Annotated in this window: 43 protein-coding genes and 1 tRNA gene (1 of these 44 cut by a window edge); 36 read left to right on the forward strand and 8 right to left on the reverse strand. The window is 59.2% G+C overall.

The features are described from left to right. Window positions 1-15 precede the first annotated feature (15 nt). A complete protein-coding gene (locus ADJ70_RS04910; RefSeq protein ID WP_050344024.1) occupies window positions 16-1,023 on the reverse strand; it encodes a 2-hydroxyacid dehydrogenase in 1,008 nt (335 codons plus the stop codon). 462 nt (window positions 1,024-1,485) lie between these two features. Here ADJ70_RS04910 and ADJ70_RS04915 point away from each other — a divergent pair, with 462 nt between their 5' ends. From ADJ70_RS04915 to ADJ70_RS04980, 14 genes are all read left to right on the forward strand, one after another. Further along, complete coding sequence (locus ADJ70_RS04915; RefSeq protein ID WP_050344026.1) at window positions 1,486-4,167, forward strand: cation-translocating P-type ATPase; 2,682 nt, start codon at window positions 1,486-1,488, stop codon at window positions 4,165-4,167. Between the two features lie 85 nt (window positions 4,168-4,252). Further along, complete coding sequence (locus tag ADJ70_RS04920; RefSeq protein ID WP_253273235.1) at window positions 4,253-5,374, forward strand: ribosome small subunit-dependent GTPase A; 1,122 nt, start codon at window positions 4,253-4,255, stop codon at window positions 5,372-5,374. Window positions 5,375-5,590: 216 nt separating this feature from the next. Continuing rightward, window positions 5,591-6,328 (forward strand): SAF domain-containing protein, encoded by a 738-nt coding sequence (locus ADJ70_RS04925; protein ID WP_083443823.1) that lies wholly within the window; start codon window positions 5,591-5,593, stop codon window positions 6,326-6,328. Window positions 6,329-6,341: 13 nt separating this feature from the next. Then, on the forward strand, window positions 6,342-7,844 hold the full coding sequence (locus tag ADJ70_RS04930; protein ID WP_062393092.1) for a hypothetical protein: 1,503 nt from the start codon (window positions 6,342-6,344) through the stop codon (window positions 7,842-7,844). Window positions 7,845-7,846: 2 nt separating this feature from the next. After that, window positions 7,847-9,178 carry a CpaF family protein gene (locus ADJ70_RS04935; RefSeq protein ID WP_050344032.1) on the forward strand — a complete coding sequence of 444 codons (1,332 nt, stop codon included), beginning with the start codon at window positions 7,847-7,849 and terminating at the stop codon, window positions 9,176-9,178. Then, window positions 9,157-10,086, forward strand: a complete 930-nt coding sequence (locus ADJ70_RS04940) for a type II secretion system F family protein (RefSeq protein ID WP_050344035.1) — start codon at window positions 9,157-9,159, stop codon at window positions 10,084-10,086. Before ADJ70_RS04935 ends, ADJ70_RS04940 begins: the two co-directional genes overlap by 22 nt. Next, complete coding sequence (locus tag ADJ70_RS04945; RefSeq protein WP_083443825.1) at window positions 10,083-10,742, forward strand: type II secretion system F family protein; 660 nt, start codon at window positions 10,083-10,085, stop codon at window positions 10,740-10,742. Before ADJ70_RS04940 ends, ADJ70_RS04945 begins: the two co-directional genes overlap by 4 nt. A gap of 70 nt (window positions 10,743-10,812) precedes the next feature. Beyond that, on the forward strand, window positions 10,813-10,989 hold the full coding sequence (locus ADJ70_RS04950) for a Flp family type IVb pilin (protein WP_371256195.1): 177 nt from the start codon (window positions 10,813-10,815) through the stop codon (window positions 10,987-10,989). After that, the gene (locus ADJ70_RS04955) at window positions 10,958-11,497 is read left to right on the forward strand and encodes a hypothetical protein (RefSeq protein WP_172674447.1); all 540 of its coding nucleotides are present in this window, start codon (window positions 10,958-10,960) and stop codon (window positions 11,495-11,497) included. The genes ADJ70_RS04950 and ADJ70_RS04955 overlap by 32 nt, the downstream gene beginning before the upstream one ends. Beyond that, entirely contained in the window at window positions 11,475-11,687 is a 213-nt protein-coding gene (locus tag ADJ70_RS04960) for a hypothetical protein (RefSeq protein ID WP_050344041.1), read from the forward strand. The genes ADJ70_RS04955 and ADJ70_RS04960 overlap by 23 nt, the downstream gene beginning before the upstream one ends. Then, window positions 11,656-12,186 carry a TadE family protein gene (locus tag ADJ70_RS04965; RefSeq protein WP_253273236.1) on the forward strand — a complete coding sequence of 177 codons (531 nt, stop codon included), beginning with the start codon at window positions 11,656-11,658 and terminating at the stop codon, window positions 12,184-12,186. Before ADJ70_RS04960 ends, ADJ70_RS04965 begins: the two co-directional genes overlap by 32 nt. Next, on the forward strand, window positions 12,158-14,215 hold the full coding sequence (locus tag ADJ70_RS04970; protein WP_050344044.1) for a hypothetical protein: 2,058 nt from the start codon (window positions 12,158-12,160) through the stop codon (window positions 14,213-14,215). Before ADJ70_RS04965 ends, ADJ70_RS04970 begins: the two co-directional genes overlap by 29 nt. Window positions 14,216-14,250: 35 nt before the next feature. Then, window positions 14,251-14,697 (forward strand): hypothetical protein, encoded by a 447-nt coding sequence (locus tag ADJ70_RS04975; RefSeq protein WP_050344046.1) that lies wholly within the window; start codon window positions 14,251-14,253, stop codon window positions 14,695-14,697. 151 nt (window positions 14,698-14,848) lie between these two features. Then, on the forward strand, window positions 14,849-15,619 hold the full coding sequence (locus ADJ70_RS04980) for an FHA domain-containing protein (RefSeq protein WP_050344048.1): 771 nt from the start codon (window positions 14,849-14,851) through the stop codon (window positions 15,617-15,619). A 120-nt stretch (window positions 15,620-15,739) separates the two neighbouring features. Here the strand turns inward: ADJ70_RS04980 and ADJ70_RS04985 are convergent. The 3 genes from ADJ70_RS04985 to ADJ70_RS04995 all read right to left on the reverse strand — a co-directional run bounded on the left by ADJ70_RS04985 (window position 15,740) and on the right by ADJ70_RS04995 (window position 18,397). Next, window positions 15,740-15,815: transfer RNA gene (locus tag ADJ70_RS04985), tRNA-Phe, on the reverse strand. Window positions 15,816-15,885: 70 nt separating this feature from the next. Further along, window positions 15,886-17,838 carry a DUF2207 domain-containing protein gene (locus tag ADJ70_RS04990; protein ID WP_050344050.1) on the reverse strand — a complete coding sequence of 651 codons (1,953 nt, stop codon included), beginning with the start codon at window positions 17,836-17,838 and terminating at the stop codon, window positions 15,886-15,888. Between the two features lie 226 nt (window positions 17,839-18,064). Continuing rightward, window positions 18,065-18,397 carry an acylphosphatase gene (locus ADJ70_RS04995; protein WP_050344052.1) on the reverse strand — a complete coding sequence of 111 codons (333 nt, stop codon included), beginning with the start codon at window positions 18,395-18,397 and terminating at the stop codon, window positions 18,065-18,067. Between the two features lie 153 nt (window positions 18,398-18,550). Here ADJ70_RS04995 and ADJ70_RS05000 point away from each other — a divergent pair, with 153 nt between their 5' ends. The 5 genes from ADJ70_RS05000 (at window position 18,551) to ADJ70_RS05020 (ending at window position 24,798) form a co-directional block, all read left to right on the forward strand. Further along, the gene (locus ADJ70_RS05000; protein ID WP_216597320.1) at window positions 18,551-20,491 is read left to right on the forward strand and encodes a subtype A tannase; all 1,941 of its coding nucleotides are present in this window, start codon (window positions 18,551-18,553) and stop codon (window positions 20,489-20,491) included. 308 nt (window positions 20,492-20,799) lie between these two features. Next, complete coding sequence (locus ADJ70_RS05005; RefSeq protein ID WP_050344054.1) at window positions 20,800-21,297, forward strand: CarD family transcriptional regulator; 498 nt, start codon at window positions 20,800-20,802, stop codon at window positions 21,295-21,297. Between the two features lie 780 nt (window positions 21,298-22,077). After that, window positions 22,078-22,374 carry an ACT domain-containing protein gene (locus ADJ70_RS05010; RefSeq protein ID WP_050344055.1) on the forward strand — a complete coding sequence of 99 codons (297 nt, stop codon included), beginning with the start codon at window positions 22,078-22,080 and terminating at the stop codon, window positions 22,372-22,374. A 65-nt stretch (window positions 22,375-22,439) separates the two neighbouring features. Further along, on the forward strand, window positions 22,440-23,891 hold the full coding sequence (locus ADJ70_RS05015; protein ID WP_050344056.1) for a citrate synthase: 1,452 nt from the start codon (window positions 22,440-22,442) through the stop codon (window positions 23,889-23,891). A gap of 19 nt (window positions 23,892-23,910) precedes the next feature. After that, entirely contained in the window at window positions 23,911-24,798 is an 888-nt protein-coding gene (locus ADJ70_RS05020) for an HAD-IIB family hydrolase (protein WP_172674448.1), read from the forward strand. A gap of 948 nt (window positions 24,799-25,746) precedes the next feature. Here the strand turns inward: ADJ70_RS05020 and ADJ70_RS05025 are convergent. Continuing rightward, a complete protein-coding gene (locus ADJ70_RS05025) occupies window positions 25,747-28,044 on the reverse strand; it encodes a KUP/HAK/KT family potassium transporter (protein WP_050344059.1) in 2,298 nt (765 codons plus the stop codon). Window positions 28,045-28,338: 294 nt separating this feature from the next. On the opposite strand from ADJ70_RS05025, the gene ADJ70_RS05030 reads away from it, so the two are divergent. Continuing rightward, on the forward strand, window positions 28,339-29,892 hold the full coding sequence (locus ADJ70_RS05030) for a S10 family peptidase (RefSeq protein ID WP_083443826.1): 1,554 nt from the start codon (window positions 28,339-28,341) through the stop codon (window positions 29,890-29,892). A gap of 72 nt (window positions 29,893-29,964) precedes the next feature. Here ADJ70_RS05030 and rlmKL read toward each other — a convergent pair whose 3' ends face one another. Continuing rightward, the gene (gene rlmKL, locus ADJ70_RS05035; RefSeq protein ID WP_050344061.1) at window positions 29,965-32,379 is read right to left on the reverse strand and encodes a bifunctional 23S rRNA (guanine(2069)-N(7))-methyltransferase RlmK/23S rRNA (guanine(2445)-N(2))-methyltransferase RlmL; all 2,415 of its coding nucleotides are present in this window, start codon (window positions 32,377-32,379) and stop codon (window positions 29,965-29,967) included. 187 nt (window positions 32,380-32,566) lie between these two features. Here rlmKL and ADJ70_RS14025 point away from each other — a divergent pair, with 187 nt between their 5' ends. After that, window positions 32,567-34,123 (forward strand): hypothetical protein, encoded by a 1,557-nt coding sequence (locus tag ADJ70_RS14025; protein ID WP_157051409.1) that lies wholly within the window; start codon window positions 32,567-32,569, stop codon window positions 34,121-34,123. Between the two features lie 270 nt (window positions 34,124-34,393). Further along, entirely contained in the window at window positions 34,394-36,112 is a 1,719-nt protein-coding gene (locus ADJ70_RS05045; RefSeq protein ID WP_050344063.1) for a phospho-sugar mutase, read from the forward strand. 131 nt (window positions 36,113-36,243) lie between these two features. On the opposite strand, the gene ADJ70_RS05050 is transcribed toward ADJ70_RS05045, so the two are convergent. Further along, window positions 36,244-37,401: a hypothetical protein gene (locus ADJ70_RS05050; protein ID WP_050344065.1), complete on the reverse strand. Its 1,158-nt coding sequence runs from the start codon at window positions 37,399-37,401 to the stop codon at window positions 36,244-36,246. Window positions 37,402-37,602: 201 nt separating this feature from the next. On the opposite strand from ADJ70_RS05050, the gene ADJ70_RS05055 reads away from it, so the two are divergent. Then, window positions 37,603-38,016: a GtrA family protein gene (locus ADJ70_RS05055; RefSeq protein ID WP_253273237.1), complete on the forward strand. Its 414-nt coding sequence runs from the start codon at window positions 37,603-37,605 to the stop codon at window positions 38,014-38,016. Window positions 38,017-38,223: 207 nt separating this feature from the next. Next, window positions 38,224-38,661 (forward strand): arginine repressor, encoded by a 438-nt coding sequence (locus ADJ70_RS05060; protein ID WP_050344067.1) that lies wholly within the window; start codon window positions 38,224-38,226, stop codon window positions 38,659-38,661. Window positions 38,662-38,886: 225 nt separating this feature from the next. Here ADJ70_RS05060 and ADJ70_RS05065 read toward each other — a convergent pair whose 3' ends face one another. Then, window positions 38,887-40,899, reverse strand: a complete 2,013-nt coding sequence (locus ADJ70_RS05065; RefSeq protein WP_083443828.1) for a transglycosylase domain-containing protein — start codon at window positions 40,897-40,899, stop codon at window positions 38,887-38,889. A 477-nt stretch (window positions 40,900-41,376) separates the two neighbouring features. On the opposite strand from ADJ70_RS05065, the gene ADJ70_RS05070 reads away from it, so the two are divergent. The 12 genes from ADJ70_RS05070 to rapZ form a co-directional block, all read left to right on the forward strand. Then, window positions 41,377-43,161, forward strand: a complete 1,785-nt coding sequence (locus ADJ70_RS05070; RefSeq protein ID WP_172674449.1) for a DUF4012 domain-containing protein — start codon at window positions 41,377-41,379, stop codon at window positions 43,159-43,161. A 37-nt stretch (window positions 43,162-43,198) separates the two neighbouring features. Further along, window positions 43,199-44,848, forward strand: coding sequence for a hypothetical protein (locus ADJ70_RS05075; protein ID WP_050344071.1), 1,650 nt, complete (start codon window positions 43,199-43,201; stop codon window positions 44,846-44,848). Between the two features lie 60 nt (window positions 44,849-44,908). Further along, complete coding sequence (locus ADJ70_RS05080) at window positions 44,909-46,807, forward strand: glycosyltransferase (RefSeq protein WP_172674450.1); 1,899 nt, start codon at window positions 44,909-44,911, stop codon at window positions 46,805-46,807. Continuing rightward, window positions 46,797-47,774, forward strand: a complete 978-nt coding sequence (locus ADJ70_RS05085) for a glycosyltransferase family 2 protein (protein ID WP_050344074.1) — start codon at window positions 46,797-46,799, stop codon at window positions 47,772-47,774. The genes ADJ70_RS05080 and ADJ70_RS05085 overlap by 11 nt, the downstream gene beginning before the upstream one ends. A 206-nt stretch (window positions 47,775-47,980) precedes the next feature. Further along, window positions 47,981-49,198, forward strand: coding sequence for a tyrosine--tRNA ligase (gene tyrS, locus ADJ70_RS05090; protein ID WP_050344076.1), 1,218 nt, complete (start codon window positions 47,981-47,983; stop codon window positions 49,196-49,198). A 97-nt stretch (window positions 49,199-49,295) separates the two neighbouring features. After that, entirely contained in the window at window positions 49,296-50,312 is a 1,017-nt protein-coding gene (locus tag ADJ70_RS05095; RefSeq protein ID WP_050344078.1) for a glycosyltransferase, read from the forward strand. A 58-nt stretch (window positions 50,313-50,370) separates the two neighbouring features. Beyond that, window positions 50,371-52,887 (forward strand): U32 family peptidase, encoded by a 2,517-nt coding sequence (locus ADJ70_RS05100; RefSeq protein ID WP_253273239.1) that lies wholly within the window; start codon window positions 50,371-50,373, stop codon window positions 52,885-52,887. A 207-nt stretch (window positions 52,888-53,094) separates the two neighbouring features. Next, window positions 53,095-53,367: a NifU family protein gene (locus ADJ70_RS05105; protein WP_253273240.1), complete on the forward strand. Its 273-nt coding sequence runs from the start codon at window positions 53,095-53,097 to the stop codon at window positions 53,365-53,367. A gap of 101 nt (window positions 53,368-53,468) precedes the next feature. Further along, window positions 53,469-54,296: a prolipoprotein diacylglyceryl transferase gene (gene lgt, locus ADJ70_RS05110; protein WP_050344081.1), complete on the forward strand. Its 828-nt coding sequence runs from the start codon at window positions 53,469-53,471 to the stop codon at window positions 54,294-54,296. A gap of 550 nt (window positions 54,297-54,846) precedes the next feature. Continuing rightward, the gene (locus tag ADJ70_RS14930; protein WP_172674451.1) at window positions 54,847-55,107 is read left to right on the forward strand and encodes a hypothetical protein; all 261 of its coding nucleotides are present in this window, start codon (window positions 54,847-54,849) and stop codon (window positions 55,105-55,107) included. Further along, entirely contained in the window at window positions 55,094-55,804 is a 711-nt protein-coding gene (locus tag ADJ70_RS05120) for a hypothetical protein (RefSeq protein WP_050344085.1), read from the forward strand. Before ADJ70_RS14930 ends, ADJ70_RS05120 begins: the two co-directional genes overlap by 14 nt. A 1,265-nt stretch (window positions 55,805-57,069) precedes the next feature. Further along, window positions 57,070-57,671, forward strand: the 5' portion of a protein-coding gene (rapZ, locus tag ADJ70_RS05125) for an RNase adapter RapZ (protein ID WP_050344086.1). Its footprint extends 316 nt past the window's final position; only the first 602 of its 918 coding nucleotides appear in the window; its start codon is at window positions 57,070-57,072; the stop codon falls past the right edge of the window.

Raw genomic sequence — 57,671 nt, forward strand, 5'->3', positions numbered from 1 at the left:
ACAAGTGTCATTTGTCTAGCAGACGACGCTGCGCTCGATGAAATCCTTGCCGTTTGCATATGCCTCGGCGTTGTCCAGCGTGATACGGGCAATCTGACCGAGCGCCTCATGGGTGAAGAACGCTTGGTGAGAGGTCATGACGACGTTGGGGAAGGAGCAGAGGCGCGCCGTGATGGAGGATCCCAGGATCTGGTTCTCGCGATCCTGATAGACGTTGGCGTTCTCCTCCTCGTAGACGTCGAGGCCCACGGCACCGATCTTGCCCGACCTGATACCCCGGATGAGGGCGTTGGAGTCTACGAGGGCGCCGCGCGCGCTGTTGACGAGAATCACGCCGTCCTTCATCTTTGCGATTGACTCGTCGTCGATCAGGTGGTAGCTCTCCTTGTTGAGGAAAGCGTGCAGACTGATGAGGTCGGAGTTGGCATACAGGGTGTCGTAGTCCACGTACTCGTCCACGACATGCTCCTCGTCGACGAGCTTTTGGTTGGGGTACAGGTCAGAGCCCAGGACCTTCATGCCAAAGCCCTTGCAGATGCGGCAGAGCGCGGCGCCTATGCGGCCTGTGCCAAGAATGCCTGCGGTCTTGCCGTGCAGGGTGACGCCCACGAGGCCCTCGAGCGAGAAGTCGTTCTCGCGGACGCGGATGTAACCCTTGTGGATGCGGCGATTGGCGCACAGGGCCAGACCCATCGCATGCTCGGCGATAGCCTCGGGCGAGTAGGCCGGGACGCGGGTGACCCTCATGCCGACGGACTTGGCAAAGTCGACGTTGACGGCGTCGAAGCCAGCGCAGCGCATGAGAACGAGCTCGACGCCTAGGCCGCGCAGGACCTCGAGGGTCATGGCGGAGATGTCAGAGTTCACAAAGCCGCAGACGGCCTTGTATCCCTGCGCGAGGGTCGCGGTGAGCGGGGTGAGGTTTGTCTCGGTAAAGTTAACCTGGAGGTCAGGGTAGTCCTTGAGCTCCTTCTCGAACGAGATCTTGTCATAGCTCTTTGTGCCGAAAACGAGGATCTTCATGAGACGTCCCTCCAAAAAGACGTTGACGTATGACACGCTTAACTGCATTCTAGCGCAGGCATGAGGGGTCGGAGTCGCTTTTTTGGGTAGGCGTCTCGTATTTCGTGCCGGACGGCCGCGCTCTCCCGTTCTCCTTCCTGAGGTGGCGCATGGTGTGGGTCTGCAGGAGGGCTTGGTCGAGCGCCTCACGAATCGCAACGCTCCCCGACGTGACGACGATGGCGTTGAGGCCCGCTGGAGGGCTCGACCGTGCTGACCGGGCGAAGCGGCTGTGATTTCGTACGGGGCGCGGTGCGAGCGCGGGCGTAAATCCGATACTATAGCAGGAGCGTTATGCAGCGCGCCCGGCACGGCAGCCTTGGTAGGCCCTCGCCCCTCCTGGGGACACGTACGTGGGCATCAATCTGTCGGGCGTGACGAGACTCTATGGCGGCAACCCAGCCGCACGGCCCAGGAGGGAAGATGAGAGAGTATCTGATACCAGCTGATGACGTACTCAAGGAGTGCGGAAGCGACGGTGCGCGAGGTCTCGACGTGGCCGTCTTCGAGGAACGTCTTGAGCAAAATGGTCCGAACAGGCTTAAGGAGGCCGAGAGGACCCCGCTCTGGATTCGCTTCTTCCAGCAGATGGCCGACCCCATGGTGATCATGCTGATCGTGGCTGCGGTCATCTCGGCCGTGACGAGTATCGCCCAGGGCGAGGCGGACTTCGCTGATGTGATCATCATCATGTTCGTTGTCGTGCTGAACTCGATCCTCGGCGTCGTTCAGGAGGAGAAGTCCGAGGAGGCGCTCGCGGCGCTGCAGGAGATGGCTGCGGCAACGAGCAAGGTCATCAGAGGCGGCGAGCAGCTCAGTGTGCCTTCCTCCGAGATTGTCGTGGGAGACATCGTGGTCCTTGAGGCCGGTGACTCCGTGCCTGCTGACTGTCGCATCCTTGAGAGTGCGAGCATGAAGGTCGAGGAGGCGGCCCTCACCGGCGAGTCAGTGCCTGTGACCAAGCGTGCCGACGTGATCGAGCTCACCGAGGGGGCAGACGACGTTCCCCTCGGCGATCGCAAGAACATGTGTTACATGGGCTCCACCGTCGTCTTTGGCCGTGGCCGCGCCGTCGTGGTCGCCTGCGGCATGGATACCGAGATGGGCAAGATCGCCGACGCCATCTCGCGGACCGAAGACGAGCAGACACCGCTTCAGGTCAAGCTCGACGAGCTCTCGAAGGCGATGACCATCCTGGTCATCGCCATCTCCGTGGTCATCTTCCTCACGGGCTTCATCAAGTACGGCCTCGGCTTCCTCTCCAACGTTAGCCACGTGCTTGACACCTTCATGATCGCCGTGTCGGTCGCCGTCGCAGCCATTCCGGAGGGCCTCGTTGCGGTCGTGACGATCGTGCTCTCCATGGGCGTCACCAAGATGAGCCAGCGCCACGCCATCATCCGCAAGCTCTCGGCCGTGGAGACGCTAGGATGTACGCAGATCATCTGCTCGGACAAGACGGGCACGCTCACGCAGAACAAGATGACCGTCGTCGAGCACGCGACCGAGAACCTCAGCGCCCACGTGCGCAGCATGGCTCTTGCCTCCGACGCGAAGTGGGACGCCGCAGATGGCGTTGCGAAGGGTGAGCCCACCGAGGCCGCCCTCGTCACCGATGCCGCCAAGATGGGCTTCACCACGGCCCACCTCGACGAGAGCCGCCCGCGCATAGGCGAGGCGCCCTTTGACTCCACACGCAAGATGATGTCTGTCGTCGTGCGCGGCAAGGGTTCGGTCATGCAGCATACCAAGGGTGGCCCCGACGTCGTGCTCGCGCGCTGCACCACCTACCTCTCGGAGACCGGCATCGTCCCCATGACCGATGAGCTGCGCTCGGAGATCATGGAGCAGAACAAGGCCATGGCCGACAAGGCGCTGCGCGTCATGGCCTCCGCACGCCGTGACTGGGGAGCAAGCGGCCCTGAGAGCTATGATCCCTCCTACCTCGAGCACGACCTCACCTTCGTGGGCCTCTCGGGCATGATCGATCCCGTCCGCCCCGAGGTGAGGGCGGCCGTCGAGGAGGCCCACTCAGCCGGTATCCGCGTCGTCATGATCACGGGTGATCATATCGACACCGCTGTCGCCATCGCCAGAGAGCTCGGCATCATCGAGCGTAGGAGTCAGGCCATCACCGGTGCGGAGCTTGACCGGGTCTCTGACGAGGAGCTGGCAGACACGATCGGCGACTACGGCGTCTATGCCCGCGTTCAGCCCGAGCATAAGGTCCGCATCGTTGACGCGTGGAAGGCTCAGGGTAAGGTCGTCGGCATGACGGGCGACGGTGTGAACGATGCGCCCTCGATCAAGCGGGCGGACATCGGCATTGGCATGGGCATCACAGGCACCGACGTCACCAAGAACGTCGCCGACATGGTGCTCGCCGACGACAACTTCGCCACCATCATTGGCGCGGTCGAAGAGGGCAGGCGCATCTACGACAACATTCGCAAGTGCATACAGTTTCTGCTCTCCTCCAACCTCGCCGAGGTCATCTCGGTCTTCGTCGCATCCCTCGTCGGCTTTACGATACTGGAGCCCACACACCTGCTCTGGATCAACCTCATCACCGACTCGCTGCCCGCGCTCGCGATGGCCACGGAGGCCGCCGAACCCAACATCATGGGGCGCAAGCCCCGCGACGCGAAGGATGGCATCTTCTCGGGCGGCCTTGGCGTTGACACACTGGTACAGGGGGTCGTGATCTCGGTGCTCACCTTGGTCAGCTACTTCATCGGGCATTGGTACGAGTACCATACCCTTGACATCGGCCAGGTCCTGCAGGATCCATCGGCTGGCGTGAAGGGCATGACGATGGCCTTCCTGACGCTCTCCATGGTCGAGATGTTCCACTCGCTCAACATGCGCAGTCGCCGCGCGTCACTCTTTACGCTCAAGGGACAGAACAAGTGGCTGTGGGGCGCCTTCGTCGTGGCGCTGCTTCTGACCTACCTAGCCATCGAGACACCCCTTTCCGTCGCGTTCCACTTCGCTGAGATAGACCTCACGCTATATGGCATCGCCATGGGCCTTGCCCTCCTCATCATTCCTATCGTCGAGATCGAGAAGGCCGTCATGCGCGCCATTGACAGGGGCAGGGAGTAGAAGGGCAGGGGGCCTCGTGTCCAAGCGCAAGCGCAGCGCTACGGGTGGGAGACGCCAGGGCCCCGGTGGGACCAGGGATGTTCTGTTGGCGCTTCCATCCCTGCGTGACCTGCCCGTCTGGGGCGACCTCTCTCCCAGCGAGAGGCAGCGCGCCGACTTCACGAGGATGCGCGAGACCCTCGCCTCGACAGGGGACGTGAAGCGAGAGGAGCTCTTCCTCGGCTGTGTCGTCTGTCTTGACAGGGGCTTTCCCGCTGTCCTCTTCGAGGGTGGGGTCGTGCGCGCCGAGTTTGCAGCGCAGCTCACCAAGAGTGGCTTCTCGCGCATCGCCGTTGGCGACTGGGTGTGTTTGCGCATCGTCCCAGAGCATGAGGTGGCACAGGCGGTGGGCATCGTATTGAGGGAGAACGACATCGCCAGATGGCGCGGTGGCTCGCGTGGCGAGAGGCAGACCCTTGCCGCTAACGTCGACTTGGTGCTCGTCGTGCAACCTTTGGGTGGCGGCGATGGCGGCGCGGGCCTTGCTCGCATCGCCCGCTCGGCGCTTGTCGCCGCAAACTGTCACGCACGCATTGCGGTCGTGCTCACCAAGGCCGATCGCCTCGACGTGGAAGGGGTCGTCCGTGCGGTCGCAGGGGTGCGGGAGCTCTTGGGAGACGGCGTGCCCGTGGTGGCGACGTCAGCTGCCGACGTCGCCCGTGAGTGCGAGTCACGTGGCGAGGCGGTGCGGGCGCTCGGAGCTTCCTGGGGCCTCGATGGCGTTCGTGAGCTGGTGCCCAAGGGGACGGTGTCCATCGTGTTGGGCGAGTCCGGTGCGGGGAAGTCGACGGTCCTGAACAGGATCCTTGGGTATGACGTCCTCAAGACGGGGGCGGTGCGTGACCGTGACGGGGCCGGTCGCCACACCACGGTGGCGAGGCGCATGGTACGCCTGCCGGGCGGTGGCGTCATCGTGGATGAGCCGGGGCTCAGGAGCCTGCCACTCGTCGGCCACGAGCGTGGGTTGGCAGCTCTCTTTCCCGAGGTGGCCCGCGTTGCCCAAGAGTGCCGCTTTCGTGACTGCACGCACACGCATGAGCCGGGATGCGCCGTGCGCCGTGCGCTTTTTGACAAAACGTGCGAAAAGGCGAGGGTTGATGCGTGGGTCGCGCTCGCCGCAGAGATGAGGACGGGCGCTAGCTCGCTCGATCCCGACGTGGTGTTGTGATTTTTTCCCTACCCCTTGAATGTTGATGGCGCTCCGAGCTGCGGCGGGGCGCCTTTTTGTTAGGCAAGCGCTATCTGCGGGCCAGTCGCCGGCAAGCAAGAAAAAGAATCTGGGCAGTTCAGAGGCCCATTCTCCCCGACAATCCTATCAAGCGCAGGAGTTCCTCACACAGAGGGGGCCGCGCGGGAGGGTGGAGCCCATGACGAGGGGAGAGGGATGACGCTCAGGTTCAGGCTCATATTCGCGACGGCATGCGCCGTTCTCGCGATCATGTTGGGAGCGGCGTACTCGGACAAGGTCAAGGCAGACGTGGAGCGGCAAAGGAGTGACGCCATCGCCCGCTATGGAGGCGAGGTCGTGGGCGTCGTCGTCACCAAAGACGGTCTCAGGCCGGGTGACGTGGTCGAGGCCTCCGACGTTGGTATGCGTGACTGGGTAGCCGAGCTCGTTCCCGAGGGAGCACTCACGGGACTCAACGACGCCGTGGGCAGGGAGGTCACCTGTCCAGTGGCACGAAACTCCATCATGACCCAGACCTGCTTCGAGAGTGAGTCGGAACTTGCCGAGGTCCCTGCGGGGTTCGTGGGTGTGAGCATTCCCTTCTCCGACAAGCTGGGCGTCTCCCGCAACGTCGCGAGGGGCGCGAAGCTCATTGCCTACGCGGTCGATAAGGACGGCTCGAAGCAGATCGGCACGGGGATAGAGGTGCTCTCCAGCTCGGCTGCGACTGCGAGTGCCACATCTGCCGCCCAGATCGTGGTGGCAGTCAGGGCGTCCGATGTCGAGAGGGTGCTCTCTGCCAGCAACATCGGCACCCTCAAGTTCGTCGTCCCCGCAGATGACGTGGATGCCAAGGACGTGGGCGCAGGACCCAACGCGGGTGCACCTCCCCAGGCTCCACAGGCCGTGGTGGGTGAGGGAGGGGCTGCTGCCCCCGAGGCAGGGACGCCGTAAGGATGCAAGCGTGATGGGACGCAGGACAGGGATGGGAAAGACAATGGGCGAGAACATAAACGGTACGTGTGACCTGTGGTTGGGCTATACGAGCAAGAGGACGCGTAGGGACTTGATTAGGGCGCTGAGGTTGGTCGCACCTCATGCTTCGCTGAGTTTCTTGGGCAGTGCGAAAGAACTGCGTGACGCCTTTCTGGACGAGGAACCAGGCACGGTTGGCGCGATGGTCGGTCTCAGTGAGCGAGGCGTCTCGGACGTGAACCTTGCGGCGGCCATCGCGAGGGACGGTCGAGCGGCACAGGTCGCCCTCGTGTCGAGAGGTGCATCAGGATCGCTCAGGTCTCGTGCCGCGCGTGCCGGTGTCACCCAGGTCATCGACATACAGGATGCATCCCTTCCATCTTACGGCCCCTCCCAGGGCTTGGGACAATCTGCTGAAGTGACCAGGGAGAAAAACGAACAGGTCGAGGGTCAAACACGTAGGCAGGGGAGGGGACGACAAACAAGGCGAAAGCCGAAGGCCCTTGCTGCGGCATCGAGCCCTGCAGGGAAGCATGCGCAGGGATCAGTCCGTGTGACAGCTGATGCCGGAGTGCCTGTGGCTGATACCTCTGCGGCGGGGGCCGCCTCTGTTGATGACGTCCAAAACGCCGAGGGGAGAGCCGCTTGCGAGGACGATCTCGCCACTCATGATGACACGTCACCTCTCATCACCTTTGTCTCGGGTCGCGGGGGCGTCGGCAAGACGACGCTCGTCGCCACCTGTGCCGTGCGAGCAGCCTCCTGGGGCATGAGCGTCGCTGTCGTGGACCTCGACCTCTCATGCGGCAACCTTTTCTCCTGCTTCGGGGCATCGCACGGCGTGGACCTCACTCGGCTCGCACAAGAGGGCATGACGGCGGAGCGTATGGGCAGGTCGAGCATACGGCTCGCAAAAAACGTACTCCTCTGGGGTCCCTGCGAGAGGCCCGAGGACGCCGAGGTCTTCATGCCACATGTGGGAGAGCTCCTCGACTATCTGCAGAGTCGCTTCGGGTTGGTGCTGGTGGACAGCTCAACGACATTCAACGAGGCCGTGGCGCGCGCCGCCCAGGCGGCGGACCGCCTTGTGCTCGTGAGCGGTCAGGAGGCGGGTGCCCTCGCGTCGCTCGCAAGGACAAGTGCTCTGGCTGTGCGCTTGGGCGTGGCGCGGACGCGCATCGTGCGTGTCGAGAGCTCAGCAAACCTCAGGGTCACGCCGCCCGCGCTACTCGGAAGGGCCGAGATCGGTCTCGAGGGGGCACGGCTCTTCAGGGTCGCGGACGGTGGAGATGACGTGCGGGACCTGATCGGATCAGGCGCGGTCGCGTCGCTCGCGCTGGAGGAGGGGGAGTTTAGCGACTCAACTGGGTTGTTTCTGGCTCAACTCCTCTCGGAGTTGGGGAGGCTTCCGGACTCGGATGCGGCACGACAAGATCTGCAGGCCAAGGTGGGCCGCAAGAGATTCTCTCTCTTCGGACTCAGGAAGGAGGCGTAGCGGTGTCGTTGCTGGAACTGGTCAGGGAGCAGGAGTCGCAGGTTGAGGGCGGCACCATGGTCGCTCTGCGCAGGCCTTCTGAGGAGGATGTGACCGAGCGCCTCAAGGGCGATCTCGTTGAGCGCCTCGGTCTTGGCGTGGTCGCTCAATTCGCTGCGGGTTCTGACATCTCGCGTGCCCGCAGAGAACTGTCTGTGACCTGCCGCGCGATCCTCAATACGGCTGCCTATGCCGACGTTGCCCTCGATGACAGGGAGAGGCTGGTCAGGAGGACTCTCGATGACATATGTGGTCTCGGTCCTTTGCAAGAGCTCCTCGAGGACGAGGAGGTAAGCGAGGTCGTGGTCAACGGCACACGTGGTCTCTTCTTCGAGAAGCACGGGCGCCTACAGGCGGCACAGGCGGTGTTCGAGTCGGACGAGCAGATCCTCATGATCATCGACCGCATACTCGCTCCTCTGGGTCGGCGCCTCGACAGGGCGAGTCCCATCGTGAACGCTCGCCTCGCGAACGGGGATCGCGTGAACGCGGTGGCGGCGCCGGTCTCGGTGGACGGGCCAGCGGTGACCATCCGTAAGTTCTCGAACCGCATCTCATCCTTGGAGAGACTCGTAAGCCTTGGGTCGCTTCCCGAGTGGTATGCCCGGCTCCTCTCGCTCGCCGTGCGGATGCGCGAGGACATCGCCGTCGCGGGGGGCACGGGTTCGGGCAAGACGACGCTCTTGAATGCGCTCTCATGCGAGATAGGCCTCGAGGAGCGCATCGTGACCATCGAGGACTCTGCTGAGCTGCGCTTCGACCGGCATCCCGACGTCGTGAGGCTCGAGGCAAGGGACTCCTCCATAGAGGGGACGGGTGAGGTGACCATACGCGATCTCGTCAAGAACGCCCTGCGCATGCGACCCGACCGCATCATCGTCGGGGAATGTCGCTCCGAGGAGACCATCGACATGCTCCAGGCGATGAACACGGGGCACGACGGTTCGCTGACGACGCTCCATGCGGGCACGCCCAAGGAGGCGATCCTGCGCCTTGTGCTCATGGCCCGCTTTGGGATGGACCTTCCGACAGAGGTCATCGAGGCCCAGATCGCGACAGCGCTCGATCTTCTGGTGATGAGCCATCGCATGAGCGACGGTCTGCGCTTCATCGGGTCTCTGAGCGAGGTCAGTCTGGGCGAGGACGATGGTGTGAGGCTCGTTGAATGCGTCCGTTTCGACGAGCTCGAGCGTAACTGGAAGCTCGTCCGTGAGCCTCGGTTTGTGGACGCGGCCCTGAGGGCGGGCATGGTGGGCGAGCAGGAGGTGAGGTCATGGAGGTCCCGTTTTCCATAGGTCTCGGCATGTTGGCGTGGGTGTGCTGCTTTGTTCAGCTTGACGGAGGGGATCGGCAGGTATTCAGTGTCCTGAGGGGACGCCTGCGACTTGCGCGCGAGCTAAACAAGCTGCTGTGGGCGCTTTCCAAGACGGTGCCGGTAGGTCGGCTCCTTACGCTCGACTCCTGGAGGCATGCGTCAGACGCGCTGGCGCGACGGCTCCAGGGCAAGAGCATCCTGCTCGTGCGCGAGCAGGCCTGCGCCCTGATCTTGCTGGTTGCGATGCTTCTGATGCTCATGCTTCACAGCGTGGTCGCCACGCTTGTCATCGCGACCACTCTTGGTGTCGGCATCCCGGCTTGGCATGCGTCTTGCCTGCGTCGAGACGGACAGGACCTTCTGCGAGAGATGCCCAACGTATTCCGCACGCTCGCCATGGCCTTAGGTTCCGGAGAGACGCTCTCTCAGGCCATCGGCTACGCGGGGACGCACGCGGGCGGCGTCGCGGGCGCCGCGTTCTCGCGGGCGAGCCTGCGCTTGAGCTGCGGGGCATCAGTGAGCGAGGCGATCGACAGGCTCTGCGAGGAGCTCGATGCCCCGGGTGTTGGGCTGCTCTGCACGGCGCTCGTCATATCTCAGCGTACGGGCAGTCCCCTCAAGGGTCTCCTCGAGCACTCGGCACGTCTGATCGAGCGGCAGAGCGAGTTCGAACGCATGCTCGCGGTGAAGACGGCGCAGGTAAGGCTCTCGGTACGTGTCGTCTCTGCCATACCTGCCCTCCTTGTCGTGGGGCTGTCGGCGCTCTCGGTTGACTTCAGGAACGGGATCATGACACCTGCGGGAACGTTCAGCCTGGTTGTGGCGACGATCTTGGATGTGCTTGCGATGGCGATCATCAAACGGCAGATGGGAGGAATTCTCGAATGAGAGATCTTACAGCTCTCTTTGTGCTCTCGCTCGGCGTTGTGGCCTGGCTTGCCTCGTTCGTCCTCGTCGCATTGGGTCGATCTGGCTCGCCTCCGTCTTCTGCAGCGAGCACCTCCTTCAGGGAGGCGCTGGAGGCCGTCTGCGCCGAGCTGCGAAGCCTGCCGCTTTTGAGGGACCTGAGCGCACAGTCCGCGCGGCGCACGAGACGCACGTGCCTCCTGCGTGAGCTGCCGCAGCTTCTTGACATCGTGATGCTGGGGCTTCTCTCGGGTCTCTCGTTTGATGCCTCGCTCGAGCTCTACTGCGGACGCTTCGAGACCCAGACCGCAGCGCTCTTCAGGGAGGCACTGACGAGCTGGCGCATGGGCATGTGCAGTCGCGAGAAGGCGCTTGCGGACATGGCGGAGGAGTTTGACGTCGACGCGCTCAGGCGCTTCTCGTCGGCGGTCTCCCAGGCCCTGCACTTTGGCGCTCCGCTTGCGCTCGTCCTCGAGAGACAGGCTGACGTGATCAGGCAAGAGCAGCGCAGCGACGTCGAGGAGGAGATAGAAAAAACACCTGTACGCATGATGGTCCCCTTAGGGACGATGGTCGTGCCGGCGATGCTCTTGGCGATTCTGGGACCACTTTTGGGAGCTTCCGTCAGGTTGGGGTAGTCAGGTGCCGGCGTGTTGCCGGACGAGGAGGAAAGGAGAAGGGAAGATGGGCATGAGGCTGCAAGAGGTCATGGACTGGGTGCTTGGCATCATGGTCCTGGGGAGGAGCGAGCGCGGTCAGGGAACGACGGAGTACGCGATTCTCGTCGGTGTCCTCGTCGTGATCGCGGTACTCTCCATCATCGCCTTCAGGGGCAAGATTCAGGAGTTGTGGGATGCGATTGCAGATGGCATCGGATCACTCTAGGCGTATGGTGCGCCATCGCCATCTGGGTGGGAAGAGCCACGGTCGCGCTGCGGAGCGCGCGTTGGTTGCCCTCTCTCTTGTCGTGCTCCTCGTCTCGACTTGGGGGGTGAGCGGTCGTTCGACTGAAAGCCGTGGCCTTCCACCGGTGTCGTTGCCGTCTGCGTCCTTTGAGGGCGGAAATGCCAGTTGCCTGAGCGAGGGGGTGTCCTTTTCAGGTGACGTGACCCCAGGAGGGGACGGGACAAGAAGCTGGGAGAGCGAGCGGCCGCTCACCGAGGAGGCGCAAACAATACTTGTCGGCTATCGGCAGAGGAAAGACTGCGTACTTGTGCGTGCGGGCTACGTCGATCTTGTTGGGCAGGCCTGGAGTTGTGTCATTCAGGGGGATGGCTGGGTGGACATCTGCGTGGTGCGGGAGACGGACGTGGGGAGTTCAAAGGTGAGCGTGAGTAGGATCGAGAATTCGATGTGGGAGGAGAGTCTGAATGCTGAGGGAGCGTATGGGTAGGGAGAGCGGACAGGCTACGGTCGAGTACGGACTGGTACTTTTTGCCTTTCTGACTTTGATCGTGGCGCTTGGTGTGCTGTGGCACTGGACGGCTGGTGGGGAACTGCTTGCGGGAGCAGTCAGGGCGGCTTCACACAGCTGGGGAGAGGGTGGGGCTCTTGGCATGTCTCAGGACGTCCTTCTGTACTAACTGCTGTGGTAACCAACGTTGCACCCTTTGCCCGCTCCATCTATCGGAGCATGGGCAGGCGAGCGTCGAGGCTGCATTCCTGCTTCCGGCGACCATGCTCCTCTTGGCCCTGCTCATTGAGCCCGCTTGTATGGGATATACCCTTGCCGTGATGCGTGCGAGTGCGGCCGAGACGGCGCGGGTCGCGGCCACCGACTATGACGGGGACTTTGCCGACTGCGCCGACTTTGCGAAGAGGAGGCTCAGGGCCATCCCGGAGGTCTCGATCTTTCACGTGGGTGGTGAGGACGACTGGGAGATCCAGATTGTCCGTGACGAGCGGAGCGTGCACGTGAGCATACGAGGGCACGTCCGTCCCCTGCCGCTTGTGGGGGTGCTCGCCTCGGCGTTTAGGAGTGCGGATGGGCGAGGTGTGATCCTTGAGGCGAACTTTTCCGAGAAGGTGCGTGCAGATTGGGTCGGAGGTACCTATGATACTTGGCAGGAGATGTGGGGCTGACGGACGCGGAGCAGTCCGTATTTTCTCCGGGATTTCCACGTTTGTCAGGGATGATGGGGGCTATACCACCATCACGGTGGCCGTAGCCCTGCTCGTGAGCTTGGCGCTGGTGTTCTCAACGGCCTCGGTCGTCTGGACAAGCGAGAGATCCGCAGACGTCCAGACGGTTGCGGACTCTGCGGCGATGTCGGGTGCGAACGTCGTTGCCGCCTATTCGACCATCGCTCAGGTTCTCGATGCCTGCGTGCTCAGCATGGGGATCCTTGGGACGTCAATCTTGGGTGCGGGCATGGTTCTGGCGGCCATTCCCGTTGTGCAGGGGATGGCTCCGGAAGTCATCGACGCGGGACGTCAGATACTCTCGGCGCGGAGGGATTTCGCGAAATCTGCGGCCGAGGGTCTCAAGAGGCTCGAGGGGGCGATTCCCGCGCTCGTCGCGGCCAACGCAGCCTCATGCGCCTCTGCCAACTCGAGCGAAGGCGTGAATTACGTTGGGTTTGCCATCCCGCTGCCCATGGAGAGCGAGTCTGAGTTCTTCCAGATCGATGAGGTGGATGACGAGGAGCTGGGTGAGCGTGCCGAAGAGCTCAGGCAGGCGAGCGCCAAGAAGGAAGGGGATGACCGTCGCGCCCGCGACGCCAAGGAGAAGGCTTGGCGGGCCGACACGATCGACAGCCCCTTGTGCATGAGGAGTCGTGCCGAGAAGCTCGCGGGCCTCTCGACCGTTCAAAACCCTCACTATCCCAGCGTGGACGAATGGCACTTCGAGTACGCTCGCGTCCGTGCCCAAAACTACTACCTGAGGCGTTGGCAGACGGAGCCTGCCGCAGGCTCGAGTGCCAAGGAGCTTCAGCGCTCGTGCGCGAGGAAGGTGTTCTATCGCTATGCGTATGAGCACATCTCAAGCGCACGGTGTATAGAGGGCGAGAGCGTCTCAATCGACCTTCCTGATCTTCCCCACACGGCGAAGATGGTCAGGGAATCGTCGCTCTATGTCGATTCGACATGGCCCTGTACCGTCGAGGGCGGTGTCAGGACCCTCCACTGCTCTCCCACCTGTCCCGGTGCGAGAGGTCGGGAGGCGGGCAGTGCCTCGTTGTCCGACATCGAGTCAGGAGCGGTCAAGCGCTGCGATGAGTGTGGGATGGACACCGTCGCGATGGGAAACGTCGCGAACGCCTCGACGAACATCAACAACGGCTTCGAACACTACTGGCGCATCGTTGTCGAGGCCTCGCGTGAGTATGAGAGAGCCTGTGAGGACGGGCGAGATGCCGAGCGCGAGATGAAGGAGAAGGCCGATGAGGGCGAGTCGGCCTTTGAGAGGGCTATGGCCCTGCTTGCGGTAAGGAGGCCACGGCTCAGGCCACCTGGTGCCTATGGTTGTGTCGCTATTGTGAGACGAGCCGAGACAAATGTGCCCGAAGGACTCGTGGGGTCCTTCGTTAAGGGTGACACCCGACTTCCGGCGGGTATGGCCATCTCTGCTGCGACGCTGGCTCCAGACGAGGGAACCGACGGACATAATGTGCTCTCAAGCGTGTTTGAGGGTCTTGGCAGGGATGACCGACCCATCGTTATCTCGTTTCTGGGAAACATTACCCAGTTATGGGGGAGGCTGCTTGTGGCCTATGGGTCTGGGCACGAGAGCGTCTCTTCCTCCGTGAGAGAGCTTTTGGGCAGGATCGATGGTGTGGCCGGCAGTCAGTTCGCTTCTGGACTCGGAAGGAGGCTTGGATCGATCGTAGAGGCCGTGGGATTTGAGCCAGCGGACATGAGGCTCAGAAAGCCGGTGCTGGTCAACAGCCAGACGGTCCTTGACAAGGCGGGGCTTTGGCGAGGTAGCGAGGTGAGGGAGCTCGTGGCGTCGCTTCCCGCAGACTCACAGGGTCAAGCGATGATAGGCATCGAGCAGGTACGGCAGAGGTTCGGGGGCAAGGAGCTCACAATTGCCGAGCTACCCGTCCCAGGTACTACCATAAGGATACCGCTCACGGTAAGACTGGAAGACCTCATGGGGGTGGGCTAGTGGTCCGTGCGCCGGCGAGAAAAGACAGCGGTCAGATGACCGTCGAGCTTGCCGTGTTAACCCCCGTGGTCATTGCCGTCGCGCTCATCGTGTTCAACCTGGTGCGCTTCATGAGTCTCTGTGCGAGCTTTGACAGGATCTCGCTCGACGCGGTCGTGGCCCATGGCATCGCCCCGGCTGGTGAGCAGAGTCGTGCTGCGGCAGTCGATGAGGTGAGGGCCTGCATAGAGCAGGCGATGGGAAGCGATCTGATCGAGGTGGAGGTCGTTGCCCATGACGTGGATGCGAGGGCGGATACAAGAGGCGGGCAGGAGCTCAAGTTCCCCGTGTCTCCCCTGTTTACGAGCTTTAGCTGCACGTTGATCTATCACCCCTGGCCACGCATCGGGAGTCTGGCCGGCGTGAGCTTGGGGACACCCGTGACGCTCGTGCACGAGAGAACGCTTGTGGTGGACAGGTTTAGGGCTGGTGTGGTGGTCTGACGTGTCGAGAAGTTGCCTGCGAGCGGTGGGTCGATAGGCGTTGGCCCTGCGGGCTGGGGGCAGACATTGCCTGGGCGTGTGCGACTTGTGGCACCGATGCAGGGCCAGTCCTGCTGCGGCGGCGTCTTGGCGTTTGAGGGAGGAGCTGAGGATGAAGACAGTGTGGAACTATGGGACGGCTGGACAGAGCTGGAGAGAGGAGGATCGACATGACGCCCCCCGCGTATCTGGGGGAAGGCATGCGAGGGGACAGCATCTTGAGGATGGCTCACTGCTTGTTACGTCGAGGGCCCTCGACCTAAGGCACAGCGAGGATGCTGGCAATCATGCAGCTCCTCCCTCCGGACCCGATGAATATGCGCTTGCCAGTCTCAACGGCTGCCAGCACACCAAGACCTGCCCACGCTGTGGGGCGGAACTCTTCATTGACATGGACGTCTGCTACGAGTGTCTCTATGACTTCTCGAGAGAGAAGTCAAGATCATCCGAAGCGTCTGCTGCTGGCGGCATGGACGAACCTGGGCGGCCAGTCGTATGGAACCAGGGCACCTGCCCGTTTGCCTTGGAGCTTTCAGCTGATCAGACGATTGGTCTGCCGGAAGATGGCCCTGGAGCCAAGACCCCAAAGGTTCCGAGCCTCAGGGTCCGTTGCGCCGACATGGACGTGACGATTCCCCTTGGCCCAGGTGGTTTGCTCGTGGGCCGCTCACCCGATTGCGATGTGGTGCTCCACTCGGTGGCTGTGTCACGCAGACACGTTCGCTTCAGGTATAGGGGCAAACTCGCCGACATCGAGGATCTCGGGGCGACTAATCCCGCCATGCTGCGCGGCCGTGAGGTGTCGGGAACGCAGCCTGTGGCAGTGGGGGAGACCGTGGACGTCTGTGGCGTCCTCTTCACCTTTCTGGCCCCAGCGCTGTAGTGGACACCTGAGTGGGTGTTGGCCTTAGGCGCTGGACAGAGAAGCGTGGTTTCCACCAAAGCTCCGATGGGCACAAAAAAGTCCCACACCCGCATCCGCGAGCGTGGGACCCTCTTCATCTGGTGGCGGGGAAGGGAATCGAACCCCTGACACGGGGATTTTCAGTCCCCTGCTCTACCAACTGAGCTACCCAGCCAAATTACTGAACAAACAGCCTATTTAGAATATCAAAGTCACGGCCAAAGTCAACGTCCTTCTCGGATTCTTTAGAAGGCACCTCCGCCGCCCCCGTCGCCGAAGCCGCCGCCCCCACCGCCGGAGAAGCCGCCGCCCCCACCATCGCCAGAGCTCATGGAGGAGGCAGCGAGGGAGGCTGTGCTCACGCTATGGGCATGGGCGACCGAACCAGAGAATGCGTTGACGGGCATATCCCTCGTGCCCCCATAGTAGTACCAGCCGTAGACCGGCGCGATCCTCGCGTCCTCAAGTATCTGTGGCATCGTAGTCTTGAGCTGCTTTATTACCTCATCTGCCACATCGAGAACCACGGCCATTACAAGGAGCTGGTTCCAGAGGACGACGTCGGTTGGTATAGCCTCGCCGAGGCGCGTGAAGTCTTTGAGCCACCGACGGAGTGCCTTAAGCTTTGCCTGCAGCTCGAGCGCCTCATCCGAGAGGCTGTTTAATTTTGATGCTACAGCGCAGCTCCCCCAGGCTGCCGCAGCGAGCACTGCCACGACGCCGAAGCCTAGCGGTATCGGGACGATCTCGACAATTGTGAAGGCTATCATGGCTATTGCGAGTAGGGTGTTAAGAACCCCCAGACCGATGAGGGCACCCTTGCCCGTGCCCCTTGTGTCATTGAAGAAGCCTCGAGAGATGCAGCTACCCTCTATGACCGACTCCCAGGTCTCATAGGCGCTCGAGTATTGCTCTGCATGCTCCTTTGCGATTGTCTCCATGCGGTTAAAGTAGAGCTCCTGATGGCTTCCCTCGTAAGGCGCGACCTTATCGAAGAGGAAGGTGAGCGTGGCGTAGTCAACTTTCTTCCTTTTCTCAGTCTCTTGGCTGATGTCTTGCTCCGTGCGTGTCAGACGATAATCCTCGTCGGTTCGCTCGCTACCCAAGAATCCCTGCTTAGTGGTCCTCACGAGGTCAAGCTGGACGGCCCCGATGTCCGTAAGGCGCATGAGCGAGGCCGTGAGCTCCTTTCCGTGTGGCTTGCCATTACTCAGGAGGGCGCCCAGCACGGCAGGATGGTCGTCGCTCGGCACGTCACGGAAGTAGTCATCATCGAACTGGGGCTTGTGGGTCCTTTTGTACTTGCCCCAGCGGAACAGAGAGAAGGCTATCGATCCCAATGCTACCAGGCACGCCAATGCCAGGGAGCCATAGCTAAAGACGATGGCCGCCTGTCGCTTGGCGTTTGCCTGGTCTGCCCAGCTCTGCTCCTCGGAGAGAATCGTCTGGAGCTTGCTCATGTTGATTGTCTGCGTGTCTGAGAGCCAGAAGGTGGGGAAGGTGATGCGTGCCTCGGCATACTCAGAACCTCCGACGCCGGGCAAGGTGTAGACGATATCGTTTCCCTTGAAGTTGACGTTGCCGTCGAGGGGCCCATGCCCCCAGGCGCGGACGTTCTCCTCGGCACTGACCATGGCGCCATCGGGTACGGGTAGGTGGATCGTGCAGGTCACGTTCTTGGACTCGACGTCCCAGCCGCTCGAGACGAACTTCCAGTACAGCTCCGAGGTGTCGGTGTAGCGTGCCGCAAGGTTTGTGTCGGTGTATGCGATGAAGAATTGTACCTTCTCGTCGGTGTGCGGCGAGTAGAGCTTGACCTTGATGGCGCCCTTCTCCTGACTTATTGAGTAGGTGTTGGGGCTGCCGGAAGACGACTGCGTGAAAACGGTGAGCCGGCCGTTCTCGATGATGCCGACGGTATCGATGCTTGTCTCGATCTGCCTGCCATCGTAGTCACCTGTGGGAATCTTCCAGTAGATACCGTTGTACGAGCCGTTGAAGTCGAACTCACGCGTCTCGCCCACGCTGAGCGACCCGTCTGTGGCAACCGTGGCATCTATGTCCACGTAATCGATGGAGTAGCTCCTCGCCAGGGCCCGTGACGGAAGCGCAACGAGCGCAAGCGCGGCGATCGATGCGATCACAAGCATTGCGCGAACCCTGTACAGAGTCGTCGATAGTCCCGGGCGTGGCGTCATGGCATGCTCCTTTGAGATGCAAGGCGAGTATCCATGAGAGAATATACCAGAGCTGCTTGGCAAAGGACGTTGGGACTGGCGTGTGGTGGGCCAAGCAGGGATGGGAAGGGTCCGTGGTACGAAAGACGCCCCGGTCGCGAGCGCAAGACCCGTGCTAATGGAACTGGTGTATTCGCGTCTGGGTCATCTTGTGCCATTGGCCGAAAGCTATTGAGCGGTCGTTGTCCTAACAGAACCTGACCTCGAAGCCGCGCTCGTCCGAGACGGGATCGATCTCTACCTTCTCGTCTATGCGGTAGTCGATGGGATAGCGGACGTATGAGGAGGAAAGACCCCCAAACCATCGGCTGATCTGATCGTTTGTGCCCTGAAGCTCCATCGCGACCGTGCCGTCGCTATCGTTTCTGACCCAACCGGTGCAACCCGTCTTGTCCGCGACTATCCGGGAGGTCCAGCGGAAGCCCACTCCCTGGACCTCCCCGCGAAAGCGCAGCCTGAGTCTGCGGAGACTCTCGGGGGCATCTCCGCTTTCTGTGTCCTTCCGTCTGAAGCAGAACATCTGGAGTCCTCCTTTTGCCTATGGGCGGATTGCGCGTATTTGGGCACTTATGCGTACAATACCATGTGAGGCTCGGATGTATCGTCACCATGTGCTCGGGAGGCAGTCGTCAGCAGCTGGCCACGCCTCGTCCGGGCGGCTTCAGGAGGTCTGATGAACACAAGCAGGAGAAACTTCCTTGCCCTTACGTCTGGGCTTGGCGCCCTTGGTCTTGCGGCGTGTGCGCCAAAGCAGGGCGGTTCTGGTAATGAGGACCATGGGGGTACGGGTACCCAAGAGCCTGAGGTCAACCTCAGGGAGTTCGAGGACCTCAAGCTCGACGTTGACGCATGGCAGTATGACAAGGGTAACGACTGCTACTATCAGCTCGGTCTCAAGTACTGCACCAAGCCGGCAAGTACCACCTACGAGTCGCTGGCTATCTTCGTTCCCGGTGCGTATTTTGACGCCACGGCAAAGGGCAACAGGTACAGCTGCTCCGTCAAGAAGGATGCCACTGTTGGGACCCTGAGCCCTGTCACGGCACCTGCGGTCATGCCGATCAACTCGGTGAGGCTCTCTGCCCAGGCTTGTCCGGAGTCATATAGCTATGAGGGTCTCTCTCGCTACCTGAAGGCAGGGCTCGTCTACGTGTATGCGGGCTTTCGAGGTCGTTCGAGCGGTTATGACAGCAGCTCGAAGGCCATGATAGCCGGTGGCTCCCCTTGGCCTGTCGTTGGTCTCAAGGCGGCCGTGCGCTACCTGCGCTATAACGCCGCAAGCCTCCCCATCGATCCCGAGCGTATCTTCGTTTTTGGGTACGGTGCGGGAGGGGGGCTGAGCGCGACCATGGGAGCGATGGGTGACAGCGATCTCTATGCCCCGTATCTCGACAGCATTGGGGCGGCGACACACGACGCGCAAGGCGCCGCTCTCTCGGACAAGATCTACGGCTCGGCATCATGGTGTCCTATAACGTCCTTCGATACGCAAGACAGCGCCTACGAGTGGATGATGGGGCAGTTCGCAAGTACAGATACCCGCGCGAGCGACGCATGGACCAAGCTTCTCTCGACAGACCTCGCTACCGCGTACGGCGACTATGTCAACGGCATGGACCTCCGCGACGACAGCGACAATGCGCTCAGGCTCAGCGCCGTCGATGACGGAGCCTACGTGGACGGTAGCTACTACGAGTACGTCATGGACACGATAGAGTCCTCTGCGGCGGATTTCTTCTCTCGCACGAGCTTTCCCTATACTTATACGCCCGCACAGATGGGTGATCCCTGCTTTCCGGGCAATCCTAACTTAGTGAGAGAGAGCGAGGCGGCCGCCAACGAGGCGACGACCGAGGAGGGCACATCGGGCTCGACCTCAATCACATCTGGCGTGAGTTCTGTGAAATCGACGGTTTATGATTCGGCCTCAGCGTATCTCAGCGCCCTCAACAGCAACGGTCGTTGGATCACCTATAGCTCGAATCTGGGTACAGTGAGGATCTCGAGCCTGTGGGACTTCGTCACGCGCTGCCGCCCGGCCTCCCGTTCGGTCGCCGCCTTCGACATGCTCGATCGCAGCTCCAGCTACAACCAGCTCTTTGGCATTGGCGAGGAGAGCACCTTGCACTTCGACCAGACGGTGGGTGGACTCTTGGCATCTAAGCAGGCCAGCTATGCCGCTGCCAAAGGCTTTGATGCAACGCTCGTGACGGAGTGGTCGGACGATCTGGCAAAGAGAGACTCGATGGACAACGGTATGGCCACGCGCATTGCTGCCATGAATCCACTCTACACTCTGAGTGGTCACTATGATGGCTTTGGCAAGTCGGGCGTCGCGGCGCATTGGCGCATCAACTCGGGACTCTTCCAGACTGCCGCTGCCCTGACCGGTGAACTCAATCTGGTGCTGGCGCTCAGACACTACGATGGGGTGGCGGACGTGAGTTACGAGACGGTGTGGGGCCGTGGATTCGAGCTTGCAGAGCGTCAAGGGGATCCGCAGGACAATCTGGTTTCCTGGATTGTCTCATGCTGTCCTGCCGTGGCAAAGGATGGCAACACACCAAAGGGAGATTCGGGTGGGGACGGAGATAGCCCCAATGACCCTTCGTAGGGTTCTGCGTCCTCGTCTGAGTGATGGGCTGGCGAGTTCTCAGGCAGGCTGTCGATAGCGATGGGTTTTGCGAGTCTCTCGATGCGTTTGGACGAACTCGTCGGCGCGTCTTGTGTACAAAAAGCACACTCTTTGGCCCTTGCGTAAGAGGGCGAGGACCATCACGCTTGCAGCATTCTCATCATGAGGTGATGAAACCCATTACCTTACACAATGTTTTTTGACCACACAAGGGTAAATCGGTAAGAGTTATATTTTTCTCCTTTTTGTGTTAAAATGGATGTCATAAGCACGAAAGGAGAATTTGTATGTATGAAGTAGGTGAGTACATCGTCCATCCCGGGCAGGGCGTCTGCAAGGTCGAGGATGTTATCGAGAACCCTGAGGTGAGCTATATGCTCATGCCCGTAGGTACGTCCAATCCCATGCGCATTAGCTTCCCGATCTCCGGTGAGAATCGATTGAGACCCGTCCTGTCACACGATGAGGCACAGGAACTCGTAGACGAGTATACCGACCTATCCATCGATGACTACCGCTCGGCAAGCATCGCTCTTGAGGAGCAGTACTACAGGGATAAGATTCGTCGCGGCACCTGCCTCGACTCCGTGCGTACCGTCAAGACCTTCCGTCACCGTATCGACGAGGCGAAGGCCAACAACAAGAGGCCCCCCGTCGTGTACGAGCGCATTCTCAAACAGGCCATCGAGCGCTCGCTCGAGGAGCTCTCGATCGCACTCGACATGTCAAAAGACGACATTGTTTCGCTTTTCGAGTCCAGGGAGTCAGACGTGCAGGACAACTAGCAACAGCTGGCATGAAGCTCTCATAATGGTCCCCGCGATTCCTGATGGGTAACGTGGGCCTTTGGGGTCGCTTAGCGCCCCGACAGTTCATATGGCTGCCACTGTGACAGGTGGGTTCATTGTCTCTGGCTCGCTCGTATTGCCGGCCCGTTACTCGTCACCCGCTCAGGAAACGTGCAATCGGGGCGAAGTTTGTCAGCAATCAAGGTCACGGCCCCGAGTTTGATCAAAGGCCAGGTGATGGGTTTTTGGCAATGTGGGCTGCTCCTTGGCGGGTGCACCCACCCTAAGCCCCGGCGGATCGTGACGCCTGCTGAAAACTGTGAGAGGGCGTGAGAGGGCAAATACATCAGCTTGACTGCCTGCGAAGGAATGTTTTAGCTACCCCATGTTGACCAAGATTATCCTGCGTCTCAATGAGAGCACTCTGTTACAGTTGGAAGTCGAGGGCTTCCCATGACGTACAATAAACCTCTGTGTGAGAGGTGTCGCCAATCGGATGGTCTCCCTGTTGGTTGGCACCCACAGGGAGGGCAAGCGCAAGTTCGTGCACGACAGACGAGTGCGATCGCACGGGGCGACGAGAGGCAGCCCTAGAGAAGATGGATGCCCGTCTTTAGCTGTTGCGAAGGTTATTTGCATAGGTCAGCGAGGGCTTGTCGATGCCTATCAGCTGGCGGACTCTTCATGCCCGTGATGGTCTGACAAAGACCAAGAGAGTTTTTTGGTTTATTTGCTTGTATGAAGGCGTTTTGTACGCCCCTACGCTAAGGAGAGGTCATGGTAGACAACGTTGACACATCTCAGGCTCGTGCCATCGTCACGGTACTGGGCTCGGATCAACCTGGCATCGTCGCGGCGGTCTCGGGTACTCTCGCTGGTCATGACATCAATATCCTCGACATCTCGCAGACTATTCTGAAAGAGATCTTTACAATGACGATGCTTGTGGACGTGAGTGCCTCCGACGTTGAGTTCAAGCAGGTTCAGGAGCAGCTTGACCAGCTCGCTGAGACGCTTGGCGTACAGATCACCATGCAACGTGAAGAGGTCTTCAACTTTATGTATCGTCTCTAGCCCTGTTGTAGCGTGGCCCTTGTGGGAATGGCGCATGGCGGCGGTCAATGGATGGGGAGGGATTTATGGCAGGCAAAGGTAGCGAGAGGTTCTCTGGGCGCTTTCTTACGAGAGGAGAGACGTCGGCGTTCGCGCACATGGCTGATGGGTATCCCATGCCATCAGAGGGCCTCGGACGTCCTCCCATCTCAGACAGGCTGTACGAGGGCATGCAAGGCATCGATGAGGTGCCTGCAGAACTCTATGCGCAGCGCCATGTCAAGAGGGGGCTGCGTAACTCCGACGGTTCGGGCGTGCTCGTGGGGCTCACCACGATCTCCGATGTGCATGGCTACAGCAAGGTTAACGGCATGGTCGTACCCGACAGAGGGGAGCTCAGGCTTCGCGGCTATCGCATTGGCGACCTCGTGCGCGGCTGCCACGACGCAGATCGCTTTGGCTATGAGGAGGTCGCCTTCCTCCTGTTCACAGGTTCCTTACCCAATCAGGCCGAGCTTGATGACTTCAAGGCGCGCATCGCGATGCGCAGGCAATTACCCGAGGGGTATCTGGGTATCTTCCCCCGCACCACCTATGGCCACTCTATTATGAACGTCCTCCAGCGGGCGACCCTCTTGCTCTACGCTTTCGACCGTAATCCTGATGACACCTCGCCCACCCACGAGATAGACGTCGCGATCTCTCTCCTCGGTCGTCTACCGCGTGTGGCGTCCATCGCCTACCAGGCCTCTGTCGCCGATCGGGAGGGCAACCGACTCAGGATTCCGCCCGCGCGCGAGAGCTACACCATGGCCGAGACGATTCTGGACATCCTCCGTGGTGACGAGGGCTTCTCTCGCGAGGAGTCCATGATGCTTGACGTGATGCTCATGCTGCATGCAGAGCATGGTGGTGGCAACAACTCAACCTTCTCGTGCCGCGTCCTCTCGTCGTCGGGTACGGATGCCTACAGCAGCTATGCGGCCGCCCTTGGCTCACTCAAGGGTCCCAAGCATGGTGGTGCGAACTTTAAGGCCAGTGAGATGATGGAGGACATCGCCGATCACGTGCACGACTGGTCGAGCGATCAGGAGGTGTCGGACTATCTCATGAAGGTGCTCAGGAAAGAGACCTTTGACCACTCGGGGCTCATCTACGGCCTGGGGCATGCCGTCTATACCATCACGGACCCACGTGCCGAGGCCGTGCGCTCCTATGCCCGCGCGTTAGCCGAGAAAAAGGGTGAGCTCGATCGCTTCGAGCTCATACGTCGCATCGAGCGCCTGGGACCCCAGCTCATGCGTGATGTCATGCACATAACGAAGCCCATCTCGACCAATATCGACATGTATACGGGCTTCGTCTACACCATGCTGGGCATCCCGAAGGATCTCTTCACACCGCTCTTTGCACTGTCGCGTCTGAGCGGCTGGGCAGCACACCGCATGGAGGAGCTCTATGGGCCGGCGCGCATCATACGACCGGCGTATAGTGCCTACATGGATGACAGGGCCTATGTGCCCATCGAGGAGCGCTAGTTAGGTGGGTGTGATGGGCATGAGTGACAAAGGTTCGGACCTGAGCCATGGGGACCAAGTTGTCCCCATGGCCACCCTAAGACTCGTCTTCTGTGACATGGACTCGACCTTTCTGGCCGATGATAAGTCGATCCCCAGGGATAATGCCATGGCGCTCGATCTCCTTGCGGAGAGGGACGTTGGTTTTGTCCCATGTACGGGCCGGGCTTGGTCTGCGGTTCCTGCGGAGGTCTTGGACCATCCCGCTGTTCGATATGTCATTGCGGCGAACGGTGCCATCGTGAGAGATGTTAGGTCCAAGAGGACGCTTCGGGCGACATTGATCGGAGCGAGGCGTGCGCTCGCCCTCTTTGAGCGCGTTCGCGACATCAGTTGTACCTTTGACGTGTTCTCTAAGGGCGCATCCCGCGCCAATGCTACGCGTTTTAGGCGCATCAGGGATTTTGGCATAGACGCACCGACCGTCGATTGGCTCTTGGGTCGGCGAGTACAGCTCAGCCTCCCCACCGAGGGGATCATTAACTCCTATCCGGATGTCGAGAAGATCACGATGTACTTTGGGGATGATGACGCGCGTCAGAGGATCATTGCGGCAGCCGAGATGGATCCATCCCTCTGTTGGACAAGTAGCCATCCTTACAACGTCGAGGTCATGGATGGGGCTGCGAGCAAGGGGGCAGCTCTCAGCTGGCTGTGTGGGTGGCTGCATGTCAGTCTCACAGATGTCGTGGCCTTTGGGGACTCACCCAATGATCTGTCCATGCTTGAGGCGGCGGGCGATGGCGTCGCTATGGCCAATGCCTCGAGCGAGGTCAAGGCTGTCGCGAAACATGTGACCAGACGTGACAACGGTCAAGGCGGGGTGGGAGAGTATCTTCGCGAGCGCTATTTTGTATGGCGTTCTTGAAGTCTATAGTGCCGGAATAGTCCTTCCTTCCGGCCGCATGATGGTGGGATGGCGACGATATGTCCGCGAAGGGACTAACATGCCAAGGACACCGGAGGCCCCAGGGCTTACGGAAGGTGACATGGAGGCGCCCGGACTCAGGTGGAGGCTGCGGACTCAGGTGGAGGCCGAGAAGGGCGAGGCCGAGATCTGTTTTGGTTCATTCCTAACCTGGGCAAACACTGAATGGGCTCACAGAAACGCAGTTTGGGTGGGACGTCGAAGGCAAACTGCGCTTTTCCGTGAGGCGCCGGCTGCAGAGTGCGCTTTTCCGTGAGGTGCCGGTTGGAGAATGCACTTTTCCGTGAGGCGGCGCCACGTTTGCCCAGGTAAGGAAAAGCGCACTCTACGGAAAGGCGCATTTTGCGGTCGCGTTGTGACGGAAAAGCGCATTCTGAAGCCCACCGGTCGGGCAGAGTGCGTCTTTCCGTGAGGCCAGACTCCGAACCGAGATCTGCGGACCCTGGCACAACCCGCCCCGCAGGCTGGTGGGGGGTTGCTCGAGCGCATTTGCCCAGTTGAGGCATTCTTCATAGTGCCCCGCAGCCTGGCGGGGGGTTGCCCCACACCTCCCGGGCGCCGCAGCGTGACGGAAAGACGCACTCTGCGGTCTCCCTAACCGTCAGAATGCGCTTTTCCGTGAGGCGCCGGCTGCAGAATGCGCTTTTCCGTCACGTCGCAACCGTAGAATGCGCTTTTCCGTGAGGCGCCGGTTGGAGAATGCGCTTTTCCGTGAGGTGACACCGCGTTTGCGCAGGTAAGGAAAGGCGCACTCTACGGAAAAGCGCACTCTGGGCACACACGCGGTCCCACCGTGACGGAAAGACGCACTCTGCGGTCTCCCTAACCGTCAGAGTGCGCTTTTCCGTGAGGCGCAACCGGCAGAATGCGCCTCTCTGTGTCCGAGGCCTAGGCCTCTCCGTGCTCCTCGACGTCGGCGCTTTCCCCGTCCATGTCCTCGATCTCATCCTCATCGACGACAAGCGGCTTGAAGCTTGCGGTGTTGCCGCCCACGACCTCGTTCTCCACCTCCTCGACGGACTCAGCGAGCTCGTTGTGCATCGTGACGGAAAAGATATCTTCATCGTCTTCCGCGTCGTCTGTGGCGGTGACGCTGCGGGTGGTGACCCGGGGTGTGGCGGCATCAGACTGCGCGATGCGCTTGAGTCTGTGTTGGCGCTTGGTGCGGCTAAAGAGCGGCACGTACTCGAAGATGATGCTCGAGTTCTCGAGCCCGTACCAACGGGCAGGCGAGCCGGCGAGGCGACGAATGAGGTACTTCGCGCCGATGACGCTGGCATTGAAACCCGAGATACTCGACTCGGGTGAGAGCATCTTGCGAATCAGGCAGAAACGGAAGTCCCCCACCTTGCCGTGGTCACGGTAGATCGAGTACTTATGATCCTGGGGCGCGAGTTGGTTGTGCTTCATAAGATCCGCGACGATCTGGTAGAGGTAGGTGTTGACGCGCTGGTTAACGCGGAAGCCAAGCCTCAGCTGCACTTTGAACACGAAGTTGGTGCCAAAGTCGTTGACCATGTACTCATAGGTGTAGGGCTCGTTCGTCACGTTGACGTTGAGGAAGTAGTATGCCCGGGCTCGCTTCGGGCGCTTGTCCAAGATAGAGTAGAGAATGTCGCGATCAAGTTTGTCAGGCGAGGAGTCGTTGGTCAGAAAGACCAGGTTGTCTGCCGTGTGGGGAAAGTCATCATCATGCGAGAGTGCCTCGAGCTGGTCGAGATACTCCGCCACAGGCAGGTAAACGGACTGCGTGCGCTCTATGGCGGTCCCACGTCTCCAGATGTACATGACAGCGAAGATGAGCGTTGCCATGAGCACCGTGAACCAGCCGCCATGGAAGAACTTGGTCAGGCTCGAGAAGAAGAACATGAGCTCGATAGCACCGAAGGCCGCCGCGAACACCACCGCAAAGGGTAGCTGGTGCCGAATGCGAGACAGGTAGGTGAACAACAGGACCGTGGTCATGAGCATCGTGACCGTGATGGCCAGGCCGTAGGCCGCCTCCATGTTGCTCGAGCGTTGGAAGAGGAGCACCACGCCGATGCAGGCCACCCACATAACGCCGTTAATGAGTGGGATGTAGATCTGACCGCGCGTCTCGGAGGGGTAGTTGATCTTCATATGCGGAAGCAGGTCAAGGCGGATGGCCTCCGACACGATAGAGTAGGAGCCCGTGATCAGGGCCTGTGAGGCAATGATGGCCGCGAGCGTGGAGAGCACGACGGCGAAGGTGCGCCAGTCTTCGGGAATCATCTGGAAAAAGGGATTGACATCAGGGATGGCGCCCATCGCGGCGTTGTTCCTATTGCTGAGTATCCAGGCCCCCTGTCCCAGGTAGTTGAGGATGAGGCAGGCCTTGACGAAGGGCCAGGTGGCGTAGATGTTAGGCTTACCCACATGACCCATGTCGGAGTACAGCGCCTCGGCACCTGTGGTGCAGAGGAAGACGTTACCTAAGACCATGAGGCCCGCAGCGTTTATCGAGCCGTCGAAGAGGAAGCGAACGCCACGCAGGGGGTTTAGTGCGCGAAATACGCCGAGGCTCCCACCGATGATGTTCATGATGCCGGCAATGCCCAGATATAAGAACCATATCGTCATGATTGGACCAAAGAGCTTGCCAATAGTTGAGGTACCTGCCCTTTGGATGAAGAAAAGTGCGCAGAGTATCGCGACCGTGATGATGATCACGATGTTCTGATCCTCCCCAATGAGAGCGTAGAAGAAGTCTATGGTGCGTAGCCCCTCGATAGCTGTGGTGACTGTGACGGCGGGGGTCAGGATGCCGTCAGCGAGCAGCGCCGCGCCTCCCACCATGGCCGGTATGATGAGCCACCTTGCGCAGCGCTTGACGAGGCTGTAGAGGGCAAAGATGCCACCCTCATTGTGGTTGTCCGCCCTCATGGCGACGAGTACGTACTTGACCGTGGTGATGAGAGTGAGCGTCCATATGATGAGCGAGAGAGCACCGAGCACTGTCTCCTCGCCCATTGTGGCAAGGCCACCGTTGCCCTCGATGATGGCCTTCAGGGTGTACATGGGGCTTGTGCCGATGTCTCCGTAGACGACACCGAGCGTGACCAGCATCATGCCGGCTGAGAGGGGAATGCCCACCTGGCGCAGCTTCCGACGCCTCTTGAGACGCTCCCTCTCTCTCTCGTCGATTACCGCAGTCTGTCTGTCCATAGCCCTTCCATTCAATCGAGCGATCTGCCAGTGGTGACGGGTCCGTCACCGGATAAGCCGACAGGTGACCTTCCTTCTGCCTCATCGGGGCATATCATCATTACCAGCATAGTCTAGCGGTGTGCGCGGCCCGTTTCCATCCTCATGGGCCACAAGCCGGTCGGATCCGCTATTTCGCTCGACTTGTCGGCATGGTTCATCGAACGTACACCTTGGGTCTTGTTACCCCTCCCGTTGCCATGCCTGCGCTATCGTGTCATCGTGACGCAGTGCGACGACCTACAGGGAGGAACCATGACAGACGAGACCGAGCGAGACCAGAAGACGAAGGCGTCTCTGCCGACGCCCGACAGTGGTGTCGGTGCCGTACCGAAAGATGCGTTCATGACGGTGCCTGCCGACCCGAGGGTCCAGACGCCCGATGCCGCTCAGGCCCGGCTGAGCTGGGATGGCTCGGGGATCAGTGCCAAGGAGCACATCGACTACGAGTGCGAGGCCGCCCACCTTGACGTGCGCTCGGATACCGGGACCCTTGTCGGCAGGATGTTCTCGCTCAGCTACGTGAGCTTGGCAGAGGGTAACAGGCCCGATCCCGCCCGTCCGGTGACCTTTGCCTACAACGGCGGCCCCGGTTGCGCCTCTGTGCCCATAAACTTCGGTGGCATAGGGCCCCGCCGCGTGAGGACCGACGGCACCAGCCACCTCGCCTTTCCGGTGGAGGTGGAGGATAACCCCTCGACGCTCTTGCGTCAGAGCGATCTCGTCTTCCTCGATGCGCTTGGGACTGGTTGGTCGAGTGTCGCCGAGGGGGCGGACACGTCCAAGGTCTTCGGCGTGGATGGAGACGCGGACGCCTTTGCTCGCGCCATCACGACGTGGCTCGAGAAGAACAATCGCTGGTCAAGTCCCCTGTACCTCTTCGGCGAGTCCTACGGCACCGTGCGCAACGCCGTCCTCATGCGCCTTTTGGGCGAGCGTGGCATCAAGGTGGTCGGGGTGACGATGCTCTCGGCGATCTTCGACTGGGTGCAGACCATCGAGGGAGAGGACCTCTATCACCTGGGCATGATGCCCACGATGGCGGCTACCGCGCACTACTTTGGCAAGGCGGGGAAGGGAAGGCCTGTCGAGGAGTGGTTTGATGCGGCCATGAGCTGGAACGAGGAGGCCTACGCCCCGGCCCTCCTGCGTGGCGACCGCCTGCCTGAAGAGCGCGAGGCAGAGCTCGCCGAGCAGCTCTCTGCCTTTATCGGCCTTTCGGCAAAGAAGCTGCGGCGCCAGCACCTGCGTGTCACCCTCGACGACTTCAGGAGGCACATCCTGGAGGAAGAGGGGAGGGTGTGCGGAAGGCTCGACACGCGCTTCTCGTCCGATGCCCCTCTGCCGACCCAGTCGAGCAGCGAGTGGTTTGAGGGGGAGGATGCCGCAGACGACGCGGTCGAATCCAGCATGACTTCGGCGTTCAGGGCCTTCCTCCGTGATGTGCTGGGATATCGGGGTCCTGCGCGCTACCTCTCGAACAACTACGAGCGCGTGGGCGTGAACTGGAAGTGGAGCCATAAGGAGCCCGGCAAGGGCTGGGAGAACGCATCCCCTAACGTTGCCTACGACATTGCCGTTGCTCTGCGCCGCAACCCCACGATGAAGCTCGCCATCCTCGGAGGTCGCTATGATGCCGCTACTACCTATTGGAACGTGGTGCACGATATGGCGTGCCAGTTTCTCTCGTCTGCGCTCAAGGAGCGCGTGGAGTGGCATTTGTACAACTGTGGTCACATGGCCTACGTGGATGTGCCGACGCTTGCGCGGATGGCCGCCGACATGGAGGCCTTCTACGCGAAGGCGTGAGACGCAACAGGTGGGCCGCAGCGGGCGAGTGCCAGTATGCCCGCGAGGCCTAGGGCCCGTCTTCCTTCGGACCTACGCCTCTGGCGTGCGTCTCACGAGGTAGCAGTGGTGTATCTTGGGGCTGCGTGAGAAGTCCTCTGGTATCGTCTGGGGCGTGATGTCCTCGATGGTGACGCCTGCGCGCCCGAGCTTTCCCACGTCAGGCCGAAACGTGCGCAGGTTGCAGGAGAACAGCGCCACGCCCGCGCGCGTGAGGAGACGTGACACCCCAATGAGGAGCTCTGCGTGATCACGCTGGACGTCCCAGCTCCCACGCATCCCTTTGGAGTTCGAGAAGGTGGGCACGTCGCAGAAGATGAGGTCCCAGCGGTTTTTTGTGCGTCTCTGCTCACTCACCCACTGTGTGACGTCTGCCTGCACGTACTCGTGCTCGGGACCGGTGAAGCCGTTTTGCCTCATATTGCGCCGTGCCCAGTCGAGCGAGGGACGGCTCAGGTCGACGCTCGTCGTGTGCTTGCAGCCTCCGTCCGCCGCGTAGCAGCTTGCGGTCCCCGTGTAGGCAAAGAGGTTGAGAAAGCGCTTCGAGCCCTTGGTCTTCTTGGCCATCTCTCGGATCATGGAGCGGGTGTCTCGGTGGTCGAGGAAGATGCCGCAATCGAGGCGTGACTGGAAGTTGGCCTCAAAGATGAGCCCGCCCTCGTCGATGAGCTGCGCGCCTTCGGGCGGACGCAGGCGGGGGGGTCGAGAGGCACGGTCGCTCCGACCGCGTCTGCCTTGGCTGCCGTACTTTCCCATGGCGCCACCGACTTGTGACTCGCTGGCATACTGAGAGCCTCCACGTGACCTCCTGCGGACGCGAACGAAGACGTTGGCGGACTCGACCCCAAGCACATCAGGTGCGATAGAGAGCACATCCAGAAGGCGCATCCGAGCCAAGACAGGGTCCACGTCCGTGGGAGCCGCATACTCATAGACCTGTAGCCAGCGATCGCGTCCACGGCGCGTGGGGGTGTGGGTCGAGCCCTCGAAGAGGTCGAGGGTCACGGCGTAGTCGGGCAGGTCGGCGTCGTACACGCGATAGCAGCTGACGTCCTCGCGGCGCGCCCACTTGGCGCGCGCCTTTGCCACCTTGGTAAGGCGGTGGCAGAACTGTGCCGAGCCCTCGACGAGCGTCAAGATGAGCTTGGGAGTACCGCCCCCGTGGCCGAAGACTTGCACGCTGGAATGGCTCGCATTGCCTCGGCTGTCCAAACTGGTGTCGTAGGTCCTGATGCTCGCCGCGCTCTGCCCCACGAGGACGTCGATGGTCGATCTCGCGGTCAGGCCGAGCGCGCGGTCGAGGATCGGGTTGTGTGTCAGGGATACGATCGCGGCGGGGTCCGCGTTTTTCAGCCCCTCCATGGCTGATGAGGCAAAGGCCAGCGCGGCCGCCTCCTTCGCATCCTCGCCTCCTCGTATCCACGAGAGGTCGTAGGCGATAAGGGGAGAGAGCCCCGCTGCGCTCGCGGTTTGCGCGCCTGGGCGCCAGAAGCGCGGCTCCAGATCTATGCCCATCGAGCGGAGCAGGTGACGTGTCTCTGACTCGCTCGCAGGGCGATTGTCGCAGCCGACAAGCTCGACCGTGCAAGCTTTCTCTGCCAGTCCCTTTCTGGCACCGTCCGCGCGGTCGTGGGCTTCCCCGAGAAGACCTTCCCACAGGCTGCGGTCGTGTCCTGCCCATCCCTCGAATCCCCAGCGCGCCCTCAAAAGCGCAGGGGCCCTGTCAAGAGCCTGTTGCGCTGCCTCGGCGAGCAGCACGCCCGCGCCAGGAAAGACGGACACCAGACTCGCCTCGCCCTGTCCCAGCTGGCGATTCCAGCCACCAGCCGCCAAGAGCGCCGCCGCGTAGTCTGCGCGAAGCGGCAAGAGGCCTGCGACCCCGCCCTTTCGGCTCCGCCACGAGGAAGGGCTCTTTCGCCTCTCGCGCCTAAAGAGTGGCTCTCCCGAGAGGTCGATGCCAAGCGTTGCCCTCTTACCTGAGATACGCGCGACTATGCGCAGGTCGGGATCGGCGACGCGTATAAGCGGCCGTGTGCCGCGCATTGACATGAGGCGATCGACGATGGCATCCTTAGTCCTCAAGGCCGTGAATCGAGTATCTTTGAGCTGGGCGTTGGTACCGTGGGCGTCGATGGCGATAGAAGAGGCGCAAGGGATGTGCTCCTCCCATGCGATCGAGGAGACACCCTCGTAGAGGGCGTCGGAATCGGACGCGTCGACCCGTCCGAGTACGAGCACGACGCGAGAGGCGAGACGCGACCACAGACAGACGCGATAGGCGTCCTCAAGCGTGCCCGCAAACGCGACTTGGCCACGTAGGGGACGCGGCTTTGGGATGCCCAGCTCCCTCAGCTCGTCTGCCAGCAGCCGCTCGAAGCCCTTGGGGCAGCTTGCAAAAAAGGAGGGGCGCGTTGTCCCACCGTTCGTTTCCGTGTCTGTCTCGCACATTGAGTTACCCTTCGTATGGTTTCACTTACTTTACTTGAGCGCAGCACTAAGTGAATGCTTGCCACTTACCGATTTTTACTAGCTAGCGTGATAAGGACTGAATCAATAGATCAGTTTTGTTTATAATGGCACATGTTCGTGATGGGTTGATGTTGTTGCATCTCAGGAGGCTTGGATGAAAAAGTGTATGAGTTTATCGACTGCAAGAATCTTCCTCATGACCCTGCTTGTTTCTCTCACCCTCTCGCTGCCGGCGCTCGCCGATACGCCGTCGAGGGTACAGGTCGGGATCTTCTTTAACAGCATGGAAGACTGTACAGATTCCGTCTACGTGTCGTTTAATGGGGAGAAGTTCCAGAAGGTCGGGGAGGTCCTTCGTGACAAGACGCCAAACGACGCTCGAACGCTCTGGGCATACACCGCACCTGGCACTAACTATAACGTTGGATGCCTGCACGATCCCTCTGCCCAGTATCATGCTGGCACATTCTGGAGCATGTCTGGATGGACCAATGGAGATACCTTCATCCCCATGCTCGCCGCCTCGCCCGATCTCATAAACTGGAGCTATCCTAACAGTGGCAGTAGCACCAACGTCAAATGCTCAGTTACACCCTATGGTAGGGGCAGGCAGCGTGATAACGGGAACTTTGACGTTGCGGGCCCCGATCTGTTCATCGATGACGACGGTACGGCGTGGATTGTCGCGTCCTTTGGCTACTTTGCACCCAATCATGGCGACAATAGCCAAAACGATGTAATGACCCCCTATTTGATACAGGTTGGAAAGATTGCCCCTGGGTACGGCTCCCAGGTACCCACCGATGCAAACTCAAAGGGGGCACAGCCAAAAGGTGTCTCGTACAGCCAGGCTACACCCATCAACCTCTCTCAGATTGGGACTGGTGGCGGACAGAGCCTCAACTGGATTGACGGATCGTTGTATAAAGAGGGCGGTACGTATTATCTGTCTATCAAACGAGACGGCATTACAAATCAGATCTGGAAGACTAACTCCCTTAGCCTCAATAGCTCTTGGTCGCTTGTATGTGGCAACGTGGTAACTGGCTACGAGGGTCCTAGCTTGACGAAGCTTGATGGCAACTATCTCATGTATACCGATAAGCTTGCTGACTATCCGATGGGGCACTCTGATGGTAGGACCGGCATCTTTGTCACGAGCTCGGGCAGACTCGACGGTGGTTGGGGTAACACCCATCGGATCAGTACCGTCGATAGGGAGGGTAACGGAATCCCCAATCGCCACGGTAGCGTTATCACGCTGACCGATAGAACTGCCATCGGAAAAGTCATGGCGGCGCGCTCGAGGGCTGGTTATGGGGATACGCAGCCGGTCTATCGTCTCTACAACAGATGGTCAGGAGAGCACCTGTTCACAACCGATAAGTCAGAATACGATAGCTTAGCGCGGGTTGGATGGAAGCAGGAAAACGTCGGGTGGAATGCACCAAACTTCTCGTCGACTCCCGTATATCGTCTTTATAATCGCTGGAGCGGTGACCACCTCTATACGACTGACAGGTCAGAGTATGATAAGCTTGCGAGGATCGGTTGGACTCAAGAGGGTGTTCAGCTTTATAGCGGAGGCAGTAGGGCCATCTATCGCCTCTTTAACCCCTATGTGAAGGTGGGGACGCACCTTTTCACGACAGATGCGAATGAGTACGAGCGACTCGCAAGGATGGGTTGGCGGAAGGAGGGAAAGCAGCTGTACGGTATGTAGCGGACTATTCCTCGATATTTCTCTAGGATTTTGAGCCTTTGGAGCGGATCGGCCACTCATGCAGCCGGTCCGCTCCCTGTATGTTGGAGACCAGTGGGTAGGACAGAGGCAAGATGTTTACAGGGGTACGAAGGACTCCTCCCGAAAAAGCATGACCGCCCGCCAGGGAGTCAATGACGTGCGCATGTCCAACGATTAGAATAAGGCTAGCTATCTAGCTATGTTGGCAGTGGATGGTGCCGTACGGCACACGACTCAGAGGAGAATGCCATGGATCAGCACACTCAAGCAAAGGTAGAGCTCTGGAAGGACAACGTCACCGAGCCTGACCTCAAGGCCGAGCTCGAGGGGCTCATGGGTGACGAGGAGAGGCTCAACGACGCATTCTATCGTGACCTTGCGTTCGGAACGGCTGGTCTACGCGGTGTGCTCGGGGTGGGGACCAACCGCATGAACGTCTACGTCGTGGCTCAGGCCACCCAAGGGGTGGCGGACTACCTCAATGCCCACTATGACAAGCCGACCCTCGCGCTTGCCCGCGACTCCCGCCTGAAGGGGGAGGATTTCCAGAGGGTCACGGCCAGCGTGCTTGCGGCAAACGGCGTGCACGTCTTTGTCTACCCTCGCATCGAGCCTGTGCCCACGCTCTCCTTCGCGGTGCGCTACCTGCATACCTCCGCAGGCATCGTGCTCACGGCCTCCCACAACCCCGCCAAGTACAACGGCTACAAGGTCTATAATGATAACGGTGGCCAGATCACCGATGAGGCCGCTGCCGAAATCAGCGCAAACATCGAGGCCGTAGACCCCTTCGGCGGCGTCAAGACGATGGACTTTGACGAGGGGCTCAGGAGGGGACTCATCGAGTGGACGCCCGAGGAGGTTCTCGACTCCTTCATCACCAACGTCAAGAAGGTCTCCATTCCGAACTTCAAGGCCGACGAGTCATACTCCGTGGTCTATACACCGCTCAACGGAACTGGCATAGAGTGCGTGACGCGCATCCTCAAGGAGATTGGCGTCGAGAAGGTCTTCGTCGTGCCCGAGCAGGCAAAACCTGACGGTAACTTTCCCACCTGCACGTATCCCAATCCAGAGTTCCGCGAGGCCCTTGAGCTTGCCCTCAAGCTCGCTGATGAGAAGAAGCCAAAGCTCGTCGTCGCGACCGATCCGGATGCCGACCGCATGGGTACCGCCATCCCGCACGACGGCGAGTACAAACTCCTCTCCGGCAACGAGATGGGCGTTCTGCTCATGGATTGGCTCTCCAATATGGCTGCAGCCAACGGCGAGGACGTGAGGCGCAAGGTGGCGGTGACGACGATCGTCTCCTCCGCGATGCCCGATGTCCTGGCCGAGGACAAAGGCTTCGAGCTGCGTCGTGTCCTCACGGGCTTCAAGTACATAGGGGATCAGATCGACCACCTCAAGGATGAGGGCGAGGAAGACCGCTTTCTCATGGGCTTCGAAGAGTCCTATGGATATCTTGTGGGCACGCACGCCCGAGACAAGGATGCCATCGTCGCCGTCGAGATGGCCGTCGAGATGGCCTCCCACTACGCGACGCAGGGCAAAGACCTCTATGAGGCCATGGAGGACCTCTATAAGAAATATGGCTACTACCTGAACGGCACTGTGAATGCCGCCTTCCCAGGTGCCGCTGGGGCCGACAAGATGGCCTCCATCATGAACGGCCTGCGCAATGACCCGCCCAAGGAGATCGGCGGTTACAAGGTTGTTGGGATGACCGACTATGATACGGGTGCCGAGATGCCGCGCGTATCGGGACTCCAGAAGGAGGCAGCACAGACGTTGCCGCCAGCCAATGTGATCGAGTTTCGTCTTGAGCAGGGTAATAAGGTCATCTTCCGTCCCTCCGGTACCGAACCCAAGGTCAAGGCATACCTCTTCTCCAAGGGTGCCACTCGCGCCGAGGCAGAAGCCGTTCGTGCGAAGCTTCAGGAGGCGGCCGAGCGGATCCTCTCGTAGACTGAGGTATCAAGGGCGCGCGAGCAGCCCGTAGATGAGAGCGCAACTAAAGAGACTGCGAACCACGAGGGGCTGTGCCACACTTTTGGCACAGCCCCTTCTGTGAGTGAGCTGCAGGCTGACTTCCAGCCCTAGCTGCTCAAAGCATAGAGCTCATCTGTATTTGCAGCGATGGTGCCCAGGTCCCAGGTATGGTTCGAAGCCTCGAGGGATGTAGGGTCATGAAGCGTCACGGAGCCGTCGCTGTTCTGTCTGACGGCCAATGCCCAGTGTTCATACTGCCCGTCAAAGTTGGCCTTGAGTTTCACGATCGCCACGGATTTCTTTGATGAAAGGACCGACCTGAGTGTGTCGGCGGAGGGTGATGAGTACTCTTTGCACTCAAGCCCAAGTTGCTTTGCCTCGTAGATGAAGAGGTCCCCTGTGGTCGCAATGTCCTCCGAGCTGGTGTACCCCTTTGACTCTGCATCTGCCGCAAAGGTAGCCGGCGTCTTGTCCACCTTGTTTGAGAGGCCCATGTAGGCCATCGCAAGGCTCGTGGGGCCTGAACCAGTCACGCCGATGACGCTTTGTGCGTAGTCTACGTATCCCCACCGTATGTCCCAATTAAAGAGTTGAGGGAACTCACCCTTCTCATTGGTCTGCCCATAGTCGGTAGCCCTATGCTCGGCCGTGGGGTAGGCAGCCACGAAGTCGATGGCCGCAGGCTCGTTGATGGCAAGCTCAGGCAACCGAGCGTCAGGGTAGCGATCGGCGTTCTTTGCGATGGTCGCGAACTTCTCATTCCGATCAAGTACGGTCGTGAACTTTGATGTCAGGTCCTTGGGGGTGTTGGCAGAGACACGCGAATCCCACTGATTCGTTGCGCCCGTGTCTTCCTGATGCGTCTGTGTCGGTTGCTCCGATGACTGTCCCTGTACACAGCTCGCTATGCTAAGAGCCGCGATCAGAACGATAACAACGGCTGCTGCACCAAGGATCAGCATACGGTTGGAGATGCCGTATCGGGAGAGCAAGCCCCTGTGACGGTTGTCAAAGTCGATCTGCTGCCTGCGCCCCCTCAGTGAGTATCCGGTATCGAGTCCCGTCAGCGTCCGATAGTTTTGATCACCGTGGTGCCTCGAACCCTTCCGTTGGACCTTGGTGGGTCGAGGTCCTCGCCTACCCCGCGACTGTGAGCCGATGCTAGTCCGACGTGGCTCGTCCCGTCCCGCACGCGTGCTCGGGACGTAGCCCGACTTACCGGGGTTGGATCCGCGCCCTCGTTTCATGTCATCGTAAGCAGCCATGTAAACCCTCTTGTCAGTCTATGCCAGCTGTTCCCGCATACGGTACGTTGGCTAATAGTATTGCATACTTGAGGGACAATTGACCCGAGACTGCCTGCTTGGCAGCCAATGGCGACTCTTTGGCAGCCTCAATGCCTGCAGGTGGCGTAGGACTAGTCACATGCTAGAATAAGCCGCATTGTCTACGAGAGGTGGTGGGGCGTGGGTCTCAAAAAGCTGATGCAGCAGTTTCTTAAGTTTGGCGTGGTGGGCGTCGTGGCGTTTGCGATTGATTATGGCATACTGATGCTGCTGTCGCGGGGCTTAGGCATGAACACCCTCCTGTCTGCGGCAATCTCCTTCACACTATCGCTCATCTTCAACTATGTCGCGTCAATGCGCTATGTCTTCACGCATCGTGCAGACATCAGTCGGCGGCGCGAATTCGTGGTTTTCGTCATCCTTTCCGCCATCGGACTGGCCATCAACGAGTTGTGCATGTGGGGTGGCACGGCACTTTTGGGCGAGGGTGCCCTTGAGGTCACTCTCACCAAGCTCTTTGCCACCGCTGTCGTCATGGTCTGGAACTTCTTCAGTCGCAAGCGGTGGCTTGATGGTGGGGGCAACGCAGGCTAGACCAATCCTGCCGCGCGAGTCCCTGCGAAAAGACACTCTTTTGGTCATGTGCGAGGCCCTGATGGATTATCCATGTTGTAGCAAAGCGTACTGGTTTTTCTCAATAGTTTGCATAGCATTGTTTCTACAGTGATAGTATGTGTCTATCTGGTTGCATTTATTTTGAGAGACCAAGGCACCCGTGCCTTGTCGAGAGGGACATAAGCAATGGTTAAGAGACGCACCAACAGGCAAGATGCCATCAGGGACATCGTACGGAGTAAGTCTATACGAACCCAGAGGGTGCTCGTCGATGAGCTTCAGGCAATCGGCTTCAACTGCACGCAGGCAACGATCTCACGTGACATTGCTGACATGGGCCTGCGAAAGCTGAGCGAAGGTTTTTATGTACTTGCCGAGGACCTGCACCTACAACGAATGGTCTCCGAGTTTGTCGTCTCTGTGGATGGCGCAGACAACCTTGTTGTGATCAAGACGCAGCCGGGCACCGCGCCGGGCGTTGCCGCAGCCGTAGATGCGGCCACCCTGCCAGAGGTCAAGGGTTCTGTTGCCGGTAACGATACGCTTCTCGTGATCACTCGCGACAGCGATGCCGCCACCGATTTCATGGGCTTGATCTCTAAGTTGGGGAGTACCCGAGCATAGCTGACAACATGCGTCGCACGTATGTAGGCATACGGTATCCCTCTCTATGCAGGATACTGTTGTAGTTGCATGCCCCAGTTAGGGTCCATTTCTCTGTCTGCTGGGTCTGCAGACGCCACCGCACGGAAGTTTGGTTGACCAGTAATTGTCATCCTTGAAGATTTCTGGTCGAGTATCTGCATCTGTACCTGTCACGGAAAGCTAGGATGACCTACCCGCTCTCTGCTAGTCATCCGAATTGTTGGTATCGGTACCTGTCCTGCTCCTAGAGCTGCTGGTGCTCCTTTTCCTGGACGTTCCAGGCTCGTTGGCCTTCGGGAACGACCATTCGCTATTAGACTTGTAGTCGACTGTCTCGTTTGTGCTGGGAAACTCCTCACGATCCACCCCGGCGAGCGCCGCGTTCACAAATCTGACGAAGATGGGTACGGCAGTGTTGTAGGGATGACCATACGAACCTCCCACGCGAACCGATGACTCCTCCATGTAGCCGCACCAGATGGCAACCGAGAGTTGAGGGGTAATGCCACAGAACCAGAGGTCTCGGTAGTTCTCGGAGGTGCCGGTCTTTCCTGCCACGGGTTGTTTCGCATTCATTGTCGAGGCTATGACGCTTGCCGTGCCGTTGCCCTTGCAGACGCCCTCCATGACATCGCGTGCCGACTCGGCGACGGGGGCGCTGATGGCCTGCGCCGGTGAGTCCACGTGCTCGTAGACAGTATTACCATTGCGATCCTCAATCTTTGTGATGGCTATGGCCTTACGGTGAACACCGTTTGTGGCGATAGTCGCGTACGCCTCAGCCATCTGGATGGGCGGTATGCCTGTGGTTCCCAAGGTGAGCGAGTCATAGTTCTCCATCTGCGCGGTAATGCCCATCGCCTGGGCGGTCGAGATGATCGTGTCGGTCCCGATTGCCTGAGCTACCTGTACGAACCCCGTGTTTGACGAACGTGCGAAGGCCTTCGCTAGGCTCAACGTTCCGTAGCTCTCGTTCCCAAAGTTCTGTACCCTCCACGTGGACGTGAACTGCATTGGTGAGTTACAGTTTATGGATATGTTGGGGTTCATGCCCTGCGATATGGCGTCCACAAGGGTGAAAGTCTTGAAGCTCGATCCTACCTGTCGCGTTGACTGCGTCGCCATGTTGTACTGACTCTGCTCGTAGCTCTTGCCCCCGACCATGGCAACCACATAGCCCGTGTTTGGGTCGATGGCCGCGAGCGCAGCTTGGAGCCGCCTGTTGTTTATGGCATCGAGCTGGGTGCTGACCGCCTGCTCGGCATCTTCCTGGATTGACGGATCGAGCGTGGTGTGGATCTTGAGGCCGCCCTTCATGACGATGTCGCGATCGAAGTCCTCGAGGAGGAGCTGCTTAACGTAGTCGGTGAAGTATGGGTACCTGATCGTTGGATTCCCGAAGGTCCCCTCGTTGCATTCTATGGGTTCTGCCACCGCTGCGTCGTGCTGCTCTTGGCTAATCTCGCCTACGGAAAGCATGCGTGCCAGCACCGTGTTGCGGCGAGCCTTTGCCATGTTGGGATTTAGCAATGGATCGTAGGCCGAGGGAGACTGCGGTAGCCCGCAGAGCGTGGCCGCCTCTGCCAGGGTGAGGTCCTTGGCACTCTTATTGAAGTACGTGATAGACGCAGCTTCGATCCCGTAGGCGCTGTGGCCAAAGTAGATGGTATTGAGGTACATCGTCAGAATCTGATCTTTATTGTACATCTTCTCCATCTGGATAGCTATGTAGGCTTCGCGCACCTTGCGCTTGAGCGTCGACTCAAACTGCTCGTTTGACAGGACGGTATTGCGCACAAGTTGCTGCGTGATAGTGGACGCGCCCTCCGAGCCCCCGGAGATCTGCACGTAGACGGCACGCATGATGCCCTGCGGATCGACTCCCTTGTGTTGGTAGAAGCGCTTGTCCTCGGTGGCTATGATGCCCTTGAGTACATAGTCCGAGATCTCGCTCTTGTCGACGGAACGGCGGTTCTGCAGATAGTACTCGCTGATCACCGAGTTGTCAGCCGCATACACGGTGGTGGGCTCGGCAACGAGGTAGGCATTTGCCGAGGAGTAGTCCGGGAGCTCGCTGAGCCAGTTCGTGACGAGCGCTCCGACAGAGAGAAACATCGCCATCACGAACAGGGCTATGAAGCCGAAGAATCCGGCTATGCTGAAGCTTACGATATGAGTGCGGGAACGCGTGCGTGCCCTACGGGTACGAATGCCCATGAATGCCTCCTTGCGATGTATAACCATCACATTATAGGATAGAGGCATGGATGAATCTGTTGCGACTTATGGCTCTTGACGCACTGTGGAAAAGGAGCATGCTGAGGTGGTATGAAAAATCCTCGTGGCAATCGACGTGGGGGGCGCCGTCCGTTCGCCTTCCTTATATATGCTCCTTGTGTCTCTGTCGCCGGTAGATGACAGAGGGAGGAAGGTGTGTGAGACTGAACTGTTGGATGGCGCGTATGAAGACCATGCCTGCTGTCATGTGCTTTGCTGGGTATTCCGGAGGTCGGTATGGAAAAACATTTGAGACAAGCGGGTTCCATGGAGTGGGGTGACAGGGATGGTCACGATGTCAAGGAGGGGTGGACTACACGCTCGCAGCGGCCTCTTGAGCAGCTACAGTCCCTCTCCCAGCACGTCTACATACCACCCTCCCGTTCCGGTCGCATGCGTACATCGCGTGGTGGATCTGTGGGGAGGGGAGCTTCTGGCACGAACCATGGGTCGCCTGCATCGACGATTGGCCATGTCATTGCCTCGGTGATCGGCGTAACCATAGTCTTACTTCTGGTGGTGGGAGGGCTCACAGCATACAACGTCTACAACAGCGCCAAAAGAGTTGCCTCTGAGGCAAGTAACATCATGGCCTGTGTCGACAAGTTTGAGACTGCCACAAGGGATGGCAACCCCCAGGCACTCCGATCTGCGGCAAGCGACATCAATGGATCTGCCCATGGCATCCAGAACGAACTCGGCAGCCCTTGGTGGGTCATTGCATCACTCGTCCCGGTATACGGTTCCGACGTCAAGAGCGCGCAGACGCTTGCAGACAGCATGGTCGATCTTTCCGACAACGCCCTGTCGCCGCTCGCATACGACTCAGGCGTGTTGAGCCTCTCCAGTCTCGTGAGCGATGGCGCCATCAACGCCGATGCCATCTCGTCTCTCGCTTCGACCTGCCAGGCGGCCCAGCCCATCGTGCGCAGGAATGCGGAGGCTATCAACGCCCTGCCCGATGCCCATATCGAGCAATTCGCTACGGTGTTCCGCAAAGTGAGGGGTCGGTTGTCCTCTTTCGATGACGCCCTCACGAAGGCGAACAGGATCTTGCCGGTTTTGCCTGATATGCTTGGCGCTGGTGGGCAGACGAGGCGCTATCTGATTGTTGCGCAGAGTAATGCGGAGCTTCGACCAACGGGTGGCCTTCCTGGATCTTGGGGTCTTATGGAGGTTACTGATGGAAAGATTGTGTTGGGTAAGTTCAGCTCGCCGGGGACTAGTCGGAGTTCGGATGGGGTAGTTATGTCGCCTGACGAAGTGGAGGTCTTCGCCGACGTCTACCAAGACATGCAGGCTGAGCGAAAGCCAACGAATTGCAACTTTAATCCCAACTTCCCACGCACTGCAGAGTTCCTGCGAGGCTTCTGGCGTAATCACGCAGGTGATGATGTGGATGGCGTGATCGCGATCGACCCTGTGTTCCTACAGTACGTCCTTGCTGTGACCGGCGGTGTAACCACAAGCATAGGTGCGACGATCGATGGTGCTAATGCAGCCAAACACCTTCTCAACCGCGTATATTGGGATGTTCCCTTGAGCGAACAGGACTCCTATTTTAATGACGTGGCAGGGCAGGTCTGCACAAAGATATTTTCTGGCATGGAATCCTCGAACATAGCTGATCTAGCACGTGCTATCGGAAAGGGTATAGATGGAGGCAACGTTCAGGTGTGGATGGCAGAGCCAGGTGAACAGGGTGTTATGCGAGAGCTGCACGCTTCTGGTGAGGTGTCTTCAGACCCCTCACATCCAGTGATTGGGGTCTACTACTACAATTATGACCATTGTAAGTCTGACTGGTACATGTCATCTGATACGAGTGTGGGGATAGCGAGGGCAAATGACGACGGAACAGTCAGTTATTCTGTGACGACGAGCATTACGAATTCACTGACACGCGAAATTCTCAATTCGGCTCCTTCGTACGTCAACGCTGCTGATGGAACGCTAAGTAACGAAGTTATCTTATACGCGCCTGCGGGGGGTTTCATTTCCGACATCAACTGTACAAGCGATGATCTTACGTTTGAGTTCAGGTCATGTAGTCTGGATGGCTTTAATGTGTGGTCTGGGCTTGTCTTCACGAGGGCATCCGGGTTCTCAACAATACGCTATACCGTCACGGTTCCGAAAGAGGCCGCAACAGTCCCAACGGTAAGAACTACTCCGATGGCCTCTGCATCTGTAAGCATATAGAAGGACGGTGCATGCAACGTTGGGAAAAAGGTCTCGCATGGAAAGGGGAAGGAAGCTCGAGAAGATTGGCTCTCTGTTGGAGAGTATGAGTCTTGGTATCTTTGTGGCCATTATGGCACTGCTTGTGGCCCTATGCGCGTTTGTCACTACGCTCTTCTCTGATATGGTTAATGAGAGCTTCGTATTCAGAACGTGGCTTTGCCCGCAGCATCTCGATCAAATGTTGCTCGGGCTTGTTATGGCAGGCGCCATCACGCTGGTTCTTTGGTTCGTTCGAAATGTCTCGGAGCGTCTTGATGAGCGAGTCGTTACCCTAGTATCATTGATCGTCATGATAATAATAAGCTGCTACTTTGTCTTCAATACTCCACATGCAAGGCAAGGATTTCCTGACTCATCGTCTTTGATAGCTTATGCATCCCAACATGTCCAAGGAGACTACCAGGCATTTCAGCCAGATGCTCCTTTTTTGCAGATTGATGTCCCCAATGCGTACTCGTATTTTTCTCTGTACCCATTTCAAGCGGGTGCGTTTTACTACTTTGTTGTTATCTTTCGTATTTTCGGTGCGGGCAATATTCTTGCAGTAGAGGGCATGAACATCGTCGCAAATACGCTTGCGTTCATTGGGCTTGTGGGAGCGTCGCACATGATGCTCAAAACCAAATGCGCAAGACTCCTCTTGGTAGTGCTCCTCGGGCTGTGTCTTCCCTTCTCCCTGTCGACAACATTCCCATATGGAAATTCGATGGGCTTTGGACTCATTTGTCTTTTTCTCTGGGCACAGGTCGCTGCTCTCAAGAGCAAATCGTGGATAAAGATAGCCTCTCTGCAGCTGATGTCACTGGTGGTCCTAACATTCTCCCTTATTATTAAACCGACTTTCAAGCTTGTTGCGCTCGGAGCATGTCTCTGCTGGTTTGTTGTCGCACTCAAGAGGGCAAGGTTCCGAGGACTTGTCTGCGTTTTGGTTACGACACTGGTGGCGAACGGCCTCAGCGGCCTTCCGACGTCTTTGTTGGAAAGACGCTACAACGTCAGCTTTGGTCCCGGCCTTCCAACAGTCTCATGGATCGAGATCGGACTCACCGAGGCAGAAGGTACCACATGCAGACCGGGCATGTGGGATGCAAACGCGATCCAGCAATTCGTCTCCTTTGACCGCGATACGCGTCTCGTGGGAGAGGCCGCCTCGAGATCAGTGATGAGCCAGTTGTCGCACTTCGTGGGCCATCCCTCCTACGCACTATGGTTTTTTGCTACAAAGTTATCTGAAGAATGGGCTGAGCCCAGTTTCCAATCGGTTATGTACACCCATATACATTATGATGCGGACGGCAATCTCACGAACACCGCCCTTCTCGAGAGTGTTCCTGTGGTTGCATACATGGATGGCTATCAGCTCGTGGTGATGGCTGGTGCGTTCATTGGTTCTATGGAGATCTTTCGAAGGCGCAAGGCGGGAGAAAGCGATCCATTCCTTCTCTTGGCGTATTGTGTTGGGATTGGCTTTGCCTGCTATGTGCTGTGGGAGGCAAAACCTGTGTATCTGATGCCCTTCTTCGTTCTATTGCTGCCTGTGGCATCCTATGGCTTGGACCTATGGCTACCATCTCCATGGAAGAAAGTGGTTCGTGCGAAGCATCTTCGCGTTGCTGCTACCATGACTGAGGACGATAAAGAGTAATCGGGCTGCGTCATGCAGCGCGCTTAGATAACATGCAGCGACACCGAAAGAGGTATTACGTTGAAATTCGTGAAGATTGCCAATGTCCTCTTGGAGGATACTCGTCAATTTAACACCACCCCTCTCCTGTATGTGAGGAGCTCACAGGGGGTGGTGCCAGCTGATGAGGATAGCTGGATGCTGCAGGGGCCAGGAGCCTTTGACTTTACGACGTTCTTTAATGCGCTCTCGATAGGCAAGTACGATAAGTACACCTCCGCCAAGGCCTATCGCCTACACCTTGAGCTCAAGGGGGCGGCGGCTAGAGTCAAGTTGACTCGTGTCGATCAGTTCGACTACTACTCTCGTCCACAGAGGGAGGGTATAGTCGAGATCGCCGCGTGTGGTGAGTGGTCTTTGGTAGACATCGATCTCTCATATCGTGACCCTGATGTGCTCGTTGGCTTTATCGTCGAAACAGACGGGGATGTATGGTTGAGGAATGGGCACTACAGCGCCCTTGTTGAGGAGAGCGACATACGTGAGGTCAACCTTGCCCTCTCTACGACTACCTTTAAGAAGGAGCAGTTTATCACGCGCAACATCGATCTTGTGCGAAGGGAGATCTTGGGTAGCCAAGAGGAGATCGCAGCGCATTTCCGCATGTACGTTATCGATAACGGCCGCACGCTTGACACCAAGACGCTTACAAGTAACGGTATCGAGATTTACCCCAATAGCAACGTCGGTGGCTCGGGCGGGTTTGCCTACGGTATGCTCTTGGCGCAGAACCAGGGTGATGTCACGCATGTCCTACTCATGGACGATGACGTGGAGGTCTCGCCTGAGAGCATCAAACGCAGCTATGCCCTTCTTACCATTGTGAACGAGCGCTATGCCGAGGCGTTCATTAGTGGCGCCATGATGAATTTTGACGAGCCGGACATCCACTGGGAGGACGTCGGTTACATGACGCAGGGAGGCGTCTATCGTTCCCTCAAGCCACTTCTGAGAATGAGCGTCTTACATGATTGCACGACAAGCGAGAGCTTTGAGCCAGACGTCGCCACATGGGATGATCTGAAGCAACGCTATGCTGCTTGGTGGTACTGTTGTATCCCCGTCTCTGTGATTCGTAAAAACGGTATGCCGCTTCCCTTTTTTGTGCGATTCGATGATGCGGAGTATGGTATGCGCTGTAAGCCTCGCATCATGACGCTTAATGGTATTTGTATTTGGCACCTTGCCTTTTTCATGCGCTACAACGCTGCCGTCGAGCGCTACCAGACTATGAGGAACGGTCTAGTCGGTCAGGCAATCACAGGCGTTGCGCCTCTCACCGACTTTACTGAGGAGCTTCGGCGCAATGTCATGATTGAGCTCGTGAAGTTCAACTACGCGGATGCCGAGCTTGTACTGGAGGGATTCGAGGATTATCTTGCCGGACCGGGCCGGTTCCTTCAGAAGGGCTTCGCTGAGAGACGCTTCATGGACGCTAACAGGAACAAGGAGAAGCAGCTTCCGTTCGCTGAGCTCAGGGAGCTCGTTAAAGATCAGTTTAGCCTCGACTTGGAAAAGATCGGCACCGATGAGATCCTGCGCGATCTGCCCTTGGGAGGTAGACTGCACGGCCTTACCTACAACCTTTACCATACACGCTTGTTTGAGCGCTCGCTCAATGGTCAGCTTTACGGAAAGCTGAGACCTTTTGGCAGCAGCACTGCCGTTATTGAAGGGTTGGGCTGGGCGTGTCCCTATGGCAAGCTATACGGCGTTGATAATGTCATTGCCATAAATATCCAGCAGAAGGTTGGCGTCATTCGTCACCGCGACGCACGGCGGGCACGGGTCCTTTGGCGTCGGTTTCAGGAAGATCTCAGGCGTTATGGGAAGGAAAAGTCTGCCCTGAATAGGAGCTATGCCGACGTTCGAGCAGAGGTGACTTCTGTGGATTTCTGGAGGGATTATCTTGACATCTAGCAGCGTAGATGTTGCGAGACAAGCTCCAAGTCTAGCGATTGTTGTTCCCTGCTATAACGAAGAAGAGGTCCTGCAGCAGTCTGGGGCAGTTTTGCTCGACAAGCTTGAGGTACTGAAGGGAAGGGGGCTTGCAAATCAAAATAGCAGAGTTATTTTCGTCGATGACGGCAGCGAGGATCATACGTGGGGTATTATTCGTGCCCTACATGAGGAGAGAGACTACGCTGAGGGTATTAGGCTCTCTCACAACAGAGGCCATCAAAATGCCCTCCTCTGCGGGCTCATGCGCTCACTGGAGAGGGGTTTTGATGCTACCATCTCGATCGATGCGGATCTGCAGGATGATATTGACGTTATGGATGACATGCTACGCAAGTATCTGCAAGGCGCGGAGATCGTCTATGGGGTACGTAACAACCGCGACACGGACTCCTCCTTCAAGCGCCTTACCGCAAGGGGCTACTACCACGTTATGCGCGGCCTCGGAACCGAGATCATTGCGGATAGCGCTGACTTCAGGCTTATGAGTTCTGTCGCGTTGAGGGGGCTGTCCGAGTATGGCGAGAGGAACCTCTTCTTGCGTGGCATCGTCCCATCCCTCGGCTTTAGGACCGAGAAAGTCTACTATAGGCGCAAGGAGCGACTGGCAGGTGAATCGAAGTATCCGCTCCGCAAGATGATCGCCCTGGCCATTGAGGGCATCACATCCTTTAGCGTGAAACCCCTCGTGATGATTACGACTCTTGGGCTCATCTCGATGCTTGTTGCCATCGCCATGCTTATCTATACGATAGTAAGTGTCGCGATGGGACATGCGGTTGCTGGATGGGGGTCGATGATGGTGTCAATCTGGCTCGTTGGTGGGCTACTCATGATATCCATGGGCGTGACGGGAGGGTATGTCGGCAAGGTGTACCTTGAGGTCAAGCACCGCCCTCGCTATCTCATAGAGGACGAGCTCATCTGACGGCTACTCTCTGCCCTGAGAAGAGCTCTTGCAGATATTCTCAGTTTTTGTTTGTGCTTGATGCTCGCTTTGAGTCTACGCATTGGGAAAGGTGGTCCGCTTTTGCAGCTGTGCGATAAGCACGTTGAGCTATGGTGTCCGACGTCGCAAGTCATGCGGCGTTACTCCCATGCGCCTCGCAAAATCATATGGTGAAGGGAGTAGTTTTGCTACCAGTAGACAAGCAACTTAAGGTCATCACATCGGGCACCATGCAGATCGTGCCCGAGGAGGAGCTCAAAAGGAAGCTTGCGAAGGGGCGGCCCCTCAACGTCAAGTTGGGTGTGGATCCCACCTCGCCTGACTTGCACCTTGGTCATGCGGTACCCCTGCGAAAGATGCGCCAGTTCCAAGACCTAGGACATACGGTCACACTCATCATAGGCAACGGAACTGCCCTCATCGGTGATCCCTCGGGTCGCGACAGCACGCGCCCGCCACTCACTGAGGAGCAGGTCGAGGCAAACGCCCAGACGTACGTTGAGCAGGCTATGAAGGTGCTCGATCCTACGAGGACGACCATCGTTCACAATGGCGATTGGCTGAAGCCCCTCAACCTCGCGCAGATGCTCGGTCTCATGAGTCGATTCAACGTTGCGCGTATCCTCGAGCGCGAGGACTTCCACAGGCGTTATGCCGAGGGTCGCTCCATCGCCCTGCACGAGTTTATCTATCCCGTGCTCCAAGCATATGACTCTGTGGTCATCAAGGCGGATGTCGAGATGGGCGGCAACGACCAGATCTTTAACCTGCTCGCCGGACGAGACCTCATGCGCGCAAGAGGCATGGAGCCGCAGGTGGCCCTCACAATGCCACTTCTGGTGGGCACTGACGGTGTCAAAAAGATGTCTAAGAGCTACGGCAACTACGTTGGTCTGACCGATGAGCCATCGGATATGTTTGGTAAGATCATGAGCATCACCGACGAGCTTGTACCCATGTACTTTCGTCTCTGCTCCACGATACCCCCAGATGAAGTTGACGCGATAGATCGTGCCTATGCTGACGGCACGGCAGACCCTTACGAACTTAAGCGTGCCCTTGCCGCCAACATCGTTGACCTCTATCATGGCGCGGGGGAGGGAACAAGGGCGATGAATGCCTTCGACGCTACGTTCAGGAAGAGCGAGGTTCCCGCTGACATCGCAGAGTTTCCACACTCTGTCGTCGAGGTCAACGACCAGGGACAGGTTTATTTGGGAAAGCTGCTTGTAAACGTGAAGATTGTGAAGAGCGCAGGAGAGGCGAGACGCCTCATCGATGGTGGTGGTGTTAAGATTAATGGTAAGACGGTAGCCTCGAGGTGCTACAACGTGGAGCATTCCCTCCTTTCAAAGGGCACCGTCCTGCAAGTAGGCAAACGTCGGTGGGCAAGGCTGGTGTGACATCACGTTCACTAATGGGACGTCGACTGTCGTGAGAGGCGACGCAAGAGGACATGAGTGTTGCGTGTTGACATCCTATCGCCGAGGGAGTGGCTAGATGGCGTACGTGAGCGAGAGTTTCGAGGACGTTGCTGTCCTTATCCCCTGCTACAACGAGGCGCAGACTATAGGTAAGGTCGTGGATGACTTCAGGAGAGAACTTCCTGGCGCCACGATCTGGGTCTATGACAACAACTCTGCTGATGACACAGCGGACATAGCCCGCAGTCACGGCGCAATCGTTCGTCCGGAGCCTCGTCAGGGCAAGGGCAACGTTGTACGCCAGATGCTGCGTGACGTGGATGCGGAGCGGTATTTGATGGTCGATGGCGATGACACCTACCCGGCCGAGGCAGCGCGCATGCTTCTGGCGCCTCTTGAAGCCGGCACGGCTGATCACGTCGTGGGCGATCGCCTCTCGAACGGGAGCTACGGGGATGAGAACGACCGTGCCTTTCACGGTCTTGGTAACGACCTCGTACGCTGGCTCATAAAGCTGCTTTACGGCTTCGAGTTCACTGATGTGATGACAGGCTATCGCAGCTTCAACTACGCCTTCGCTAAGACGCTGCCCGTGCTCTCTCCGGGCTTTGAGATCGAGACGGAGCTCTCCATCCACGCGGTGGACAAGCGTTGGAGGATAGCGCAGGTCCCCATCAAGTACCGAGACCGTCCGGAGGGTTCGGTATCCAAGCTGAGCACCTTCTCGGATGGAGCCAAGGTCCTCAAGATGATAGGTCGCCTCTTCAAGGACTATAAGCCACTCGGTTTCTTCTCCCTCGTGTCCTTTGTCGTTCTGGTCGTCAGCCTCTGCCTTGGGGTGCCGATCATCGCCGAGTTCAGGGTGACGGGGCTCGTTCCCCGTCTCCCGACGGCCATTGTTGCCGTTGCCTTTGCGGGCCTTGCCGCGCTGCTCTTTGCCTGTGGCCTCATCCTTGACACGGAAGTCAAGGCCAGTCGTCGCCAGTGGGAACTTGATGTCATGAGGGTGTACACAGAGATGCGCATACGTCCCAGGTCAGAGGGAGCTGTGTCGGGGGATGACTCGACGAGAGGGTCGGCTACCTCAGCGTGATGGCGATGCTCTACTCGAAACATCTCATGCCTGCCTCTTTTGCTTGATGCAATCTCCCATGAAAGTGCCCGAGCTGCTCGCGCCTGCCGGTGATCCAGGGTCGTTCAACGTAGCGCTTGCGGCAGGCGCAGACGCCATCTACTGCGCCCTCGGAAACGACTTCAACGCCCGTCGCAAGGCGAGCAACTTCACGCCCGACTCCTTCGAGGCGGCCTGTCAGAAGGCGCATCTCGCGGGTGTGCGCGTTTACGTGACGACCAATATCGTCATCAAGAGCGAGGAGATGCCACGAGCTCTCGCACTCGCTCGTGAGGCGTGGCTTTTGGGGGCAGACGCCCTTATCATCCAGGACTGGGGACTGCTCTTCGAACTTCGTCACCGCTTCCCTCAGATGGAGATTCACCTATCCACACAGGCCAATGTGCACGATGCACGTGCGGTGGCCTGGTGTCGAGGCTTGGGTGTGGCGCGCGTGACGCTGTCGCGGGAACTCTCGGTGGATGAGATATCTCGCATCTCCCAGGAGGGCGTTGAGCTCGAGGGCTTTGCTCATGGGGCACTCTGTTTCTGCTACTCGGGCGTGTGCCTGATGAGCTCGCTCGCCGGTGGACGTTCCGCCAACCGGGGGCTCTGCGCGCAACCCTGCCGCCTGCCCTACCGGTTGGTGGACGAGTCTGCCCACGACGTCTCTGCACCCAACCGTCGCCTACCACTTTGTCCTAAGGACTATTGCACCATAGACCAGCTGGGAAGCCTCTCTGAGGCGGGCTTGGACTCCATCAAGCTTGAGGGGCGCATGAAGGCGCCCGACTACGTATATGCGGTGGTTCGTTCCTATCGTGCTCAGCTGGATGACCTCGCAGTCGACCGCACGCCTACGGTCGAGGAGGGTGTCCTGCGTCACGAGCGTCTGCGACGCGCATTCAATCGTGATTTCACCCACAGCTACCTGGACGGGCGCGCCGATGATGACATGATGAGCTACGAGCGCTCCAACAACAGGGGACGGCTCGTGGGACGTGTGGTGGCCTCGCGCGATTGTGGTGGTGCTAGGCTACGCAGGGGTGGAGCAAACGGTGGTCGCGAACGCTTCAGGTTCAAGAGACTCTTTGAGGTGGATGTCCTTCTTGATAGCTTCGTGGGTGGCGGGGATCTTCTGGAGATCCGTCCTGCGAGCGACCCCACGAAATTTCTGACTACCACCGCACCTGCCGATGCCAAGACAGGCTCAGTCATATGCTGCAAGGCAGTGCGTCCCATGGAGTCTGGCTCCTTGGTGCGCGTCATCTGCTCGCGGCAGGCCATGAATGAGGCGACGCGCCTCGCTGCGGGAGGTGAGAGGCGTAAGCGTCTCGTCACGGTACGAGTGCTCGCGCGACTGGGAAAGCCGTTTGTGGTCGAGCTTGCCTGTGTAGATGGGGCGGCGACGGTACGTGTGGAGGACTTTGTGGTCGAGTCCGCACGGACCAGGGCTGTGAGCGAGCAGGATTTGATCGAGCACGTGGGGCGCATGGGGCATACTCCCTTTGCGCCCGTCACTATTGAGGTCGAGTGCGATGCGGGTTGTGGCCTGAGCTTCTCGGCTGTTCACAAGGTACGCTCAAAGGCCTGTGAACTGCTCGAGCGAAAGGTACTGGAGTCCTATTCTACTGTAGTGCGTGGGAGGAACCTCGCCCACGCACCTGATGGCGATGATGTCGCGCTGCAGCTGCGCCTCGCGCGCCAAAAGACGGGTGGCAGAAAGCCTGTGCCTGTCGGTGAGGTCGAGATCTGCGCCCTCGTACCGACGCCAGAGATTGCCGACGCTGCGAGTAGGGCGGGGGCCACACGCATGTACGTCACGCCTGACGCCCTCATTGAGGCAAAGGCGGATGGTGCTCCATGGCCGTCTGACGCTGCCCTCATCCCCTGGCTCGACGAGGTATGCCGCGAAGCTGACCACAGGCGTCTGGACCCGCTTGTCAGGCGAGGCGAGGCCTGTGCGGTGGGCAATGTGAGTGAGTTGGCGCTCGCAGTTCAGCGAGGTGCGGCCGCAGAGATCAGGCCCTGTATTCCCGTTCATAACGAGAGCTGCCTCACTGTCCTCGAGACGGCCGGCGCCATGGGCCTTTGGTTCTCGCCGGAGCTCACGCTTGAGGAGGTCTGCGCCTTGGGACGCGTGGCCTCGATACCCTGCGGCCTCATCGTGAGCGGACGTACGCAGGCCATGACCAGCGAACACTGCGTTCTTCAGACGACGGGCCACTGCCTCCATGACTGTGCGGCCTGTGAGCTGCGCCGAGGACGTCACTTCCTCAAAGACCGCAACGGCCGGCTCCTTCCTGTACGCACGGACCTTGAGGGCCGCAGCCACATCTATGCGGCGCGGCCGCTCGACGCGACCCCTGAGCTTGGTAGGCTCCTTGCGGCGGGCATCACGCGCCTCATGGCAGACTGCACGCTCCTCTCTGCCGAGGAGACGACACGCGAGGTTGCGCGCATTGTCCGTGCGCTCGCTGCCGTAGCCGCCGGCAGGCGTCCAGCCAAGCGGATGGGGCATGCGGACTCCGGCCATCTCTATGAGCCCATAGCATAGATACGTTCTTGTCCTTTTGGCGTGCTCTTCGGTGGCCCATCGGTAGCATGCCCATCGCTTACTACAGCAATTGTATTGATGGACGGCACCTGCCTGACGTATGCCCTCGTGGGTGTTGGGTACACTCGCCCTCAGTTACGCTTACGCAGGTAGAATGTTGCGTTGGGTTCATGGGAGGATGGGTCCGCGCATGAGAGGGGAGATGACATGGCAAAGAGCGAGACGATGACCGAGGGTAAGCCCAAGGTAAACCGAGAGCTGCTTGAGGCAACCCTTGACGTCATTCGGCAAAGCCTTCAAGCTGACGGTGGTGACGTCGTCCTCATTAGCTGTGATGATGATGGAGTCGTGACGCTCGAGATGCAGGGTGCCTGTGCGGGGTGCCCGCTGTCATCCTACGACATGAGCGAGGGCATAGAGCGTATCTTGAGAGAGCACGTTCCTGGCGTCACGCGCGTGCAACCCGCGATGGCATGGTAGCTCATGCAGCTGCGTAGGGACTGAGAATCCGTGAGGAGGTCTCCGGCGCGCGAGGGATATCCTGTGCGTCGAGGACCTCATTGTAAGGAGTTTTCTGGGCGATGTGGCTTAACGATCTCTATCATGCCCTCAATCCGGTGGCCGTGCAGCTGGGGCCCATTGTGATTCGATGGTATGGCCTTGCCTACCTTGCAGGATTCTTACTGGGTGGTGTCGCGATCTGGCGGACGTCGCGTCGCTGGGGGCTCGATCTCACCCCAGATGACGTCATGAGCGTCGTTGTGAGCATCGCTGTTGGCATCATCGTCGGCGCACGGCTAGGCTACGTGCTCTTCTATGGAGGAGGGCACTACCTCAAAAATCCCGTCGAGATACCGATGCTCAGCGAGGGGGGTATGAGCTTCCACGGTGGGCTTGTGGGTGCCATCGTCGGCGGGTCTCTTGCCTGCTGGCGCCTGCACCTGTCCATCGCGACCATGTGCGACCTCGCAGCAACCGGCGCCCCTATCGGCCTTTTCTTTGGTCGCTGCGCGAACTTCGTGAACGGGGAGCTGTGGGGGAAGCCGACTGGTCTGCCCTGGGGCGTCATGTTCTCGGACACGGGCGGGGGGATGGTGTACCGTCATCCCTCCCAGCTCTACGAGGCCATCCTAGAGGGTCTTGTCATCTTCCTCGTCCTTACCCTCCTCTCGCGCCGTGCCCCCGCACGACCGCAGGGGACTTTCATCGGCGTCTTTCTCGTTCTGTACGGCTGCCTCCGCTTCATGGTCGAGTTCGTACGTATGCCTGACGAACAGCTCGGGTACCTTGCTGGAACCGGCTGGCTCACGATGGGGCAGTGTCTTTCGGTTCCCCTCGTGCTCTTGGGTGCAGGTATCCTCGTCATATCCCACAGAATGTGCCGCCCACAGATTGGCAGATTGGTTTGAGCTCATGCTCGTGCCTATTCTGGGGCATGAAGTTGGACCTGCTTGGATAAAGATTGTCGTTTTGTACCCCTTAGATCCTGTGGCATGCCGTAACTGCCGCCGTGACGTCTGGCCGACGGCAGGGAGGAGGGGCCGGTACCCGGTGGTATCCCCGAGGAGAGCACGGTCACCAGGACGGACCGGGAGAGCGGGGAGGGGGCCTCTGCAATGTCGAATGTCTCGCTACCGCAATCTTCCCCAGACTGTGAGGCCTGTCGTGACGCCTTCGCTTGCGCACCGTTCTAGCCTGCGCTACCCACCAGACACTCCGGAGAGCCAATAATAATAGTAATTCTCACGTTGGTGTCTTAGAACTCTGAATAGATGGTATACTCTCTGATAAGAATCTGTCTTCAGGGTAGTATATTTGTTACCCGCCTTTGAGAGATGGCCAAGACTCTGGCTCCTGATGCCAGGCGCCCTGTCTGCGCCACGGGTCAGTTCGGGCGTCTTTCTATGGAGTGTCTTTTGTGTAGCAGCTTTGGAGGTTGGAAGGTTGATGGGCACGGGCATGATACGACTCGGGCCGCTTGCGGCTCATGTTTCGTCACTGGCCCTCTTGGGATCGCTGGCCCTTACGAGTTCGTCGGCAATAATTCAGGCAGCATCCGCTCCTGCCATGGCAGGAATCGATAAGGTCGCGACCCAGGGTCAAGACGCCATGGACCTGCCGCTGCCGGTCCTCATGGGAGCGGGTGCGCTCGTGGGAGGCCTGCTTGTGAGGGTCGCCCTTCATAAATCGGGAAGTGAGGGCCATCGTGACGCTCGGTAAGGTGGTTGTGAGGCGTCTGCTGCAGAGCTGGGGCCCATCGCTGCGCGCCATCGCAGTGGTGGTTATGGCCTCGGTCCTAGCCGGCTGCGTATGGGTGATGTCGAGACATGTGCAGGGCGTTGGTTTTCTCAGTCCCTTGGAGCATGCCACCTTCGAGTCTCGTGAGGTCTCGTGCGATGATGCCCGTACGGGAGACGGCAAGACCGCAGCAGCCGTGTCGATCTCGCAGGCGGACGTGCTGGCTGCGCTCGGTTCGCTGAGCTTTGACGGCCAAGACGTTTCCCTAGCGTCTGATGGCACCTATGTGCATGTGGACGTCAACGGCATATGGGTCGAGCAGAGGTCTGCCGATGATGCCGCGACGATGGTGGACAAAACTGCCCGCCGCACGACCGCGCTGGCGACGTGGGCTAGGGGACGCCAGGCGAGTGTCCCTCAGCTAACCTTCATTGTCAGGGATGAGGCGGATGTCGTGCGCATGGTCGAAAGTGTCTCGGTCAGGAATGTGACGAGGGCGCACTCCACGCGCGAGCTCCTTGCGAGCGCCCTCGGATACCAGATCTCGTGGGATGCCTACGCGTCACTTGACAGGCCGGACTTCGAGCGTGAGTCTGGGGTCACGCCAAGGCTTCCGACCGGGAGCGCAGTGCCTATTTCGGATGCGGTCACGGAAGTCGGTAGAGGGCACCTGTTGTGAGACGGGGTGTCTGCGTGGTGCTCGTCTGTGAGCTCAACCCTCTCGGAGAGGGACGCTCGCTGTAAACGGCTCGGATAAGGCAGATTGTCAAGCGTACTGGCACCTTCTACGCGCACAAGGCCGAGGCGAGGTGGGATCCAAAGAGGGAGCAGACACGCTTCGGTAGACGCGGGTTGGTCGAATACGCCGACCCAAAGACCGGCGGGGTCGGCTGAGGGACGGCGGTACATGAGGGACGGAAGCTCACCCTAGAATTGAACTGAAGCTGGTCATGCCGACAGTGGTCCAGCAGAGAGTCTCCGTCACACCGCAGGGTTGCAGACTGCGGTTTTCCGTAACGTCTCAGCCGCAGAGTGCGCTTTTCCGTGAGGGCGCGCACGCAGAATGCGCTTTTACGTAGAGTGCGCCTTTCCTCACCTGGGCAAACGTCGGCCCACCTCACGGAAAAGCGCATTCTGCCCCCGACGGCTCACGGAAAAGCGCATTCTGTGCCCACTGCCTCACGGAAAAGCGCATTCTGTGCCCACTGCCTCACGCAAAAGCGCATTCTGTGCCCACTGCCTCACGGAAAAGCGCATTCTGTGCCCACTGCCTCACGCAAAAGCGCATTCTGCCTGTGCACCTCACCAAAAGACGCATTCTGCAGCCCACCGGTTGGGCAGAGTGCGCCTTTCCGTGAGGCCAGACTCCGAACCGAGACCTGCGAACCCCCGCGCAACCCGCCCCGCAGCCTGGCGGGGGGGTTGCTCGAGCGCATTTGCCCAGTTGAGGCATTCTCCATAGTGCCCCGCAGCCTGGCGGGGGGTTGCCCCACACCTCCCGGGCGCCGCGACGTGACGGAAAAGCGCATTCTGTCCCCGGTGCCTCACGCAAAAGCGCAGTCTGGCGACCCCGTCTCACGGAAAGGCGCAGTTTAGCTTGCCTTGGGATCACACACCGCGCCTTTCCGCGTCTCCTTAAGCCCCAGAATGTGTCTTTCCGTAACTCTCGGTTAGATTGCCGTCGGCATGACGACGCCCCGCGTCCTCCCCTCGATGTTGTCAGCAAGCTTACGCGTCGAGGGGAGACGCGGAGATGCCTGGCATGGTGTTGCGAGAGGCCAAGGTGCCGCTCACGTCAACGATGGTCTAACCGAGAGTTGTCCTATACTGAGAAAAAATGAGTTTGTCATGTCCACGCACTCCTGCTGCTGGGCGACCTGACAGCTGGTGTGCGAGTTGTGACGGCGCAGGTGTGTTGTGGCGCCAAAGATTTCGGGGGTCCCAATGGAGAAGGTCAGCGATCTCGCGAGGAGCTCAGCGACCGGCGACCGCGTTCCGGACATCGTAATCATCACGGGAATGTCGGGAAGCGGGCGCACGCAGGCCATGCACGTCTTCGAGGACATGGGCTACTACTGCATCGACAACCTGCCACCTCGCCTGATCTTGGACCTCGCCATGGTCGTGGGCATCAACTCCGGCATCGGACGCCACCTCGCCGTCATCTGCGACCTCAGGAGCCAAGGTCTTTTCGATGAGATGCCTGACGCCCTCGCTGCCCTTGACGAGCATGAGCTCAGCTACAAGATCGTCTTCCTTGATGCTTCTGATGAAGTCCTCATGCGCCGCTATGACGAGACTCGCCGCCGCCATCCGCTTGCGGGTCTATCCGAGGCGACCTCCTCGTCCATCCAACGCGAGCGCAGGCAGCTTAGGGGAGTCCGTGACCATGCCGACCTCGTCATCGATACGAGCCGACTGCGCACGTCGGCCCTGCGTACTCGTATTCGCCATGCCTTCTCCGAGCTGACCGACCAGCAGCTTCTGAACATCCAGGTCTTCTCCTTTGGCTTCAAGCACGGCATGCCCACTGACGCCGACCTCAT

The organism is Olsenella sp. oral taxon 807, from assembly GCF_001189515.2.
In the GTDB taxonomy this organism is placed as follows: Bacteria; Actinomycetota; Coriobacteriia; order Coriobacteriales; family Atopobiaceae; genus Olsenella_F.

Coding starts and splice junctions, on each gene's coding strand:
- ADJ70_RS04960 (WP_050344041.1), top strand. CDS start 11,475: ATGCTGAGGGAGCGTATGGGTAGGGAGAGCGGACAGGCTACGGTCGAG.
- ADJ70_RS04975 (WP_050344046.1), top strand. CDS start 14,251: ATGACCGTCGAGCTTGCCGTGTTAACCCCCGTGGTCATTGCCGTCGCG.
- ADJ70_RS04955 (WP_172674447.1), top strand. CDS start 10,958: ATGCGATTGCAGATGGCATCGGATCACTCTAGGCGTATGGTGCGCCAT.
- ADJ70_RS05005 (WP_050344054.1), top strand. CDS start 20,800: ATGTATGAAGTAGGTGAGTACATCGTCCATCCCGGGCAGGGCGTCTGC.
- ADJ70_RS05020 (WP_172674448.1), top strand. CDS start 23,911: ATGAGTGACAAAGGTTCGGACCTGAGCCATGGGGACCAAGTTGTCCCC.
- ADJ70_RS05100 (WP_253273239.1), top strand. CDS start 50,371: ATGAAAGTGCCCGAGCTGCTCGCGCCTGCCGGTGATCCAGGGTCGTTC.
- ADJ70_RS04940 (WP_050344035.1), top strand. CDS start 9,157: ATGGAGGTCCCGTTTTCCATAGGTCTCGGCATGTTGGCGTGGGTGTGC.
- lgt (WP_050344081.1), top strand. CDS start 53,469: ATGTGGCTTAACGATCTCTATCATGCCCTCAATCCGGTGGCCGTGCAG.
- ADJ70_RS04910 (WP_050344024.1), bottom strand. CDS start 1,023: ATGAAGATCCTCGTTTTCGGCACAAAGAGCTATGACAAGATCTCGTTC.
- ADJ70_RS14025 (WP_157051409.1), top strand. CDS start 32,567: ATGAGTTTATCGACTGCAAGAATCTTCCTCATGACCCTGCTTGTTTCT.
- ADJ70_RS04925 (WP_083443823.1), top strand. CDS start 5,591: ATGACGCTCAGGTTCAGGCTCATATTCGCGACGGCATGCGCCGTTCTC.
- ADJ70_RS05095 (WP_050344078.1), top strand. CDS start 49,296: ATGGCGTACGTGAGCGAGAGTTTCGAGGACGTTGCTGTCCTTATCCCC.
- ADJ70_RS04945 (WP_083443825.1), top strand. CDS start 10,083: ATGAGAGATCTTACAGCTCTCTTTGTGCTCTCGCTCGGCGTTGTGGCC.
- ADJ70_RS05010 (WP_050344055.1), top strand. CDS start 22,078: ATGGTAGACAACGTTGACACATCTCAGGCTCGTGCCATCGTCACGGTA.
- ADJ70_RS04980 (WP_050344048.1), top strand. CDS start 14,849: ATGAAGACAGTGTGGAACTATGGGACGGCTGGACAGAGCTGGAGAGAG.
- ADJ70_RS04930 (WP_062393092.1), top strand. CDS start 6,342: ATGGGACGCAGGACAGGGATGGGAAAGACAATGGGCGAGAACATAAAC.
- ADJ70_RS05025 (WP_050344059.1), bottom strand. CDS start 28,044: ATGGACAGACAGACTGCGGTAATCGACGAGAGAGAGAGGGAGCGTCTC.
- ADJ70_RS05045 (WP_050344063.1), top strand. CDS start 34,394: ATGGATCAGCACACTCAAGCAAAGGTAGAGCTCTGGAAGGACAACGTC.
- ADJ70_RS04995 (WP_050344052.1), bottom strand. CDS start 18,397: ATGTTCTGCTTCAGACGGAAGGACACAGAAAGCGGAGATGCCCCCGAG.
- ADJ70_RS04990 (WP_050344050.1), bottom strand. CDS start 17,838: ATGACGCCACGCCCGGGACTATCGACGACTCTGTACAGGGTTCGCGCA.
- ADJ70_RS05050 (WP_050344065.1), bottom strand. CDS start 37,401: ATGGCTGCTTACGATGACATGAAACGAGGGCGCGGATCCAACCCCGGT.
- ADJ70_RS05105 (WP_253273240.1), top strand. CDS start 53,095: ATGGCAAAGAGCGAGACGATGACCGAGGGTAAGCCCAAGGTAAACCGA.
- ADJ70_RS14930 (WP_172674451.1), top strand. CDS start 54,847: ATGATACGACTCGGGCCGCTTGCGGCTCATGTTTCGTCACTGGCCCTC.
- ADJ70_RS05000 (WP_216597320.1), top strand. CDS start 18,551: ATGAACACAAGCAGGAGAAACTTCCTTGCCCTTACGTCTGGGCTTGGC.
- rlmKL (WP_050344061.1), bottom strand. CDS start 32,379: ATGTGCGAGACAGACACGGAAACGAACGGTGGGACAACGCGCCCCTCC.
- ADJ70_RS04950 (WP_371256195.1), top strand. CDS start 10,813: ATGGACTGGGTGCTTGGCATCATGGTCCTGGGGAGGAGCGAGCGCGGT.
- ADJ70_RS04970 (WP_050344044.1), top strand. CDS start 12,158: ATGATACTTGGCAGGAGATGTGGGGCTGACGGACGCGGAGCAGTCCGT.
- ADJ70_RS05075 (WP_050344071.1), top strand. CDS start 43,199: ATGGAAAGGGGAAGGAAGCTCGAGAAGATTGGCTCTCTGTTGGAGAGT.
- ADJ70_RS05030 (WP_083443826.1), top strand. CDS start 28,339: ATGACAGACGAGACCGAGCGAGACCAGAAGACGAAGGCGTCTCTGCCG.
- ADJ70_RS04915 (WP_050344026.1), top strand. CDS start 1,486: ATGAGAGAGTATCTGATACCAGCTGATGACGTACTCAAGGAGTGCGGA.
- ADJ70_RS05060 (WP_050344067.1), top strand. CDS start 38,224: ATGGTTAAGAGACGCACCAACAGGCAAGATGCCATCAGGGACATCGTA.
- ADJ70_RS05065 (WP_083443828.1), bottom strand. CDS start 40,899: ATGGGCATTCGTACCCGTAGGGCACGCACGCGTTCCCGCACTCATATC.
- ADJ70_RS05015 (WP_050344056.1), top strand. CDS start 22,440: ATGGCAGGCAAAGGTAGCGAGAGGTTCTCTGGGCGCTTTCTTACGAGA.